This is a genomic window from Rhizobium sp. RHZ01 (assembly GCF_014851595.1).
Classification (GTDB): domain Bacteria; phylum Pseudomonadota; class Alphaproteobacteria; order Rhizobiales; family Rhizobiaceae; genus Rhizobium; species Rhizobium altiplani.
Genome location: NZ_JACUZZ010000038.1, coordinates 1 through 50,691, shown reverse-complemented (window position 1 = coordinate 50,691; position 50,691 = coordinate 1). Strand labels below are relative to the sequence as shown.

The window sequence follows — 50,691 nt, the reverse complement described above, 5'->3', positions numbered from 1 at the left end:
TACGAACGAAAGTTCAGGCCCGCTAGGACCAACCGCTCTGCGCATCGTCACTGCGGTGTTGCAATCACCTCAATGGCAAACGAGGCCGGTGCATCATAACCGATGCACCGGCCTCGCAATGTATAAGGCCGCCTCGTTGAGGCGGCCTCTTGAAGGTCAGACTAGGCGGCTCTGTTCGGTTGCGGCTTCGATGAAGCTTGCGAAGAGCGGATGCGGGTCGAGAGGACGGCTCTTCAGTTCCGGATGGTACTGAACGCCGATGAACCAGGGATGCTCAGCATACTCGATCGTCTCGGGCAGTACACCGTCCGGTGACATTCCCGAAAAGACGAGACCGCAGTCTTCCAAACGGTCCTTGTAGTCGATGTTGACTTCGTAGCGATGGCGATGGCGCTCGGAAATATCGGTCGAACCGTAGATCTCCGAGATCTTCGTATCCTTCTTCAACGCAGCCTTGTAGGCGCCGAGGCGCATCGTGCCGCCGAGATCGCCCGCTTCCGTGCGCTTCTGCAGCTCATTGCCCTTCACCCATTCGGTCATCAGGCCGACAACGGGCTCCTTCGTCGGGCCGAACTCGGTCGACGAGGCGCTTTCCACGCCGGCAAGGTTGCGGGCGGCTTCAATGACGGCCATCTGCATGCCAAAGCAGATCCCGAAATACGGTACCTTCCGTTCGCGTGCGAAGCGGGCCGCATGGATCTTGCCTTCCGAGCCGCGCTCGCCGAACCCGCCGGGAACGAGGATGCCATGGACCTTCTCGAGATACGGCGCCGGGTCTTCCTTTTCGAAGACCTCAGATTCGATCCATTCCAGGTTGACCTTGACGCGATTGGCTATGCCGCCGTGATGCAGCGCTTCGATCAGCGACTTGTAGGCATCCTTGAGGCCGGTGTACTTGCCGACGATGGCAATCGTGACCTCGCCCTCAGGCGTGCGGATGCGGTTGCAGACCTCTTCCCATTGGTCAAGGCGGGGCTTAGGTGCCGGCTCGATGCCGAAGGCTGCCAGCACTTCGTTGTCGAGCCCTTCCTTGTGGTAGGCCATCGGGACGTCGTAGATGTTGGCGACGTCGAGCGCCTGGATCACCGCGGACGGACGGACGTTGCAGAAGAGCGACAGCTTGCGGCGTTCCGCTTCCGGAATTTCGCGGTCGGCGCGCACCAGCAGGATGTCCGGATGAATGCCGAGCGCCTGCAGTTCCTTGACGGAGTGCTGGGTTGGCTTGGTCTTCAGTTCGCCGGCAGCCGGAATATACGGCATCAGCGTCAGGTGGACGTAGATCGCAGTGCCGCGCGGCAGGTCGTTGCCGAGCTGGCGGATCGCTTCCATGAACGGCATCGCCTCGATATCGCCGACCGTGCCGCCGATCTCGCAGATGACGAAGTCGTAGTCGCCGTTGCCTTCGGTGACGAAGTCCTTGATCTCGTTGGTGACGTGCGGAATGACCTGAACGGTCGCGCCGAGATAGTCGCCGCGGCGTTCCTTGTCGATGATGTTCTTGTAGATGCGTCCGGTGGTGATGTTGTCGGTCTTGGTCGCCGAACGCCCGGTAAAGCGCTCGTAGTGGCCGAGATCGAGATCCGTTTCGGCACCGTCATCGGTGACGAAGACTTCGCCGTGCTGGGTCGGGCTCATGGTGCCCGGGTCCACGTTCAGATAGGGGTCGAGTTTGCGAAGCCGCACCCGATAACCACGGGCCTGCAGCAACGCTCCGAGAGCCGCGGCCGCAATTCCTTTACCGAGAGAGGAAACCACGCCGCCAGTGATAAATACGTATCGCGCCATGGGAGTCACCGGATACCTTTTCAAAAACGATTCCACCAGCCCAAAAATTCTTTTCCAGAACTTTTGGTGCCAGCGCGGAATCTGAACAAAAGAAAACCGGCAGACCCGAGGGCCTGCCGGCGGTTGATGCTGTGTGCCGCTTACTGTCCGCTTGGGACGGTGGCGGGCGCCGGAGCGGAAGGCGTAGCCGCCTGCGGTGCTGCCGGAGCAGTTTGAGTAGACGGAGCCGTTTCGGCAGGTGCCGGTGCGGCCGGAGCAGTTGCTGCCGGAGCCGGAGCGGTCTCACCGCCGGTCGGAACGCCGTTGTTGTTCTGCGCGGCCGGTGCAGCCGGAGCGGCATTGCCGTTCTGGCCGCCGAGCGAGTCGAGAATACCCTTGCCCTCACCGCTCGTCGCCGGAATACGGTTCAGAATATCCGTCGGACGGCTTTCATAGCGGTTGAGAATGCCGAGGCCGAGCGACGTGATGAAGAACAGCGTCGCCAGGATCGCGGTCGTGCGTGTCAGCGCATTGGCCGTGCCACGGGCAGACATGAAGCCCGAGCCGCCGCCGATGCCGAGGCCGCCGCCTTCCGAGCGCTGAATGAGCACGACGCCGACAAGCGCCAGCACGATCATGAGATGGATGACAATCAAAACGGTCTGCATGGGTCCAGTCCTGCCCACGCGCGCGGCGGGCATAAAGTAAAATTCTGGCGCTCTTTACATGAGGTGATCCGCTATTCCAAGCCCTTAGGCTCGGAATATACACGGCTCTAAGCAACCAGCGCTCCGTATGCGCCGTAGATGGCGAGGAAATCGGCCGCTTTCAAGCTTGCACCGCCGATCAGTGCGCCATCGACATTCGCGACGCCCATCAACTCCCTTGCATTGCTTGGCTTGACCGAGCCGCCATAGAGGATTCGGATCTTCTTGCCAGCCGCCCCGAAGCGGGCGACGAGCTCGGAACGCATGAAGGCGTGCGCCTTCTCTACGTCTTCCACGGTTGGGGTAACGCCGGTGCCGATCGCCCAGACGGGCTCGTAGGCAATGACGGCATTCTCCGGCGTCGCGCTATCCGGCACCGAGGCGGAAAGCTGACGCTTGATGATGTCGAGGGTCTGGCCTGCCTTGCGTTCGTCCGCCGTTTCGCCGATGCACACGATTGCCGTCAGGTCGGCCGCGAACGCAGCCTCCGCTTTGGCGCGAACAAGATGGTCGGTCTCGGCATGGTCGGTGCGACGCTCCGAATGTCCGACGATCACGTAAGTGCCGAAGCAGTCTGCGATCATTTCGGCCGAAATATCGCCGGTGTGGGCGCCCGAGGGCTTCTGGTGGCAGTCCTGTGCGCCGATCGCCAGCGGGCTGTCGGTGCAGAGCGCAGTGGCGACATAAAGCAACGTTGCCGGAGGGCAGATCAGCGCCTCCACCTTATCGGAAAGTGGCCCCTGAACACCTTCGGCGATTGCCTTGATTTGGTCGAGGGAGGCACGCGTGCCGTTCATTTTCCAGTTTCCCGCCACAAGCGGACGCACGTCAGGTGTCATGCCAGCCTTCCCATCTTCCACGTATCGTGGGGCCTTAGCAAAAGCGGGGATCAATGAAAAGGTTTGGGCACCTTCCCTAAGGGAAATAACGGCCTTTTGTCGCGCAAATGCTTAAAATTCGGAGCCCATGTTGCTGAAAATCATAGACCAGGCGGCCGCCATGACGCTCGCCCGTCGGTCAGGCGACTTAGGCTGTCGTCACGAACCCAATATCCAGTTCAGCGTGCGGCGCCAGTCGATCATCCGGATCGGTGTTCCGTGATTTCCCGTCTGATAGAGCGTGAAATGTGCAGGGTAATCCCCCTTCAGCAGTTTTTCGAAGAGTGCCTGCTGGTCTGTCGCTGCATAGACCGGATCCCGGCTGCCATGCGCGAACCAAAGCGGCAGTTTGGCCTTGAAGGACGGGCTCTTGCCGAAGTCCGGATCGGTAACGCCGCTGAGGATCACCATTCCCTTGAGGGCTTTCACGCTGGCGGGGTCACGGCTCAAGCCCCAGCAGACCTGGCTGCCCATCGACGCACACGCCAGAATGACCGGCTTGCCGGGCGACTGCTGGGAAGCGTAGCGGATCAGCCCTTTGATCGCGGCGACGCCATCGCTGTCGAAGCTCTTGACCGTCGGCGAATAATAGACACCGCCATTGCCGGCGACCAGGTTTTTCAGGCGATTGAAGTTGCCCCCGAAACTGTAGTCGTTCACGCCGAGGCGCCGGTCGCCGTTACGACCGTGAATGAAAATGACCGTAAATGCCGCTCCCGAGCTTTGTCCCACCCTGGTGACGTCGAGTCTTTGCGAACCAAGCTGCAAGGTCTCGTCCGACTGCTGCCTTTTGACGCCGAGAGACACGTATTTTTGTTGGGCGCGCTTTTGGGGTATCTGATCGCGGCCGTTGATGTCCCGCATCTCGTCGTATTCGATGACGTCAAGGGCGCCATTATCGCTCGTCCGCAGCACATTTTGTGTGGAGAAGAGCTCGTCCTTAAAGGGCGGCAGGCTCTCGGCCGCTCGGCCGCTTGCCGTCGTCGTCAGGAAAAAGGCCGCAATTGCGGTAATAATGGTGCAATGACTTGTGGACATTCGCATGAGCATGGTTCCCTGAGCCTTCTGGCCGCTTGCCATTCCACGCCCGCCAACGCAAACCACTTCCTAAGGAAGTCCGCCTGATCGGGCGGCGTCGCGTAACGAGGCGCTTTCTGGCAGAATCTGCCTGATTCGCAAACGTGACATCAAATGCGGTGATTTTGGGTCAGGCTTGGCGTAAGGCCCCTGCCCGACAGGATAAAGATCTGAACGGCCCCATGGACGATAGCAACGACCTCTTTTCCGGACTGCCCCTGACACCGAAGCAGGAGGAAGCTCCAAAGTCTGCCGAGCCACAAAAGGCCGCACCCGCTAAGGCTGCTGCCCCCGCCCTGCGTCCGGCGCCCGTGAACTCGACGTCGGAAGACTACGGCGCGTCCTCGATCCGCGTTCTCGAGGGTCTTGAACCCGTCCGCATGCGGCCGGGCATGTATATCGGCGGCACCGACGAAAAGGCTCTTCACCATCTCTTCGCCGAAGTCATCGACAATTCGATGGACGAAGCTGTCGCCGGCCACGCCAACTTCATTGAGGTTCACCTTGACCTGCAGGGCTACTTGACGGTCAGCGACAATGGCCGCGGTATCCCCGTCGAGAATCACCCGCAAGTTCCCGGGAAGTCGACCCTTGAAGTCATCATGACGAAGCTGCACGCGGGCGGCAAGTTCGACGGCAAGGCATATGAGACGTCAGGTGGTCTGCACGGCGTCGGCGTTTCCGTCGTCAATGCGCTTTCCGACGTGCTGGAAGTCGAGGTTGCGCGCAATCGGAAGCTATATCGTCAGCGCTTTTCCCGCGGTTTGCCCCAGGGCGAACTGGAAGAACTCGGCGACGTCCACAATCGTCGTGGCACGCGAGTCCGCTTTCACCCCGATCCGCAGATCTTTGGCGAGCACGCGAAGTTCGATGCCGGGCGTGTGTTCCGTATGGCACGCTCCAAGGCTTACCTCTTTGGCGGCGTCGAAATCCGCTGGAGTTGCGAGGAAGGCGTTCTGCCGCAAGGCTCGGAGATACCTGACAAGGCGGTCTTCCACTTCCCCGGCGGCCTGAAGGATTACCTGCAGGCGACGATGGGCAAGGAATTCACCGTTACCCGCGAGATATTCGCAGGGAAAACCGAGAAGACCAGTGGTCATGGCTCCCTGGAGTGGGCGATCACCTGGTACGGCGGCGATCCCCAGGTCCACTCCTACTGCAACACGATCCCGACGCCCGAAGGCGGCACGCACGAGGCGGGCCTGCGCATCGCGCTGACCAAGGGCCTGAAGAATTACGCCGAACTGACGCAGAACAAGCGCGCTGCCCAGATCACCACCGATGACGTGATGATCTCCGCCGTCGGCATGCTCTCGGTCTTCATCCGCGAGCCGGAATTCGTCGGCCAGACGAAGGACAAGCTCGCCACGGTCGAAGCCCAGCGGATCGTTGAAAACGCACTCCGCGACCCCTTTGACCACTACCTTGCCGACAATCCGAACGAGGCAGCCAAGCTGCTCGACTGGGTTATAGAGCGTGCGGAAGAACGCCTGCGCCGTCGCAAGGAAAAGGAAGTCAACCGCAAGACCGCCGTGCGCAAGCTGCGCCTGCCCGGCAAGCTAGCCGATTGCGCACAGAACACCGCCCAGGGTGCCGAACTCTTCATCGTCGAAGGTGACTCGGCAGGTGGCTCGGCCAAGCAGGCTCGCAATCGTGCCAACCAGGCGATCCTCCCCCTGCGCGGCAAAATCCTCAACGTCGCCAGTGCCGGTCGCGAAAAGCTTGGCGCCAACCAGCAGCTCGCCGATCTCGTTCAGGCGCTCGGTTGCGGTACGCGCTCGAAGTATCGTGAGGAAGACCTTCGCTACGAACGCATCATCGTCATGACCGATGCCGACGTCGACGGTGCCCACATTGCCTCGCTACTGATCACGTTCTTCTATCAGGAAATGCCGGAGCTGGTCCGTGGCGGTCACCTCTTCCTGGCCGTACCGCCGCTCTACAAGATCACCCAGGGCGCGAAGTCCGCTTACGCCCGCGACGATGCGCACCGCGCCGAGCTGATGGAGACCGAGTTCAAGGGCAAGGCGAAAGTCGAAATCAGCCGTTTCAAAGGCCTTGGCGAAATGCTGCCGGCGCAGCTCAAAGAAACCACCATGGACCCAGGCAAGCGCACGCTGTTGCGCGTGATTATCGACGAGGTGGATTTCGAGGGTACGCGCACGGCGGTCGACGACCTGATGGGAACGAAGCCGGAAGCGCGCTTCCGGTTCATTCAGGATCGCGCCGCCTTTGCGGAAAACCTCGATATCTGAACCGGCTAGTCGAGGCGCACCGTAATTTCCGTCTTCACGGAGTTGGCAAGAAAGCACAACTCGTGCGCTTCGTGGTGGAGTTTCTGTTCGATCTCTCGGTTCGGCCTGTCGCCGGCATAGGTAACCTGCGGTCGAAGCTCCACGCGGCTCACCATTGTCCTGCCCTGCACAGTTTCCATAAGGCCGGTTGCCGCATCGACATAGCTATCGACCAGGATGCGCTTCTTTGAGGCCAGCCAGAGATAGAAGAGCATGTGGCAGCTCGACAGTGCTGCAACGTATGCCTCTTCCGGATCAACATTCTCGGCAAGCGCGTACGGCAACGGCACATTGTGCGGCGAAGCGGAGGCAGCGACGGTGGCGCCGCCATCAAAGCTCCATCTGTGCCCGCGGCTATAGCGTCCGTCGATAAAACTTGCCGCGCCCCGCTCCCATGCGACCTCCGCGGAAAACGTCGTCATCTCTCATTCTCCCTTGCGCGTCAGGCGCGCTGTTGTCATCTGCAGGTGGCCCGACAGGGCCTTCAGTGCCTCAGCCTCGTCGCGACGCGCGCATGCGTCTATGATGGCGCGATGCTCGGCGTGGAGGATCACACGCTCGTTGGAGCCCTTTGGCTGCCTCAGATAGGCACGACGCGATTCACGCCGCAGTTCGTCGATCATGGACAGAAGGCGGCGATTGCCACATCGCCCGTAGAGCGTTCGATGAAAGGCGACATCCAGCTCCTCCAGCGTGGCCGGATCATCCTCTTCGATCAGATCTTCATTGAGACGGCGCGCCTTGCGCAGGTCGCTGTCGCCGAGCAGCGGCAGCGCAGCGCGCAGCGCCATGCTCTCCAAGGCTGCGCGGATCTCGGCGAGTTCACGTGCTTGCTCTTCCGTCAAACCGGCGACGGCCAGGCTTCGGTCAGGCCGCCGGTCGAGCAGGCCTGACGCTAGCAACCGATCTAGCGCCTGGCGTACCGGCTGGCGGCTCACGCCAAACCGCTCTGCCAGGAGCTCTTGTTTCAGGACGGTCCCTGGCGGCAGGCTCCCGCCTTCTATTTCGCGCCGCAGCGCCGTTGCAATCAGGTTTGTATCCATGGATCCAAAGTAAACGCGCAAGTGTATTTTGGCAACGCTGTGGCAGGATTTCTGTCATATTGATTGCGAAGAATAGCGTTAGGGAGCGTAGTATGGATCGCCGGTGGTCTCACGGGCGCCAGTCGATGACATGAATCGGTCATTGTGCTTGCGCCCGAGGGACGCATGGCCCATATCCATAGCCAAAACAGGGGAAAAGAACGACGTGAGCCTTCCGAACAACAACATCCAGCGAGAGCCGCGATGGCTCGGCCCCTCAGGCCCAGCCCGCACGCCGTTAATTCCCTCCATCTCCGCGGCGCGCTGGCTGCTCGTGCTTGTTGTCGCTGCTGGCGTCTACTTCTTCTACGGCTTTGCTGTCCCGGTTCTCGCCGCCCTTGTCATCGGCTTTGCAAGCTGGCCGCTGTATCGCCGGCTTCTCAGCCGTGTCGGTGGAAACACAACGGTCGCCGCCACCATCGCCATTCTGATGATCGTGACGTTTCTCGTGTTGCCGATCTTTTTCGCCGTCACCTATACGACAGGTGAGGTGCGCGAATGGGTGGCCTGGGCCGTGCACGCAAACAGGTCCGGTGCGCCAACCCCGCAGTGGATCATCGCCCTGCCTTTTGCCGGTCCGTATCTCGATGAACTGTGGACCAGATATATCGGCAGCCCCGGTGCCATGGGTGAGCTAATCCAGGCTGTGAGCGGCGCCCATATCGGCAACATCTATCGGGCGATTCTGGCAGCTGGCGGTGGCGCCTTCCACCTGCTCCTCACGCTGCTCTTCATGTTGATCGCGCTGTTCTTCGTCTACCGCGATGGTTCCTCCTTCTCGCAGCAGATCGATATGCTCGGCGAACGCATTCTTCCGAACCGCTGGGAGCGAATTTCCCGCGTCGTTCCGGCAACCATCAGCTCGACTGTCATGGGCATGACGCTGATCGCGATCGGCGAAGGCATCGTGCTCGGCGTCGCTTATTGGATCGCCGGTGTCCCCTCGCCCGTCACGCTCGGCGTCCTGACCGGTATCATGGCCCTGATACCCGGTGGTGCCCCGCTGTCCTTTACCCTGGTGTCTGTCTACCTGCTCGCCAGTGGCTCACATATCGCAGGCATCGGCCTTTTCGTTTGGGGAACGGTCGAGCTGTTCATTGTCGACAAGACACTTCGTCCGAAGCTTGTTGGCGGTCCCATCAAGCTGCCATTCCTGCCGACCTTCTTCGGCCTTGTCGGCGGCGTGAAAACCATGGGCTTTCTCGGCCTCTTCATCGGGCCGGTGCTGATGGCCCTCATTGTGGCGATCTGGCGCGAATGGATGCACGAGGTCCGGAGTGCCGAAACCGGCCCGAACGTCATGATCGACGAGCAGGCCCCGCCGGCGTCTCGCGCGGCCGAATGATCAGGGCAGCCGCTTTTCCATGAACAGGCTAAGTGGGTCTGGCAGGTAGCTGCCAAACGCTTCGATTTCGCCATAGCCGTACTTTCGGTAGAGAGCGATCGCTTCTGGCTGGTAAATGCCGGTTTCAAGACGGACGGCTTGGAGCTTCTTTTCAGCGGCCGTCGTTTCGAGTGCGTCCATCAGCTTGCTTGCCACTTTCAAGCCGCGGGCGCCGGGATCGACGAACATCCGCTTGATCTCCGCCGTTCCGTCGCCAGCCTCGACCAGTGCACAGCAGCCAACGATCGCACCCTCGTTGCGGGCGACGAAGAAGCTGACGGCCGGCTTCTCCAGGGTCGATACATCGACGAGGTGATTGCTTTCTGGCGGATACAGAGACTGGGCATAGGCGTCGGACATGTCGAGCAAGCGGAGCACGCCGTCTTGGCGCGGTGTTTCCAATGCAATCGTAATGGACACGGGTTTTTCCTGTCTTGTGGCGCCCGCGTAAAAAATGTTGGGGCGCCTTCATTCTGTTGGAATTTCAGCATCTAAGAGGCGAAGGTTCAATATTCAAAAGGCGATATTATGCAAGCGGTGCTGGTTGCAATGACGATCCTAGGCTGCAACGACTCGGTCACACAATGCAACTATCTCGCCACGGTTGAGCAGAAATGGCAGACCGTCGCCATGTGCGACGCCGATTCGGAAAGGCAGCTGAAGCGCTATACGAATGTCAGCTACCCAACGGTAATTGCTGTCTGTGAGCCACCGAAGCCTGCCTCCCCGGAAGCACCAAAGGCGGTCGTGGAAAGCGCGCCGACGCCGCCCGTTCCAGCCGAAACGCAGGGTCGATTGTCGGCCCTCGCTGACCGGGTGGCGAGTGAGGTGCGCGCGTACCTGCCGTCCGGTAGCGAAATGAAAACAGCGCTGGCTTCACCCGTCCACTTCGTCTCGGGCAGCTATTCCTGGGTGGCGAAGCGGCTGCACCGCTAGGCTGCGGCGAGCGACGTAAATTGAGCATAAGCGCGTGCATGCTGCCGCTGTTCAGCGATGTGCAGCCTTTCGATCATCTCCAGGAGTTCCTGCACGGCCCCATGCGTTGCATGCCGGCGGAACTTCTCAAGCAGCTTGCCGCAGACGTCGCCGAGCATCGTCGCTGCCAGATCTTTCGATGCGTCCCGCCACAACAGCGTCGCTTCGACGAAGATCGTGCTGATCTCGCGGGAAAGGCCGGCCGTCTCATAGAGGGCGCGCACCGCGTGCATGCGACCGGTTGCGAGAATGGAGCGAACGCGTCGCTCTTCGCAGCCAGTCAGGTTGACGATGGCGCCTGCGAAGAACTCGACCTTTCCGGAGCAAAGAGCGTGGATCAGGCACGACGGCGTTAGGTGGCCACTAACCCGTAAATGCTCGACAAGGTCTGAAATCTCGCGCGGCGTAATCTCGCCAGCAATCGACACGATGGCAGTTTCATTGGCCTCTCTGCTGATCCTGTGCAGTCGGCCGGGATCGATCGTCGCTAGCGCCAATGGCAGACCAACGAGGGCGGCGCTGACATGCTGCGTCAACAACTGACGCGCGTCCGCCGCAAGATCCCCGCGCTCCAGCAGCAGATTGCGGATTTCGCAGTGATGGCCGAGCCGCTCGGCAATTCTTTTAAGAGAGTAAGGCGCGATGGCCGCCCCGCCGTTCTCGAGAAGGCAGAGGACGGCCTCTTCTTCACCGATCTCGGCGAGCGCGGCTGAAACCGGCCGTGAAATCGTGCCGCGCGCGGCAATCAGCATTCGCGTGATGTCGCTGCCGCTGGCCGCGAGATCCACGAGGTCTGCGTCCGACAGTAAGGGTGAGCATGTGACCGCATGGCAGGCGATCTCCGGCTGATCCGCGGCCAGCGAGAGAATAACCGCTCGCGGCGCCTCCGGTGACCAAGAGATTGCTTCGGCAAGCGCCAGCCTCACCTTGGGGGATGGGTCGTCGAGCAGGAAAGTCATGGCCATCTCGGCCGCGGCGCGTTCTTCTGCTGCCATTTCGGACTGCAGATAGGCTCTGCCGAGGGCACTGGCCGCACGGGCCCTGTCTCCGGCCTTGGCAGTTTCCGCCCAACGAAGAAATGCTTCTACGATCACCCGTGTGCCCCATGCCCGAATGCGATTCTCTCGCATTCCAATCAGTGAGATCACGGTATCTTGGAAAAGTTTATGATTGGTTCACCATGTTCCTTAAGCGCTGACGGCCAACGTCAAACCTGCGGCCGGAACATTTCGAACACGTCGCTGCCTTCGCTGTAGTCCATGTAACCCATGCGGGCGACTGGCCTGGCGATCGCCATATCGAGTCGCCCATCGCGAATGATCGTCTCGTCGATGTGGATGCCGACAACCTGACCGAGGATCATGATGTTCTCGGAATTTTCACCGGTGAGTGACTTCGGCACAAGGGTCTCCGTTACCTTGCATTCGAGCACGGCAAAGGCCTCGGCGACGTAGGGCGCGTCGACAAGCTCACCCTTCCTGGCGGCGAGGCCGGAAAGAGCAAACTCGTCAACGCCATAGTCGACGGCCGCAGATGAGATATTCATCTTCTCGACCAGGTTCCGGCTGACAAAGTTACAGGTGAACTCGCCGGTCTCGATCGCATTCCTCTGGCTGTGCTTTAGACCGGCGGAGGAAAACATCACGAGTTTCGGGCGGTCGGAAATCGCATTGAAGAAAGAGTACGGTGCAAGGTTGATCGAGCCGTCGCTTCCCCTGCTGCCGATCCAGCCAATCGGACGCGGCGAGACAATGGCCTTGAAGGGATCGTGCGACAGGCCATGCCGGTTCGTATCGGTGGTATAGAACATCAGTCCCCTCCGCCAACCCAGGTCACAGTCTCGGTCAGTTCCGGGCGCGGGCGCTCGACGGGCGGAAACGTCGTTGAGCCCATGTGAATGAAACCAGCGATCTTTTCGCCCGACTTGACGCCCAGGAGTTCGTAGGCGCGCTCGTCATAGGCGAACCACTCCGTCAGCCAGTTGGCGACCCAGCCGTGGGCATTGGCGGCGAAGATGATGTTGAGGCAGACAGCACCAGCAGACATCAGCTGCTCCCACTCGGGAATCTTGATGTGCGGGCCGGACTTGCTGACGACGGCAACGACAACAGGAGCGCGGGTAAAGCGCGTACGCTCCACCTGGACCATTTCCTCAGACAGTTCTGGCTTGGCCTCGAGCGCGAGCTTGAGGAGCTCTTGGCCAATCCGGGCACGCTCTTCGCCGCGATAGACGATGAAGCGCCATGGCGCGAGCTTGCCGTGGTCGGGCACGCGGGAGGCCAGGCGCAAAATCTCTTCGATCTCGGCTTTGTCGGGGCCCGGCTCGCACATCTGGAAAGCGGGAATAGAGCGACGGACACCGAGATAGTCGATCAGCTTGATATCGGATTTCATGCGGGAGAGACTTCCATTTTCATGACAGCATTTGGGATGGGTCTTGAATTTGCCATCGCGTTGGTCTTGAAGTGGCCTCTGTGATTTCAGATGTCAATTGGTTCGCACGACAGATGGTTGGCATTTCGCCATATGCACGCATAAGCCTGGCCTTGGTTTTGACCGCCCTACTGCCTTTAAGCAGCCAGGCGCAGGACGCCTTCCAGACCTTCAAGCAGTTGGATACGACTGCGAAAATGCCGAAGCTGAATGCCTTCATCGCGCCGGGCACCGCCCCGCAGGGCTCGAAGCTGCGCGAGATCGCGCTCGAGGCGAAACTGACCGCCAACGGCGATCCTGTTCAGGATGGTCTCTCCTGGTATGTGTTCAGCCCGGCAGCGGGCACCGACGGAAAGCTTCCGCTGATCGCGTCCTCGCAAGGCGGCTCCGCGGATTTTCAGCTCGCGCCGGGAGACTATTTCGTCAACGTTTCTTTCGGTCGCGCCGGTGTCACGCGCAAGCTGACGGTTCCTGAAGAGGGTCAGGTCGACAAGCAGACGATGGTGCTGGAAGCCGGTGGCTTACTGCTGAACGCGGTCTCGGGAACGGACGTTCGCATTCGCCCGGATCAGCTCAGCTTCTCGATTTACTCCGCCGACGTGCGTGAGGACGGCGAGCGCGGTCTTGTCATGGCTGACGTGCCGCCAAACACCGTGGTTCGCTTGAATGCCGGAACCTACCACATCGTCTCCGAATACGGCGACACCAATGCCTCGATCCGCGCCGATATCCAGGTGGAGGCAGGCAAGCTCACGGAAGCAACGATCCAGCACAAGGCAGCACAGATCACGTTCAAGCTCGTGTCCGACGCCGGTGGGGAAGCGATCGCCGATACGGCCTGGTCGATCCTGACGGCCGCTGGCGACAGTGTCGGCGAGAGCGTCAGCGCTTTCCCGACCATGGTGCTCGCCGAAGGCGAATACTCCGCCGTCGCTCGAAACAAGGACAAGATCTACCAGCGGGATTTCAAGGTCGAAGCCGGCAAGAACACAGACGTCGAAGTTCTTATGAAGGACGTGCAACCCGAAGAACCGACAGAGGCCGCTAAAACCGTTCAGGTTCAGCCGGATCAGCAACCGCCAGCGAGTGACGGCTCGCCGAATACGCAGGCACCGCTACCTACCTACGATCAGCTCCAGGGCGGCACCGGCGCCGACGCGGACTGATCGGCCTCCTAGGGGGCCACAGACAAAGAAAAACCGCCCGGTTCTTTTAGAAACCGGGCGGTGTTGTATTCACGTGCTGGAGGCAGCTCAGGCTGCCTTTGCCTTCCTCGCTTCCGCCTTCCGGCGCACGTCCGGCGGCGTGGCTTCGAGCCCGAGGCTTGCGATTGCCTCGTCAAGCGACATCGAGGTTTGCTCCTGGCTGCCAAGACGGCGGATGTTGACCGTGCGCTCTTCCGCTTCCTTCTTCCCGCAGACGATGATGACGGGAACTTTCGTAACGGAATGCTCGCGGATCTTGTAGTTGATCTTCTCGTTACGGAAGTCGGTCTCAACGGTCAGGCCGGCGTCCCGCAGCGCTGCCGCGACTTCGGCGCCATAGCCGTCGGCCTCGGACGTGATCGTCGCGACGACGACCTGCTGCGGCGATACCCACAGCGGCAGATGTCCTGCGAAGTTCTCGATCAGGATGCCGAGGAAGCGCTCCATCGAACCGCAGATCGCGCGGTGGATCATCACCGGCTGCGTCTTTTCCGAATTGCTGTCGATGTAGAAGGCACCGAAGCGTTCCGGCAGGTTGAAGTCGACCTGCGTCGTGCCGCACTGCCATTCACGGCCGATCGCGTCCTTTAGCGTATATTCGAACTTCGGACCATAGAACGCGCCCTCGCCCGGCAGAACGCCGGTCTTGATGTTGTTCGACTGGTGTTGGATCGTGTCCAGCACGTCGGTCATCACGCTTTCGGCGCGATCCCAAAGATTATCCGAACCAACACGCTTTTCCGGGCGCGTTGAGAGCTTGATGGTGATCTCGTCGAAGCCGAAGTCCTTGTAGACCGACAGGATCAGATCGTTGATCTTCAGGCACTCGGCTGCCATCTGCTCGTCGGTGCAGAAGATGTGCGCATCGTCCTGCGTGAAGCCGCGCACACGCATCAACCCATGCAGAGCACCGGACGGCTCGTAGCGGTGAACTGTGCCGAATTCCGCAAGACGGATCGGCAGTTCGCGATAAGACTTCAAGCCATGCTTGAAGATCTGCACATGGCCGGGGCAGTTCATCGGCTTCAGCGCGAACACGCGGTCATCATCCGTATCGTCGCCGGCGACGGTGACCTTGAACATGTTGTCGCGGTACCAGCCCCAGTGACCGGAGGTTTCCCAGAGCGACTTGTCGAGCACCTGCGGCGCATTGACCTCCTGGTAGTCTTCGGCGAGACGACGGCGCATATAGGCGACGAGCGTCTGGAACATGCGCCATCCCTTGCCGTGCCAGAAGACAACGCCCGGACCCTCTTCCTGGAAATGGAAGAGGTCCATTTCGCGGCCGAGGCGGCGGTGATCGCGCTTCTCGGCTTCCGCGAGCACGTGCAAGTAGTTGTCGAGTTCGGCCTGTTCGGCAAATGCCGTGCCGTAGATGCGGGTCAGCATCGGATTGTTGCTGTCGCCACGCCAATAGGCGCCGGCCACCTTCATCAACTTGAACGCCGTCCCGATCTGGCCGGTCGATGCCATATGGGGGCCGCGGCAGAGGTCGAACCAGTCGCCCTGATAATAGATCTTCAGATCCTGGCCTGCCGGAATCGCATCGACGAGTTCAACCTTGTAGCTTTCGCCCTTCGCGGCGAACACTTCCTTGGCCTTCTCGCGCGCCCAGACTTCCTTGGTGAACGGCGCGTTGCGAGCAATGATCTCCTTCATCTTCTTTTCGATTTTCGGCAGATCGTCGGGTGTGAAGGGCTCGTTCTTGGCAAAGTCGTAGTAGAAGCCGTTCTCGATAACAGGGCCGATCGTGACCTGCGTGCCGGGCCAGAGCTCCTGCACGGCTTCCGCCATCACGTGGGCTGCGTCATGCCGGATCAACTCCAGCGCGCGGCCGTCGGTGCGGGTGATGATTTCAATTGCGCCTGCCGTCACCGGATCGGAAAGGTCACGGACCTGACCGTCGATAGCGATCGCGACTGCCTTCTTGGCAAGCGACTTGGAAATGGATTCTGCGACATCCTTGCCGGTTGCGCCAGCATCGTAGCTGCGCACGGAACCATCGGGAAATGTCAGGGAAACGGATTGGGACATCTAGAATTCTCCTTGTCCAGTCCCGCCAACGAATGCGGGTGGTTGCAATGAAGCGCTTCGTCCGCACGAATGCGCCGCCGCCTGATACCGAGATTTGCTGCTTGAGTAAAGAAAAAGCCAGCTTAGCCGATCATTTCGGCAAGGCCACGCACCGTGTTCCAGTTCCGCAATGTTCCGACGCCCATTCGCTTGGTCGTCAGTGCCGAGAGCAACTTCCACTCGCTCGGCTTGCCGGCAAAATCGATCCAAAGGTCGCCGGCGGTGAGTGCCATTCGCTGCTTAAGATCGGCATAAGGGCGAAGCGCCTCCATGGCAGTAGGTGGAAGCGGCCTGCGCATGACGCGCACCATCACCTGACTGCCCTCGCCGTCTGCAAAAGGATTGGACTTCGCAAGGGTCAACCAGTCGATACCTTTGCGCACGATGATATCGACCGGTTTGCCGAAACGAGCCTTGAAGGCCGATTCCAGCTTCGCCTCGATCTCTGCGAGCAGGGCGGCATCGGCCTCGAAAACGATGTTCCCGGTCGAGACAAGTGTCCTCGGATTCTTGTACCCGATGTCCTTGGCCATGTCGCGAAGGTCGGACATCACCACGCGGCGACCGGGCGCAAGCACAATGCTGTGCAGGAGCGCGACGTAGATCATGCTTTGCAGAACTCTGCCGCGCCCTCGCCAAAATCTTCGAGTTCGTGCTTGGACGCGGCCGCATCCACATACTTGAGCGAGGCATCGGGGACGTCGAGGCGACGGCGAAACACCCGAAATGCACCTTGCGTCATCGTTCAGCCCGCCTTGCGACCAAGCGCGAGGTAGCACCAGGGCGTCCACCAGTGAAAGCGTTCGCCGAGCTGCTCAGGAACCGGGTCGAGCCCGCTGGTGCCGCCCGGGCCGCAGCGCGCGACGCGAAAGAGCGTCATCCATCCGCCGTTCCACAGCCCGTAACGGGCGACTGCCTCATAGCCGTATTCCGAGCAGGTCGGGATGTGGCGGCAGGAATTGCCGATGAAACCGGAGAGGGTCAACTGGTAGGCGCGAATGAAACCCATCCCCAGCACCCTGCCGGCCGTCTTCCGAAACGGGCCGGAGTAATTTCGGGAGTAGGAGCGCGTGGATCGACGCGGTGCGGCGGCGCCACCCTCGTCTTCGTCCTCATCGCGATTGATCGAACAGAATTTGCACATCGGCTATGCCGCTCAGGCCTCGATGGTTTCGCCGCGCTTGGCCTCGACCTGGCTGACCGCATCGACGACGGCGTCGAAGGTCAGCATCGTCGAGGCATGTCGTGCCTTGTAGTCCTTCACGGGGCGGAGATAACGCATGTCCTCGAAGCGGCCTTCCGGCCCCTCGCCGTCCGCCTTCAGCATTGCCAGCATGTCCTCTCGCGCCTTGCGCAACTCAGTCGCGCTGGCGCCGATCACATGGCGGGCCATGATCGAAGACGATGCCTGTCCGAGCGCGCAGGCTTTGACGTCGTGCGCGAAGGCGGTGACCGTATCGCCGTCCATCTTCAGCCAGATCTTGACCTTGGAGCCGCAAAGTTTGGAGTGCGCCTGGGCGCTGGCGTCCGCATCCGGCAAGCTGCCGATCAGCGGAATATTGCCCGCGAATTCCAGGATTTTGCTGTTGTAGATATCGTCCATCGTGGATTCCGCTCCAGAATTCATGCGGATCGGCGCCTCAAAACTCATTGTAGCACAAAAGAAAAACACAGCGTGTCGTGCCGGGAGACTTACATAAGGATGCCGTTTTCCTATATGTATGTCGTTCGAAGGCCAGAAAAATGCAATGGCCTCGGCTAAGTTTGATTGGGAAACCGTGCCGGAAGGGCAGCAAACCAAGCCCTGAAAGCCCCGGAGCCTGCCAAAGGTGCATGAATTCCCTTGAGTGGAATTGCCAGTGGCTAGTCCGAAAGACGGTCCGCCAAAGCGGATCAGGAGACTGTTACATATGGACGCCATCATCAAGAATTTTCCGCAGACCCCCGCCGATCTCGATGCGGATCGGCCCAGCCAAAAAGAAGCAGAGGATGCCGTCCGCACGCTGTTGCGTTGGGCAGGTGACGATCCGACGCGCGAAGGCCTGCTCGATACGCCAGCACGCGTGGCCAAAGCCTATCGTGAACTCTTTGCCGGCTATGATATGGACCCGGAAGATGTGCTGGGCCGTACCTTTGAAGAGGTTGCCGGCTACGACGACATGGTCCTGGTGAGGGATATTCCGTTCTTCTCTCATTGCGAACACCACATGGTTCCAATCATCGGCAAGGCCCATGTTGCCTACATGCCGGATGGCAAGGTGCTGGGCCTTTCGAAGATCGCACGCGTCGTTGAGATCTACGGTCGTCGCCTGCAAACGCAGGAAACCATGACCGCCCAGATCGCTAAGGCCATTGACGACACGCTCACTCCGCGCGGTGTAGCCGTCATGATTGAGGCCGAACACATGTGCATGGCGATGCGCGGTGTGCAAAAGCAGGGCTCGACCACATTGACGACAACATTTACCGGAACGTTCAAAACTGAGCCGGCTGATCAAGCCCGATTCATGTCCATGGTCCGGAGCCGCTGAATACGGCTTCAGTTAAGAAAGCCGCGATGATGCCCTTTGCGTTCAATGCGCCGTCCGATGATAAATCAGAACTTGAGGACGCGGGCGACTTCACGCCACGCTTTGACGATCGCGGCCTGATCACCGCGATTGTCACCGATTCCGCCGATGGCGAGTTGCTGATGGTGGCGCATATGAACGCCCAGGCCCTCGCACTGACCATTCAGACCGGGAAGGCTCATTACTTCAGCCGCTCGCGGGGCAAGCTCTGGATCAAGGGCGAAACCTCGGGCAACACCCAGATGGTCAAGGAAATTCGGACGGACTGCGACCAGGACGCCATCTGGCTGAAGGTCGAGGTCGCAGGCCATGATGCCACCTGTCACACCGGTCGCCGATCCTGCTTCTATAGGACCGTGAACCTCGAAGACGGCAAGCCGATGCTCGAAATCGTCGATGACGAGCTCCAGTTCGATCCGGACGAAGTCTACGGTAAAGAGTCATAAAAGCAGGCAGTTGCCTCTTATTGGGCCAAAATCTACGCCTATATACGAATTGGAAAGGGACGCGGGACACTAATATAGTTCGTTTTTAATTGTTTGCCGGGAGGGATACGAGCCATGCTGAATTGGGGATTGTACCGCCAAAGCTCCGAGGCGGGCGCGTCCAATGCCAGCACCCCGACCGCGCCAGACATGAACGCTCCCGCATCTCCTCCGCCTGCCCCGAAGAGAACCAAGCTTGCCCTTGCGCTGGGCGGCGGCGCCGCACGCGGCTGGGCGCATATAGGGGTTCTGCGCGCCCTGGACGAAGAAGGTATCGAGATCGGCATGGTTGCCGGAACCTCGATCGGTGCGCTGGTCGGCGGCTGCTATCTGGCGGGCAAGCTCGACGAACTGGAAGGATTCGCTCGTTCGCTGACGATGCGGCGTATAGCGAGCCTGCTTGATCTGACGATCGGCGGCAGTGGTCTGTTCGGCGGCATGCGGTTGACGAAGCGCATGCAGGAGCATCTTGAGGGGCTCAACGTCGAAGATCTGGACCGGCCATTCGTGGCTGTCGCCGCCGAAGTAAACACCGGGCACGAAGTCTGGATCGCAAACGGATCGCTAATTACGGCTCTTCGCGCCTCCTATGCCCTCCCCGGCATTTTCGAACCCATCCGCAGCAATCAACGGACACTCGTCGATGGCGCGCTGGTCAATCCGGTTCCCGTTTCCGTATGTCGCGCCTACGAGCAACCGCTCGTGGTTGCCGTCAATCTGAACTACGATCTTTACGGTCGATCGGCTGTCGTCCGGCACAATGCAACCCTCTCGCGCTCCGAAGTCCAGCGACGCGAGGAGGTGCCCTATACCAAGCTCGGCATGACCGGTGTGATGGTGCAGGCTTTCAACATCATCCAGGATAGGATCGCGCGTGCGCGCTTGGCGGGCGATCCGCCGGACATATCGCTTCAGCCGCGTCTCGGCGATATCGGCCTCTCGGAATTCCATCGCGCTGGAGAAGCGATTGAGCGCGGCTATGAAGAAGCCAAGCTGAGGCTTCCCGAGTTGAAACGGATGCAGGAACTATTCGCCGGCTCTCTCTAGGCGCCGGCGAAGCATTCAGCCGGCGATGTAGGCCTTGATCTGTTCGGCTTCCAGTTCGACTTCAGCAATACGCGTCTTCACGACGTCACCAATCGAAATGATACCGGCAAGTTTGCCGTTCGTTTCGACAGGAACGTGACGGAAGCGTCGGCTCGTCATCAGCCCCATCAGGTCATACACTGTCGAATCTTCATGGCACCGATAGACCTTTGCGGTCATAAGCGAGCCAACCGGCTGATCGAGGCAGGCCGCCCCCGCCTTGGCGATCGCGTGCACGACGTCGCGCTCCGTGAAAATCCCGGAAATCTTGTTTTCCATCCCGACGATAACGATAGCGCCGATCTTCTTCTTGCTGAGAATCACAGCCGCCTCGGCAACGGTCGTGTTTGGCCCGGCGGTTACGACATCCCTGCCCTTCGCATCGAGTATGGCCTTGACTGAGTTGGACATTCTTGAACCTCCTATGTCGAAAGTGAAACACTTCAACTGATCACAGGCATCCGTGGCGGCTCTCCTCCCATCACGGATCAGGAGGAATGGTGCACTCCAATGCTCAAGATTGCAATATATCCGATGTCTCTGAAATGAGCGGCTGCTCGGGTGGCTCCCGGTCGAAAAAGCCGAAGAGAACGAAGCCGAAAACGAAGCCTCCGATATGGGCGTCCCAGGCGATTGCCTGGGATCCGTCGCCAATCAACGGGACGCCGACGGCGATCAGGAGATTGCCCACGAACCAGAAGAGAATGAAGGCGACGACCGTGCGGCTGCGAAACGCTCCCAGCATCGAGAGTCGCGGATTAAGATGCGCCGGCCCGCTCATCCGCTGTTCAGGCGGGAACGCAAAGCGGCAGGCAGCGCCCATCAGGCCGGACACCACGCCCGACGCGCCGATCAGCAGCGTGGCCCCTCCCCAATCTAAGGCCGCATGGAAGGCGGCGGACGCAGTTGCCGAGAGCACCCAGAAAACGATGAAGCGAAACGTTCCAATCCGGCGCGCCACCGGTGTGCCGAAGGCCATGAGCCACAGCCCGTTGAAAACGATATGCTCTATACTGCCGTGAAGCAGCGAATAGGTAATCGGCGTCCAGAAAAGTTGCGGGCCCTGCTCTGAAAGCGGCGTGATGTAGCGCAACGGAATGAAGCCGAAATTGAAGAACAGCCAGTCGAGGCCACTGCCGGATAGAAGCAGCGATTGAACCGCATATATCAGCCCCAGCAGCGCAAGTGCCGCGAGCACCGGGCCCGGAAGGTTGAAGATGGGTGACGGCGGCGGGGGCTCTATCGCCGTTTGCGGCTCCGACTGCTCGTTCATCTTCGTCCTCAATTGATTGCGGCACAGCCTTACAGGACGAAAGGTCAAAAAAAAAGCCGTCCGGCAAAGACCGGACGGCTTCGAGCGTCGAGGATATCCGCGCCCGACAGTCTGTGCTGAACTTCCCGAAGACAGGAAGCGATGGACAGACATTGTCACGGCGCGATGCGCGGCTCAATCGAAACCGTTCCTTAACCTTAACTGCTCCGAGCTGGCACGAGATACGCACAGCATCATAGCGCATGGCCATGACGGCCGTGTTTTGATCCAAAATGAAACAGCCGGTGCAGCAATGCGTCTCAAAACGACGATCGACCTATTCGAATATTGGACTCGGATCCGCGGCAAAGACGTTGCGCCGTTGAGATCGCAGGTCGAGCCAACGCATTTGCGGCAGATTCTGTCGAGCGTGTTTCTCCTCGAAACAGGTGATTCGGGCCGCATTGCATTCCGCCTTGCCGGAACCCGTATTTGCGATCTCTTTGGTCGCGATCTCCGTGGGGTCCCGTTTTCCGAGCTTTGGGCGCATGGGAAGGACGACATCGAACAGATGGCCGCGGGCCTCATGAGCAACGCGATGCCGGAGCTGCTCAACGCCACGGGTTTCACCGCGGCCGGCCATTGTGCCTCCTTCGAAATTGTCCTCCTGCCGCTTCGCTCGGACGAGTGTCAATGCGACAAACTTCTAGGGGCTATCGCCCCCGCGGTCGCATCAAGCTGGCTGGAAGTCGTGCCGCTCCAGTTCCTCGCTCTCGATCGCATCCGATCACTGCACGAAGGGCTTGGCTCCGACAGGGAGCTCAAGGATGCCGAGTTCGGAGATGAGCACCCGCTATACGAGCGTACCCCGTCGATCGCTGACACAATGCGACGCGTTATGTCCAATCTATTTGCTGAATTCGGCGTTCCAGGCTCGGTTAGGCACAACTGAATGCGTGCATAGTGCACGAATCTGAACAACCTTCTGTTAAGGGATTCCGGGTAATGATCGGTTGGTTGTATTTCATGAAGAAGCCCTTTGATGCACGCGTTCCAGCAAGTTCAGACGCAACGAACTGCGCCTCGCCTCGAACAAGGTGCCTTTCAACGTGTCCCAATCAACATGCAGGGCCGGCTTATGCTGGCGAACTACGAGGAATTTGAGTGCCTGGTCATCGATATGTCGCCGGGCGACATGTACGTGACTTGCCTGGGCCGCCCTCGTGCCAACGAGCGTGTGGTGGCCTATATCGATCACCTCGGGCGCGTCGAAGGCTATGTGCAGACGATCGATGGTCGTGGCTTTGTCATGTCGATCCATGCGACCGAACGCAAGCGCGAAAAGCTCGCAGCACAGCTAACTTGGCTTGCAAACAAGCATGAGCTTGGCCTTCCGGAAGACCGCCGTCACGACCGCCTGACGCCGCGCGAGACGAAAACCGAAATCACGCTGGAAGACGGCGCCCGCTACAGCTGCCGCATCATGGACCTGTCGCTTTCCGGCGCTGCAGTCGATGTCGAGGTGCGTCCGCCCATTGGCACACCTCTCCGCCTCGGCAATATGCGCGGCCGCGTCGTACGCCATTTCGTGGAAGGCGTTGCGATCGAATTCCTGTCGATCCAGTCGCGGGAAACACTGCGCGAATTTCTCTAATCGTGCCGCAGGCGCGCCGCCCGGGTGCCTGCTGTTCGATGTTCGCTTATCGCGAATTTGATCCCTCGGCCTGTTGCACATCATTCTCTCGATCAACGCAACGGCGGCCGCACCCGCCCAGCCCTGCCGATTGGTCACTCGGCGCCTGCTCAAAGGCAGCTGGACCTTGAGAAGCCGCTTGCGGGCGCATGGCAATTTTTCAGAGCCTAGCCGCAAAGTAGATCTCATCGATCGTGGGCCGTGGATCCGACAGCTGCTTTTCCGCAAAATTTCTCGATAATAATTTTGCTGCCGAAACGTGCCAATCGGCGAATTTCACCGCCAGCACCGCGATTATGATCTAGGCGCGGACCATCGCGGCGGCAGTCCAGATGGTAAATGAAGTCCTCCCAAAGCCTCGGATCCGGACGCTGCGTTAATAACTTGTCCCAAAATGCTGCGATTAAACGCCGAACCTCTTTCCGAGGAAGGAGCAATTTTAATCAAGTTTAGCGCGAAAGCCCTTCGAATTTTAGGCGAATTCGATTTTGTTTTTAGTCGATTTCTCTGCGTGTTTGAATCAACTAAGCCTTTAATTTAACTGCGTAATTTTGCGTCGAATAAAAATGTCTGTGTCAGGTTCTCCTCACAACGGGGACACGACAAATGACAATAACGAGTTTCATCAAAGGCAGTCTGGCCGTCGGTGCAATGTTGATCGCGATGGCGGGTTTGGGACAAGCGAACCCCCTCAACATGACGGTCCTTGGAAATGCGAGCCCGCCGATCGGTGCCTACCAGTTCTGCAAGGAAATGCCTACCGAGTGCGCCAATGAAGACGGCGATCAAGGCGAGCTGCTTCTGACGGAGGAACGCTGGAAGACGATCCTCAAAGCGAACTACCAGGTCAATTCGTCGATCACGCCGTTGACCGACAAGGAAATCTACGGTGTCGAAGAACGCTGGGCCTATCCGCGCACCGCCGGCGATTGCGAAGACTATGCGCTGCTGAAGCGCAAGATGCTGATAGATGCCGGCTTCTCGCCTTCCGATCTGCTGATCACCGTCGTCCTGCAGCCGAATGGCGAAGGCCATGCGGTGCTGACGGTCCGCACGGACCGCGGCGATTTCATCCTCGATAACATGCGCAACAAGGTCATGCTTTGGGCCGATACCGAATACACCTACCTCAAGCGTCAGTCCGCTAACGATCCGAGCCGCTGGGTCAAGCTGCAGGATGGTCGCGCGGTGGCGGTCGGCAGCGTCAAGTAAGCGCGTAACGCCGGGAATATCCGGCGGTAACCATAAGGCTCCGGTCGTCCCCCGCATCCCCGTGCCTGACCGGCGCCACAGAGCCGCTCCCGCTGTCCCGGGAGCGGTTCGTTTTTTCTTGCCGCAAGGCGGCGCTTAAGTGTTCGTTAACCGTATCAGCCGGACAATCGCTGCATCAACCAACGGCACCGGCGACTCTTGTTCCTTTCGCGGCGGTCTGACATCCGAAGGCCGCCATGAACCATACCGGTACCGCACGCGAAATTGAGGAGTCGCCACTCCTTTCGACGCGTTTCGTCGTCCGTTTTACGATCGCTGTCGCCTGCCTTGCGGCTTTGACACTGGCCATCAGTTTCGGTGGTCGCTGGTTTGGCGCTCGCATTTCCCTCGCTGGCAATACCGATGCGATAACGCCGATAACCCTGACGATTGGCCGCGATACTCTCCGCCTTCCCGAAAACACGCTGCGCTTCCCTAGCCAGCGGAAGGACGGCCTGTTCGAAAGGGCGGACCTCTATCTCACTTGGCCGGAAATGCAGGGCTACAGCAAGGAACACCACGAGCGCTTCGACGATGTTACCCAGTCGTCGGGACTGATCTTCCTTCAGGTCACCCAAAGCACTATGTCCCGGGATATGTCGGGACGACTAGAACCGATCTACTCGCATCTCGTCGAGGGCGACGGCGTCCCCTTTGCCAATGGCATGACGCTGCATCACCTGCGCGCAGACGCGGGCTATGCCGATGAGGTTCTGTTGACCGCGCCGCGCGCCGGCGGCCAGGACTATGTCGTACGTTGCGCCTTGCCGGCGACGCGTCAAATGGCCACCAGCGGGGATTGCCAGCGTGACATAAAACTCGGTCGCGACTTAACTGTGCTTTACCGGTTCTCCAGCACGCATCTGCCTGATTGGGACCATATTGATGCCGCTATTCGCCATTTTGTGGAAGAGCGACTTGTGAACGCTTCTGCGCCAGGTCGCTAGAATGATCCGATGTGGCGAAAGAAACGATTAATCATAAACGGATTGGTAACCCCGGACGGATAATTTGCTGAGAGAACGATCGCGCCGGGAGGGCGGCCGATCTCTCCAGTGTCCGAAATGCAAGCGAAGAGTAGAATAGTGCCAAGGTCAGTCTCCTCCGTATCACCATCGCGATCCCGCAATATTCTTATAAGAGCGATCACGGCGCTGTCTCTGGCGGCCGGTATCATTATGGCCGACTCGATCGATGCCGATGCGGAGGCTGCCAACTCAAAATACGCGGGTATCGTCGTTGACGCGAAAACCGGCAACGTTCTCTATAGCGAGAACGCGGATCGCCTGCAGTATCCGGCGTCTCTCACAAAGATGATGACGCTCTACCTGACCTTCGAAGCATTGGAGCAGGGGCGCATCCGCCTGGACACCTCGGTGCCCTTTTCCGCCCACGCTTCCGCCCAGGCGCCGACGAAGCTCGGTGTTCGCGCAGGTGGTACGATTTCCGTCGAACAGGCAATCCTTGGCCTCGTGACGCTGTCGGCCAATGACGCGTCCACTGCTCTCGGCGAGTTGCTTGGTGGCACAGAGGATCGTTTCGCCCAGCTGATGACCGCGAAAGCGCATGCGCTTGGTATGACGCGTACGACCTATCGTAATGCCAACGGCCTGCCGAATACCGCCCAGATGACGACTGCGCGCGACCAGGCCCGTCTGGGTATCGCACTTCGCCAGCATTTTCCGCAGTATTACGGCTATTTCTCCACGCAGAGCTTTAAGTTCGGAAATCGCATCATCCGTAGCCACAACCGTCTTGTCGGCTCCGTGCGCGGCGTCGATGGCATCAAGACGGGTTATACCCGGGCGGCTGGTTTTAATCTGGTTAGCTCCGTTCAGGTCGATGGAAAGTCGATCGTTGGCGTTGTTCTCGGCGGGGCTTCGACCCCTGCCCGCGACAATCAGATGCGCAAGCTGATCGCCGCCTACCTGCCCAAGGCATCCAGCCGCAGTGGTTCCTCGGATCTGATCGCCCAGACCGCGCCACAACCGGTAGCGCCCGTCGCCGAAACACGCGTCGCTTCGGCTGCACCTGAAATCAGCCTGCCTCGGACAGCGCCAACGCCGGATACCCGCGATCAAGCGGCTTCCGCGCAGGTTGCGTATGCCGACGTTGCCAAGTCGAAGTCCGACAATCCGCTCCTCCAGCAGGAAATGCCAGCACCGACGAAGGTCAAGACCCAGGCGATCAAGCAGGCATCTGTTGCTACGCCCACACCTGCTCCTGCCTATGTCCCGCCGGAACAGGGCGATACGTCTGTCGACGAACTGACGACCGCATCGACCAAGGAACCGCAGCTGGCCGGTTGGGCCGTTCAGATTGGCGTTTCTTCCAGCAAGGAAGGCGCGATGGACCTGCTCGACAGCGCCAAGAACAAGGGTGGCAAGTCCCTTCGTTCCGCAAAGCCTATCGCAGTCGCCAATGCCGGAAGCTACCGTGCTCGCTTCAGCGGTTTCGATGACCAGCGTTCTGCTGTGAACGCCTGCAACGCCCTCAAGCGCGCCGGCGTGAAGTGCTGGGCTACGGCCCAATGATCAGCTGACATGCCGCCCACTAGACCGGGCGGCATGTCACAGACGTCGTGATCGTGTGTTTGATCCGACGGAGTTCTGAGACTCGGTTTGTAATGCGTACGGGGATGAGAATGGCGATCAACGAGAATGTTCCGGAATTTCCGCCACATGGTCGGGTGACCGGCAAAAATCCGCGAGCCGGTTTGCACCCGCTACATGAAGCGGCTTTGCGACTGGCAGAGGTAGGATTGCAGCGGCAGAAGCCGAAATCGGCAAAGACCAAGGACCTGATCAATCTGCTACTGTGCCACGGCGCGCGGGCCTGGCGTTGCTCACAGGCGGAAACCAGTATCCACCTTCACGTCACCTGCCCGGAAGGTCGGGCACCGGTAACGTTGCGCCTGCGCTAAGCTAGTCAGAGCAGGCCGAGTTCGGAAAGCTCGCGGCGAAGGTCCGCGGGCATTTCCGCAATTCCTTCTCCAAGGCTATTCAGATCGCGCGGCACATCATCTTGCGGATAGTAGCGCCAGCCCTGGAACGCACGCTTCGGCTGGACTGCCGTTTCGATCACCTCGGGCCCCAGCACCAGATGGCAACGTGAGATTCCCTCGCCATCGGTAAAGGTCTGGATATCGAGCAGCTTCTGGCGCGCCTGCACCTGCCCCTTGATCACCCAGTAGAGCGAACCGCCGTCAAGCAACTCTTCGACCCGTTTCGGGACCATCCTCGTCGTATGCACGGAATGAGGCTCTAGCCCGGCCGCAATCGCCCTGAGAGACCGCTCGGCAACCCACTCACGCAGATCGTCGATCGAATCCGCGCCCACACACAGTTTAATGAGATGCAATGCCATGCCGCCGTTCAAATCCTTTTATCGGGCAGCGTCAAGCGGCAAGTCGCATGTTCACAAAGTCAGCATTCCACGACGTTGACGGCAAGACCGCCGGTAGAAGTCTCCTTGTACTTCTCGCTCATGTCGTTGCCGGTCTGCCGCATGGTTTCGATGCAGGCGTCGAGCGGAACGAAGTGTCTGCCATCGCCCTTGATGGCCAGTGAGGCAGCCGTAACTGCCTTGACCGCGCCGAGGGCATTTCGTTCGATGCAGGGAACCTGCACGAGACCCGCGACTGGATCACAGCTCATCCCAAGATGGTGTTCCAGCGCGATTTCGGCGGCGTTCTCAATCTGCTCTGGCGTCCCGCCCATGACCGCGGCAAGGCCGGCAGCCGCCATGGCGGCTGCGGAGCCCACCTCACCCTGACAGCCGACCTCTGCGCCGGAAATCGAGGCGTTGTGCTTGATGATCCCACCGACCGCAGCAGCGGTCAGAAGATAATCGCGGATGCCGTTCTGGTCCCAATCGTCGTGGAAATGCTCATAATAGCGGATCGTCGCCGGGATAACGCCCGCGGCACCGTTCGTCGGAGCGGTCACGACGCGACCACCAGCAGCATTCTCCTCGTTGACGGCCATGGCGTAGACGCTCAGCCAGTCGTTCGCGAGCAGCGGGTTGATGCGGTTGCTGCGCCATTCCTCCTGCAGCTTGTCGTGAATCGCGCGGGCGCGGCGGCGAACATTCAGCCCGCCCGGCATGATGCCATCGACCTTGAGCCCGCGTTCGATACATGAGCGCATTGCTTCCCAGATGCGATCAAGACCGGCGTCCAGTTCCTCGCGGCTACGCTGCGTTTCCTCATTGGCACGCTTCATCTGCGCGATCGAGAGGCCGGAGCGCGCGGCCATGTCGAGCATCTGCTTGGCCGAGGAGAAAGGATAGGGAACCTTAAGCGAATCGGACGGAGTCTTCTTCTTTGCACGCATCTGCTCGAGCTCGGTGTCGGTCACGACGAAGCCGCCGCCGACTGAATAGTAGATGCGCTTGACCAGCATCCGCCCGTCCTTGTCGAAGGCGGAAAGCGACATACCGTTGGCGTGGCCCGGCAACGGCTGCTTCTTGTCGAAGATCAGATCGGTCTTCGGCTGGAAACCATAACTCGGATGCCCCGGCGGCGAGATACGGCCGGAGCGCTCCACCTGGCTGATGATCCCGTCCATGTTGTCTGGATCTACGCTGTCGGGCTGCTCGCCCATCAGGCCGAGGACGACGGCCCTGCCGGTCCCGTGCCCGATCCCTGTATGCGCCAGTGAGCCGTGCAGGCTGACCTTTATGGACGCGACCTGGGCGCCAGAGGTCGGGCGCGGCCAGTCGTTTGACAGGATCAGATCGAGGAATCGATTGGCTGCAGTCATCGGACCCATCGTGTGCGAACTGGAGGGCCCGACACCGATCTTGAAGACGTCGAAAACGGAAAGGAACATGACTGCGTCCTGTATAGTTGCTGCGCAAACCTACGCTACCGGCTCCCACGATCCCGGCGATGGACCGACATGGCATTTCACGCGTGCGACATCTGTAAAACGAAGCGCTGCGACTTGCTAGTCATTGCGGCGTGCCACCGCATCTGTAGAGTGACGCGGCGACGGGAGCCTGATTCAATATAATGATGACGACAGCGGATTACATTGCACTGGTGTTCTTTGCAGCGATCTGGTTCGGCTATGCGCGCCTGCTGCAAAGCTCGAGTTTCTTCGGCCGAACCAGCCTCACCCACGCCATGCGGGAACGCCGGCGCGAGTGGATCTACAATTCGCTGCGCCGCGATTTGAAGATGATCGACACCCAGATCATGGCCGGCCTGCAGAATGGCACCGCATTCTTCGCCTCGACGTCGATTTTCGCCATCGGCAGCTGCTTTGCTCTGCTGGGGGCAACGGAGAAAGTCGACGCCGTCTTCGCTGACCTGCCCTTCGTCTTTCATAGCGGGCATGCTGTCTTTGAAATGAAGGTCGGCGGCCTCGCGGCGCTTTTCGGATACGCCTTTTTCAAATTCGGCTGGTCGTATCGCCTCTTCAACTACTGCACCATCCTCTTCGGCTCAATCCCGATGATGCGCGACAGCGAACACGATGTGATTGCCGCCGAGCGGGCGGCGGAACGCGTCATCCGCATGAACATCATTGCCGCGGGTCATTTCAACGAGGGGCTGCGCGCCATCTTCCTCTCGATCGGTTATCTCGGTTGGTTCATCAATCCCTATGTTTTCATGCTCACGACGACGATCGTGATCGTCGTTCTGACGAGGCGGCAGTTCTTCTCCGAGGCGCGGCTGGCGATCATGGACGCTCAACCGCCATCAAATCTCCACCGTTCTCCTATTCCCCGCGCCAAGCCGTCGAACGATGACAACGACGCATCCGAGGGATTGTGAATGACCGCTCTGGCGACGGAAACACATACGAGCGTTAAGCCGCCTCGCATTGGCTCGCTGGACACCGCGCGCGGTGTCGCCCTGCTGGCGATGGCGACCTATCATTTCACCTGGGATATGGAGTTCATGGGCTACCTCGCCGCAGGTACGGCTGAAACCGGCTGGCTGAAGCTCTATGCCCGCGCCATCGCATCGACCTTCCTGTTCATTGTCGGCGTCAGCCTGGTCCTCGCAAACACGCCGGAGATCCGCTGGCGCCCGTTCTGGAAGCGGTTTGCGATGATCACTGCCGCGGCGCTTGCGATCTCAGTGGTGACGCGCTTTGTTTTCCCCGGCGAATGGATATTCTTCGGCATTCTCCATTGCATCGCGGTCCTCAGCCTCCTGGGCCTTGCCTTCCTGCGTCTGCCCTTGCCTGTCACCATCGCCGCAACCGCTGCTGTTACCGCGGCATGGGTCGTGGATACGTGGGTCGCGCCCAACCTGTTGCGCTCGCAGATCTTCAATCCGCGTTACCTCGCATGGATCGGCCTGGCAGAGATGCCGCAACGGTCGAACGACTATGTCCCGATCTTTCCTTGGGCGGTGCCCTTCCTGCTTGGCATGACGACAGCTCTGCTTGCCATGAGGACGGGGCTTCCCGAGAGGCTTGCAAAGCTTGGCACGGGCTCAAGCCTGCCGGCAAGGGCGGGGCGTCATAGCCTCGCCTTTTACCTCATTCATCAGCCGGTGCTGATTGCAGTTGCCTACGGACTTTCCGTGATCATTCCGCCCGCTAAGCCGGACCCGGTCGAAACCTACCTGAGGCAATGCAATGCCTCCTGCATGATGCAGGAAGGTGAAGCGCTATGCCGCAGCTTCTGCCAGTGCACCCTCGATGCGCTGCAGACACAAAAGCTCTTCACGGAATTCCAGTCTGGCGCCGTCAAGCCGGATGACGGGCGGATCATGGCGTTGGCGAGCGAGTGCAGCGCCAACGCGCAATAGTCAGGTGCCGACGCCGATATCGGCCAGACGACCGAGGCATGCCTCTTCGATATTGTCGAGCTCGGCCAGGGTGTCGTCGATGTCCTTGCGCTTCTGGCGCAGGTCTTCGCGCTTCTCATCGACGCGCTTCATCAGGAGCTTCAGCTGGCCCAACTCGCCAGGCGGCTCCTTGTAGACCTGGATGATCTCGCGGATTTCCGCAATGGTGAAGCCGATACGTCGGCCTCGCAGGATTTCCTGGATTAGGCGGCGGTCTGCCGGACGGAACAACCGCGTGCGTCCACGGCGTTCGGGATGGATCAACCCTTCGTCTTCGTAGAACCTCAATGTACGCGTCGACACTCCAAACTCGCGCGTCAATTCGGTTATGCTATAGTACTTGCTGACCGGCATAGGCTCCCCACCATTAAGGGTGCCAATAATATTGACTTTTACGTAATAGTCAATTTCTGCGCGGAAATTCGAGCCGGCTAAATTCCGAACCACCATGTAGCGATACCGAGAAAGGCAAAAAAGCCCGTACAATCGGTTACGGTCGTGACAAAAACTGACGACGCAATGGCTGGGTCGGCTCCGACCTTATGCAGGAGCAACGGTAGCAGAATTCCGGCAAGGGCTGCCGCAAAAAGATTGATGATCATCGCGGCGCCGATCACGAAGCCCAGCTGATAGTCGTGAAACCAGGTGGCAGCGATGGCCCCCATGATGACGGAGAACAGCGCGCCATTGGCGACGCCGACCCCCGCCTCCCTGCGGATGATGCGCCCGGCGTTGTAGATATCAATGTCGCCGGTCGCCAACGCGCGGACGGTAACCGTCATCGTCTGCGTGCCCGCATTGCCGCCCATGGAGGCCACGATCGGCATCAGCACCGCAAGCGCAATCATCTTCTCGATCGATTCGTCGAACAACCCGATGACGCTTGCAGACAGCAAGGCCGTTCCGAGGTTGATCACGAGCCAGAGAAAGCGAGAGCGGACGGTTGAGAAAACATTGTCCGACAGCTCTTCGTCGCCGACACCGCCCAGACGCTTGATGTCTTCGTCGGCTTCCTCGTGAATGACGTCGACCACGTCGTCGATCGTGAGCACACCGACCAGCCTGTCGTTCTCGTCGACGACGGCGGCGGAGAGAAGGTCGTATTGTTCGAAAAGCTGGGCGGCCTCTTCCTGGTCCATCTCCGCAGGGATCGGATGATTCGTCTCCCGCATGATGGATTCGATCTTGGTTTGCCGCTTTGTCCGCAGGATCTTGTCCAGGTCGACGGCGCCCAATAGCTTGAATGTCGGGTCGATGACAAAGATCTGCGAGAACGAGTATGGCAGGTCTTCCTCGTCGCGCATGTAGTCGATCGTTTGCCCGACCGTCCAGAACGGCGGGACCGCGACGAACTCCGTCTGCATACGACGGCCGGCCGAGCTTTCCGGATAGTCGAGCGCGCGCCGCAGCCTCACACGTTCGGTAAACGGCAGCTGCGCGAGGATTTCTTCGCGATCCTCAGTGTCGAGGTCCTCGAGAATGTAAACGGCATCGTCCGAATCGAGTTCACCAATCGCTGCGGCGATCTGCTCGTTCGGCATCTGGTCGACGATCTCGCGGCGAATCGTTTCATCGACCTCGGTCAGCGCCGTCATGTCGAATTCGTCGCCGAGAAGGCGAACAAGCGCGAGCCGCTGGTCCGGCTGCAGCGATTCGAGAAGGTCGCCTATTTCGGATTCATGCAGGCGGGCGACGTGCTGGCGCAAGAAGATCGTGTCGCGATCGGCAATCGCGGCGCCGACCAGCGCCAGGAAATCGCCCCGGACGTTGCCATTTTCATCATAGATGTCGGCATCGCCGCTGTCTGGACGCGGGCGGACGAGCTCTTCTGCGTCGTTCGTCATGGTTGCCGCCCTCGCATCCCGTTTGAAGTTCAATGACTAAGCGCCGAATTATATAGCTTCGTGCTAGCTGAAAGCTTGAAGTCCGTCCAGCCGCAAACGCCTCGCGCGGATGACAATGCGCGTGCGCAGCGATAGTTTCCGCGCATCTCAAAACAGGAACTTTACCAGTGGCTGTCCGACCCTTATTGCGCTTTCCCGACATTGGCCTGAAAACCGTTTGCGAACCCGTCGAAATCTTTGACCAGAGGCTGCGCGACCTCGCGGACGATTTGCTGGATACGATGCGGGCGGCGCCAGGCGTCGGTATCACTGCTGCGCACATCGGCGTCTTTCTGCGGGTGGCCGTCATTGAGCTTGGCCGAAACGAAGGCGTGCGCCACTACGTCAATCCGGAGATTGTGTCAGTGTCAGACGACACGATTCGCCATGTTGAAGGGAGCGTCTCCATGCCCGGTATGACTGATGAGGTCGTCCGGCCAAAGGCAATTCGTGTTCGATACCGTGATCTGACGGGCGTCGTTCACGAGGAGGAAGCGGAGGGCTTCCTCGCCGTCTGCATCCAGCACGAAATTGACCAGCTCGACGGCATCTTTTGGATACAGCGCCTTTCCAGGCTCAAGCGCGAGCGGCTGGTCAAACGGTGGGAGAAGTTACGAAAGTAGCCCCGGCTGAGTGCAAATTAATCTTCTTCTGGTTGTGTAAACACGGTAGCGCGCGCTTTCCGAATGAGAGAGAATGTTCCATCACGAAACGGTCAATTTCGGTCGCGGATCTGTGATTTCATTTGATAAAACGGCACCGTTCGCGTGATATTTTGCCCGCATTCTTGCCGCAATTTGAGCGCGAACTAACTCCTGCCGAGGGTTTGGTGTCGTTGTCAATGCAACGATGAATTGAGGAGTTATCCCATGCGTTTCAGATTTGCGGCCGCCGCTTCCGTTCTTGCCCTCAGCCTCGGCCTAGGAAGTGCAGCCTTTGCCCAACAGTACTCGAACGACTACAGCAACGACAGCGACGGGTTTGCGCCCGTCCAGATGACGGCGAAAAAGCCAATTCACTACGCCAATCGCAAGGCACCGGAATATTCCAACGACTACACGAATGACAGCGACGGATTTGCGCCAGCCCGGATGTCGGCTCCCGTCGACAGGATGACAACGGGAAGCGTCCGGCGCCTGCCCGACTGCGACTACATGAGGACGAACTCCGGGGTGCATACGGCTGGCGGCGATAGCGGAGCGTCACATACCGATGCCTGCCGCGACATCGGCGACAAATAGCAATCGATTGCCGAGGGCCGGTCATCCGGCCCTTTCTTCATTGCGTCACCCCTCGGTGACTGTTTCACCAAAAACCGATTCGAATGCCTGTCGAAGCCGGATGTCGACATCAGTCATCATGACCGGTAGGCCGAGGTCGACCAGACTCGTGACGCCATGGGCGGAAATCCCGCATGGAACGATTCCGCTGAAGTGATCGAGATCGGGTTCGACGTTCAGCGACATTCCATGAAAGGTCACCCATTTCCGCAGCCGGATCCCCAGTGCCGCAATCTTGTCTTCTGCCATCGTGCCGTCGGGTAGAGCCGCCTTGTCAGGCCTGCGAACCCAGACACCGACGCGGTCCTCGCGCCGTTCGCCGCGGACGTTCATCGAATCAAGCGTGCGAATGACCACTTCCTCGAGCGCGGCAACAAAGGCACGCACGTCCTGACGCCTACGCTTCAGGTCCAGCATCACGTAAGCAACACGCTGGCCCGGCCCGTGATAGGTATATTCGCCGCCGCGTCCTGTTGCGAAGACAGGGAACCGGTCGGGCTGGACCAGGTCTTTGGCATCTGCGCTCGTTCCCGCCGTGTAGAGAGGCGGGTGCTCCACGAGCCAGACGAGCTCGTCGCCGCCGTCTGCGATCGCCGCGACCTCGCGCTCCATGTTTTCCACAGCCTCCTCATAGGGCACGAGGCCGTCGGCGATCCGCCATCGGACCGGCCGCGAGCCTTCTCGGGGCATCATGGAGAATTCAAGATCTGTGCGTAGCATGGCCATTCCTTGTGCTGCGGCTGCGGAGGCAGCGCTGCGAAGGCCTATATGGTCCCGTTTCGAGGACGATTCAAATGCTGTGATTTCTTTTGAAAAAATCTGTCATATCGCCCTTGTGTACCGGAAATGCTTTTGCTACATGCTGCCCCGCCGGCACAAATCGGCACCTACCACGATGCGGTCGTGGCGGAATTGGTAGACGCGCAGCGTTGAGGTCGCTGTGGGGCAACCCGTGGAAGTTCGAGTCTTCTCGACCGCACCATTCAATCCAATGGGATTGATAGCATTGAACCTGATGAGGCGCGTTTGCGGCCCAGTGTTTAAAACTCCTCACAATCTTTGCATAGATTTGCGACGATGCTCCCGGCAGGCCATGAGGCTCTGTTTCCAACGGAGTCAGTCTATATCGGCTGTTGCCCCTGCTGTGGCAAGGTCGGCTCCCATCTTTGCAGCGACTGCCGGTTCTGGCATTCCCCTACTTGATTCGGGTGAGCAGCCGCCCTGCTGACGACATGTCCTCGGCGATTCGCGGGATCATCAAAAGATCGCGCAAAAGAGCGCACTCATGGCGCGATACGATCGTCACGGCCGAACGCACCAGACCCTCAAGATATACTTGTGTTGGGGATGCGAGCGCCTACCTATCGGCGTAATCTAAGTCCGGAAAAAGCGCGTGCTTTCAAACAGGGTTGCCAAAAGGCTCTTTGCCTTCGCGCTGTCCGCATAACCTTACGGGAGTTGTATCCTCAGGCTCATGATACGACCTAATCGAGAGCGTGAGAAGCTATGTCATCCACAACACAAATGACCTCTGACCGAAACAACGATCCTGTTCAGCTGGACCTGGATAGAATCAGAGATTCAGCCTGCTCGCATTTAGGATCGATTGACGTCCTCGTTGACCAGCTGCGGGTAGATAGCCAACGCGTTTGCCGCCGGGCGAGCGCCGTGAATGGTGCTTCGGCTCTCGTGGTCGCACCAAACCCCGACGGGCCGCCATTTAGGGAGCACCAGTTCTCGAGCGGATCACCCCGCGCCGCAGACCGGTTGAGCGGGCGCACTACGTCACGCCGGATTGGGGGCGCCACGTTCTCATTCATCCTTCGACAAAACGACATAGGCAGCCGCAAGGAAGACTGCCCCGGCGAACAATGACCAGGTTTGTGCTGATGAGAAAACGATGAATATGCATCCGACGCTAATTGCGATCATAGATGATGACGAAGCAGTGAGGGAATCGCTGCTCGATCTGCTGGAGGTGTCTGGCTATTCCGTGGTGACATTCGCGTCGGCCGCCGAGTTCCTCGCATTCCCTCGAATCCCGGATACGAAGTGTCTTGTCCTCGATATTTCGATGCCTGGCATGAGTGGGATCGACCTCAGCAATGAGCTACGACGGCGGAACATCACCATACCTGTTGTGTTCATGACCGGTCACGCTCAGGATGCGCTTATCAAAGAAGCAAAACGCACCGGTCTCTGTCTTTTCAAACCATTTGCTGGTGGCGAACTCCGCTCAGCCATCGAAGCCGCGGTCACGGTCTGACCGATCGGAACCCATTGGGAAGGCTATTATGCCCGGGCCGCCTCGGCTTTCACCGGTAGCGAGAAGACGAATTTTGCGCCATTCGGATCATTTTTCTCGACCCAGATTCTCCCGCCATGGGATTCGAGAATCGACCTGCAGATCGCCAGCCCCATGCCCATCCCCTGCCCCTTTGTCGTAAAAAACGGCTCGAAAATGCGGTCAGGATTGTCGATGCCCGGACCATTGTCGGCGATCTCCGTGTGAACCCAGTCTTCATCACGGCGCACGCGCAGCTGCAGGAGGCGGCGATCTGGAGCCGCATCCATCGCTTCCATCGCATTCCGGATAAGATTGACGAGGACCTGCTGGATTTGAATGTGATCGAAGAACAGCGGCGGAAGATCGCTGTCGATACGCGAGTTTATCCGGACGCCTCGTCTCAGTGCCTCTTCTGCCATCAAGTCGCGCGCTTCGGTAACCACGTTACCAAATGCGTTGACACGACGTGAGTCGTCGGAATGCTTGAAAAGCGCCCGAATGCGGTTCACGACGTCCGTCGCGGTATTCGCACTTCTCACAACACGATCCAGCGCCTTCTGGGCTCGCTCCATATTCGGCGGTTCTGCGTTCAGCCACCGCTGGCACGCGTCGGAACTGGAGATCATCGCCGCGAGCGGTTGACCTATCTCGTGCGCGATCGATGCGGTGAGCTCAGCCAGGCTCGCCGCCTGGCTGGCCCTGGCAAGGTTCCTCTGGGCTAGTCGCAGTTCCTCCTGCGCACGAAGCCAATCGTCGATGTCGAGGCACACGCCGTTCCATTGAACGATTTCACCTTCCGCATTGTACATCGCCAGTGCCCGGGTCTCCATCCAGCGATATTCTCCGTCGAACCGCCGCATTCGGTGCCTCATCGCGTACGGCTTTCCTGTCGGCAGCGACTGGCTGTATTTTCTCTTAACGGCGGGGAGGTCCTCGGGATGGATGATCGCTTCCAAGGTGGCGTGGAGGCTCTTACCGGTTTCTGCATCTTCCTCAATCCTGAAGCCCAGATATTCGCTCAGCTTCTGGCTGCGATAGATCGGCCTGCCATCAGGGGCCAGGCAGTAGATGAGTGCCGGCAGTGTCTCCACCAGCTGATGAAGAGAGTGCTCGCTCTCCCGCAGCGACTGTTGAATCCGCATCTCCTCATCGACATCAACTGAAAGGCCATACCATTCAACAATAGTGCCGTTAGTACCGCGCAGGGGCTCGAACCTGTCGGCCGTCCAACGAAAAGTTCCGTCTTTCCGTCGTCGGCGATATCTCATTGAGAATGCGTCGCCCTTCTGAATGCATTGGAGAGCCTGACCTCGAACCTGCGCGACGTCGTCCGGATGGATCAAGTCCAGCGCGGCCTTCGCGAACTCCGAAAAGCTCGCCTTCGACAATCCGGCTTCTTCGAGAAAGCGCTTGCTTACGTAGGAAAGCTCTCCCGCGGCTGTCCAACTGCAGATGTGGACCGGCAAGGCATCGATCAAGCGTTGCAGGTGCCATTCGCTTCGCCTGAGCGCCTCCTCAGTGGTGACCTGATCGTTGACATCGTGACAGAGGCCGTACCATTGGACGATGCGGCCATCGTGGTCTCGCACCGATTCCGCACGGCTGGACATCCACCTGTAAACGCCGTCATGGCGACGCAGGCGATATCTCATGAAGAAGCTCTCGCCCGTTACCAGGCTCTGATTGAGCGCGCCACCGAACTCTTCCGCATCTTCCGGATGAATTGCCATCTCGATCATGGCGTCCAGTCGGCTGAGGCCAGGTATCTGGATATCGCTGACGTCCCGGCCGAGATAGTCGATCATTCTCTTGTTGAAGAAGCTCGGTTCTCCCTCGGGCGTCAGCCGCCAAAGATGGCTCGGTACGGAATCCACCAACAGCGAGAGTTCGAGCTCCCGGTCATGCAAGGCGTCGACAGTTTTTCGGTCGCTATCGATATCTAGCGAGGTCCCGTACCAGCCGACGATGTCGCCAGAGTCGTCCAGGATGGATCGACCGGAGCTTCGTACCCAACCAAAGCCGGTCCTGCGTCTGATGCGAAATTCACTGTCGAACGGATACCCTGACCGAAGGCAATGCCGCCACTCCCCGGCAACACGTTCGTAGTCGTCGGGGTGAACCAGTTGCTTCCAGGCCCCCTCTCCCTCACTCCACCACGCATTCAGGTCTTCCGGGGTCTTCGCGAGCGCGAGCTGCAGATCATGGGACAGATAGGTCCACCTCCCGCTGGCATCCATAGCCCAGCCATTGCCTGACAGTTTCTCGACGGTCTTGGCGGCTCCCATGGGCGAATTAACAGCTGTAGCAAGGCCCGGCGCCATGGTTTGCTCTCCCCTGAGCGGCACTGTAGTTGCTCGCACTGCTTTTTACGCCCGCTTTAGGGTTCAGTCCAACCGAGTGGCGTTCCGATCACGAGTGTTTGAAGAGGTCGCGCGCACCCGCCCAACGTGTGAGTTACGCCGGCAAGCGGGACATCTCATGCCACCGCAGCAAACGGGAACCTTCAAGTCTTTTTGGAATTTACGGACTACCACGAAGGAGGCTGTCGTGATCCGTAGGCTGAAATCCGGCGAGTATCGGCTCTATTCACGCAAGGTCGATCCAAAGACCCACAAGCGCAAAAATCTCGGCACGTTCAAATCACGCGAAGCGGCTGAGAAGCACGAGCGCGAGGTGCAATATTTCACGCATCATGTTTGAGGTGAAGCGTCCGCGATCAGATGCACGCAGACACGACGCACGCGAAATGGGTGCGTTACGCACAGCATTTGTCGTGAGCGGATGAACGCTTTTTGATGTCGCCAGAGGGGAGTATTTTTACCTGCAGACTGTCAGAATCTGGTGATTGGAGGGGATGGTGCCCGTAGACCGCAGTAGCAAATTCTTGCTCGTTTTGGCGGTCGCAACGTGTCAGATGATCTTTGCACCAAGAACTGATGCTGCAGACGATACCGTTCAAATCGACAGCGGAATGCTGCGAGGTGAGACGATAGGCACGGTCATTAGCTTCAAAGGTATACCCTACGCCGCTCCGCCTGTTGGTAATCTGCGATGGCGCAATCCAACGCCGGTGTCGAAATGGAATGGCGTCAGGGAAGCGCGGAGCTTCGGTCCTTCATGCGTGCAGGCCGATGATTTGCCAAAGTCCGAAGACTGTTTGACTCTCAACATCTGGACACCAGTCAAACGTTCCAGGACACCGCTTCCGGTTATGGTTTGGATACACGGCGGCGCTCTTGTACACGGGAATACCCTTCAGTATCCCGGCGACCAGCTCGCCGCGCAGAGAGTTGTGTTCGTCAGCATGAACTACCGCCTAGGACGGTTGGGTTTCTTCGCTCATCCTGGGCTCACAGAGGAATCTCCTGATGAACCGGTCGGTAACTATGGTTACATGGACCAGCTTGCAGCATTGAAATGGGTGCAACAGAACATCAAGGCCTTCGGCGGCGATCCGAAGAGGGTGACCATATTCGGAGAGTCAGCAGGCGGCGGCTCGGTGATGGCTCACATGGTGTCGCCTTTGTCGCGAGGGCTCTTCCAGGCAGCCATTTTGCAGTCGCCGGGCGCTCCCACGGCGCGTGCCCAAAGCTTGCCGCTGTCATCGCTGAAGCAAGGGGAGAAAGCCGCGTTGGACTTTGCCGACTCTCTCGGAATCACTGGCACCGATTCCGGCGCTCTCGCAGCGCTCCGGGCGCTACCTGCTGAAAAGCTGACCGAGGGTGCATCGGCACCAGAGGCGCTGGCGGGAATGTCGACAAGCAAGCCGGTCATCGGCATTTCAGGACCTATCCTTGATGGACAGTTTTTGCTCGAAACGCCCGAGGCGGCCTTCGCAGCAGGACGTCAAGCCCCAGTGCCCGTCATTGTCGGAGCGAATAGTCGTGATCTTGGTATCGGCCAGGCCGCGACGAAAGACGACCTGTTCCAGATATTCGGGAAGGCTGCGGCAGAGGCTCGCGCGCTTTATGATCCCGGGAACCGAGAGACGCTCGAAGAGCTCAGACAGCAGCTTTTCGCAGACAAGACGATTGTCGAGCCGTCTCGCCATCTCGCTGACGAGATGATCCGAGCAGGTCAGCCGACCTGGTGGTATCGCTTCTCCTATGTCGCCGAGGCGCTGCGCGATGATCCGAAATGGAAAGGCACTCCGCACGGCTTTGAGACTCCGTATATGTTCGACATCCCAGCCGCATTGGTGAAAGACAAGGTTACGCCTGCCGACTGGGCCATGGCCGCACTTGCGAGTGGCTATTGGGTCGATTTTGCAAGAAAGGGCGATCCCAATGGTGGCTCACGGCCATATTGGCCCATCTACGACCCCAATACCGATAAACTCATCAACTTCACCAACGACGGCGCGATCGTAGGGCCCGATCCGCTGAAGCCCAGGCTCGACCTCTGGCAAAGATATTGGAACGAGCAGAACTGAGGCTGCGGCGCCTAAATGCACGAAACGCCTACTCAAAATGCTATTCTGGGAGGCCGGCGCAGCGCAGTCCGTCAAGGAAACGTTGCCGATCGGCGTCGTATTTGTAGGCCAGCCTCTTGCCCCGTTCCGCGACAGAAAAGTCCGGCTTCGCTTCGAGTGCCATCGCAACATGCTTGGAAAAGCGAAGTCGAGCTTGTTCTTGGCCTGCTCGTGCACATTGGCGGCAATGCAAATTCCTCCCGGCTCCGCCAGCCCCTGCAGGCGATCGGCAATATTGACCCCGTCCCCCTGAATGTCATCGCCTTCGACAATCACATCCCCAAGGTTGATGGCCATGCGAAATTCAAGTCGACGATCGGGTTGCCTGTCCGCATTGCGTTCAACCTCAATGTGCTGCACGTCTGCGGCGCAGCGAACGGCATCGACGACACTATGGAATTCCACCAACAGACCGTCGCCCATGAGCTTGACCAGGCGACCGTGATGGGCACTGATCGTTGGCTCGAAGACCTCATGCAGGTCTATAACAGAAGGTTCAGGCCTGTTGCTATTTCCGGTTCCTCCCCTTTCCAAGCGGATAGCCGACCAGCAAGGCCACGGTGCAGAAAGCGTTCGGATCTTCGTCATGCAACGTTCGCTTACTTGCCTGCGAAAATTGCGATCGCTAATATGCCATGAGCAAATGAGCTGTCCGGGGGACGTTCATGGCCAATGCTCCTCATATGCAGACAGGCGAACCTCTGGTTCAGCAGACCGTCCACGTGGTGGAAGACGACGAGCAATTTCGCATTTCACTTATAGATCAGCTCGAGTCGCTTGGAATTCACGCCTTGGGCTTCGATGCGGCCCTCGATTTCTTCAGCCACGCTTCGCAGGATGCAGGCGGCTGCATTCTGCTCGACGTGCGGCTACCCGATCTGAATGGCATCGAATTCCAGAAGGAACTGAAGACGCGTGGATACGACCTTCCCGTGGTCTTCATGACGGCACACGGGGACGTGACAACGAGCGTCAGTGCCATGAAGGCGGGCGCTGTGGACTTTCTGCCAAAACCGTTGCAGCGACATGAGGTTGTCGAGGCGATTACAACCGCCTTCACGATCGATCGGGAGCGGCAGACCCAGCGAGCGTATCGCAAAGAAATACTGGAGCGAGCTGCCACCCTCACCCCACGCGAAGTCCAGATCATCGGACTCGTCGTGGGCGGGTCGATGAACAAGCAGATCGCCTTTGAACTCGGCATCAGCGAAATCATGGTGAAGCTCCATCGTGGGCGTGCCATGAAAAAGATGCGGGCGGCGTCCCTGGCGGAGTTGGTTCGGCAGTTCGAATATCTCAGCCACTAGTATTCTGCGCTGGAGGCTGGCGGGTGTTCCGGCGTTGTCGCTTCGTACCCGCCGGATCAACGGATCTGGAGCTTCTCGACTTTGCGAACAAGGTCGGCAAGAGAGCGAGCCTGCATCTTTCGCATCACGCTCATCCGATGGAGCTTCACAGTCATCTCGCTGATCCCGAGTTCAAAGGCGATCTGTTTGTTCATAAGCCCACTGACAACGGCCAGCATGACCTCATGCTCTCGCGGGGTCAGCGTGTCGACCAGTGACCGGACATGAGCTTGTTCGGCTTCAATCTTTCGTCTTTCGCCATCCAGTTGAATTGCGAGATCCACGGCATCGAGTAGATCCCGGTTGACGAATGGCTTCATGATGAAATCGGTGGCTCCCGCCTTCATGGCTCTGACGCTCGCCCGAACGTCCGCGTGGCCGGTCAGAAATATCACGGGCATCCTGCTTCCCATGGTGATGAGTTCGCTTTGGACATCCAAGCCGCTGCCTTCGGGCATTCGAAGGTCGACCACGACACAGCCGGGCGCGGTCGTGTCAACAGTCTTAAGGAAATCAGGACCGCTGGAGTAGGCAGAGGCGCGCCTGTTCGTGATCATGAAGAGATCGAGCAAAGACTCCCGGATCTCCTTGTCGTCGTCGATGACGTGAACGATAGGTTCGGCGGATAAACCCGCCTTCGTTGTCAGGCTTTCCATGATCTCACCTCGACTAAAAGGCGAACGCTCACCAATCGCACTCCCGATGTTGAAGGGCCGGTTCCCGCTCGCCCCTCTCGTGATGGGTTCGCCGCTCGCGGAATTGTGCTCACCGCCAACTTATCACGGGTTAGAGATCCTGGGATGGTAAACCTTGGTTTACGTCCCGGGGGGGCGACCTAGGGAGCCGCAACGACCGGCGACAGTGCCGGCCCGATCACCCCAAACCTTGGTTTGCATTGACCTTCTTCGACCAACAACCGAATCTAACAGCACCCCAAAAATCGAGACGGATCGAATGAGACAGCAAACTACGAGGGGCATGAGATGAAGATCGCGGTTATCGGCGCAAGCGGCATGATGGGATGCAAGATCGCTCGCATCCTTGAACGCGATGGATTCGACATCACAAGAGCCTCTACGAGCACAGGCGTCAACGCCTACACGGGTGAAGGCGTGGAACGTGCACTGTCCGGAGCAGATGTCGTCATTGACGTGACGAATACCGGATCATTCGGAGAGACCGATACACTCGACTTCTTCAGGAAAACAAGCGGCAACCTTCTGTCCGCCGCGAAAGCTTCCGGAGTGACACACTACCTTGCGCTGTCGGTTGTTGCTGTCGATCGACTGGTGGAGAACGATTATTTTCGCGCAAAGCTGGTGCAGGAAAACCTGATACGAGCCTCCGGGTTGCCATTCACGATTGCACGCTCGACGCAGATGTTCGAGTTCTTCAATGGGATTGTCGATGCAAGCGCCGTGGACGAAACGCTGAGAGTGCCTTCTGTTCGTGTCCAACCGATAGCTGCCGACGAAGCGGCTGGCGCGATTACCAACTTGGCGACCGCGAAGCCGTCGAACTCAATTGTTGAGATCGGCGGCCCCGAAGCTTTTGAACTGGTGGAAATCGCGCAGGAGCTTCTTACCGCCGCGGAAGACCCCCGTCCGGTCGTCCTCGACCCTACTGCCCGCTATTTCGGCGTTGCCCTCTCGAAGGACGGCCTTCTACCCTCTCGCATGATCGCAACAGGGACGCTTTCCTTCCACGAGTGGCTGTTCACGAGCATGTCCGTGCAAGATGTCGCGTGAGAGATCATGGGAAATTCGCGGTCTCGATGGACGCTACCCCTGCCTCGTGCGGAGACGCTCGGCGTAGTTCGCATCCAGATGTCCGACACTGACCGGTAGGAGGTTCTCGTAACCTTCGCGCAACTCGCTTTCGTTGAGCCATCCTTTGCCGCTGGGATCGAGCTTGTTCCAATGCTGCTCAGCGGTTGCAGGATCGAACACACGATTGTCGATCTTCGCAAGGCGTGCCTGTGAATCCATGTACTCGCGCTTAGTGACAGTGCTGTCCTTGTTGCTGTCGGCCCAATCGAGTTGCTGTTTGGTCAGGCGCGCGTAAAAATCATCGATGAGTTGATCGTCCGAACGAACGGCCGGGGCCTTGGGCGCCGACACAACTTGCAGCTTTTCGTCGGAAACAGACGGTGCTTTACGCGACGTTGGCATCATGAGGCTGTAGATCGAACTATCAGAATTTACTCGCACGTTTTTCATTCCTCCATATCGACGTGATGTGGAAGATAAGTTGCAACTTCAGATTGCTCCAAGCTTGCACAGTCGGCTGTAGCAGTCAGTGCGCGCCACCCTCGGAGAGCTGGACGGGCTTCTTCAGCAGGAGCGAGGCAAGCAAGGCCACGACGAGCGCCACCCCCAACAGGAAGAAAGTATCGCTGAAGGCCATGATGTTGGCCTGTTTCCTGATTCTGAGCGCGATCGCGACAACGGCCTTGTGTGTCGCCATTGCTTGGTCGCTGACGCCGTGGCTCATGAAATAGGCCGTCAACTGCGCGACACGATCACGAGTCGCCTCCTCAAAGGCGCTGACCGCATTGGTCAGAATGTTGGAGTGAAATTGCTCCCTCTTCGTCAGGAAAGTCTGCAGGGAAGCAATTCCGACAGCGCCGCCGAGATTGCGCATCATGTTGAACAGCGCAGACGCCGAACCGGCGTTCTGCTCTTCGATACCCGCTGTTGCAATCGCCGAAAGCGGAGTGAAGACGAGCGCCTGTCCGACCGCACGCACGACATTCGGCCAGAAAAGCTGGTCGCTCCCGTAATCAGCGGTCATATAGACATTCATGAAGTTCGAGGCCGCAAAGAGACTGAATCCGACGACGATCAGCAAACGGACGTCGAAGACCTTCATCATCCGCGGTACAAGCGGGATGAGCAGAAGCTGAGGTATGCCCGTCCAGGCAAGAACGACCCCGATCTGCTCCGAATTGTATCCTTGAACCCGTGAGAGATAGATCGGCAAAATGAAGGCCGAACCGTAGAGTGCCATTCCCAGCAGAAAATTGGCAACGACACCGAAACCGAAATTGCGGAGCAGGAGAAGCCGCAGGTTCAGAAGCGGGTGAGCCGACTTTATCTCGATGATGAGAAAAAGCGTAAGCGACACCACGGCAATGACCGATAGCCGAACGATGAAGTCGGACCCGAACCAGTCTTCCTTGTTCCCTTCCTCGAGCACCGTCTGCAAGGCTGCTAATCCAACGGCCATCGTGACGATGCCCGGCCAGTCGCCCTTGGCAAGCAGACCCAAATTCATCGGGGCGGGCTCCAGAGATACGAAGAGCATCGCAATCATGAGCGATCCAGGGACCAGATTGACGTAGAAGATGAACTCCCAACCGTAGTTCTCCGTCAGGTAGCCCCCGATCGTCGGTCCTATGGCGGGAGCAAAGGTTGCCGACAGCGCAAACAGCGCGAGGCCCATCGGTTGCTTGGGTTTCGGCAACAACGTGATGATGATGGTGAATGCCATGGGGATGAGGACGCCGCCGGTAAAGCCCTGGATCGCGCGCAGCACGATCATCTGTTGCAGATTAGCGGTAAAGGCACAGGCAACCGAGAAGACCAGAAACAGGGCGGCGTTGACTAGGAGATAGGTGCGGACAGAAAAGACGCGCGCCAGCCAGCCCGTGAGGGGAATAACGACAATCTCGGCGATCAGATAGGAGGTCGATATCCACCCTCCATCGTCCTTCCCGGCTCCTATGGCTCCCTGGATGTCTGCCAGTGATGCGTTGACAATCTGAATGTTCAGGACGGCCATGAACGCGCCGAGCGTTGAGCCGACCACCGCGCACCACATCCGAAAAGCACTCAGCGCGGGCTCGACCGATTTCGCAAACTGCTGATTGCTGTTGGCAGGGATCAGAAGAGTAGCCATGAGACCTCACTCCTTCGGGCTTCCATTGACTGCCGATCACGACCATGGAAGCACCGATCCTCATATTCCTTCCGACATCCGGGTGGCCTTGGTATCCACTTCAGGCTCCACCGACATTCCGGACCGGAGCTTGCCGGCGATACCCTCGTCATCAATGAGGATCTTGACCGGAATGCGCTGCACGATTTTGGTGAAGTTTCCAGTCGCGTTGTCGGGTGGAAGCAACGAAAATTCCAGGCCGCTGGCGGGCGAGATGCTGTCGACGTGACCCTTCACCGTAAGATCCGGAAAGCTGTCGACCCTGATCTCGACGGTTTGGCCGGGGCGAACGTAAGTGAGTTGGGTTTCCTTGAAGTTCGCGACAACATACACGGCATGGAGCGGAACCACCGCCATGAGCTGGGTGCCGGACGAGACGAACTGGCCAACACGGATCGACCGCGCACCAACGGTTCCGTCGACTGCTGCAACAATGCTCGTGTAGGAAAGGTTGAGTTTGGCCTGCTGGACGGCCGCCTCGGCTCGATCTCGCTGGGCTACGATCTGGTCGCGCTGTGTGCTAAGGACTCGCACTTTGTTCTGTGCGGCAACAAACGCGGCCTGATCGCGCTCTACCGCTGCAGACGCCTGATCCAATATGGACTGGCTCTGTTCGGCGCGCGACAGAGTACCGGACCCATTTGATGTCAGCCGCGCATTTCGCGCCGCATCAGATTTTGCAAAGTTATAGGATGCTTTCGAGACATCGACTGAGGCCCTCGCCTGCTCGATCACGGATGCCTGAAGTTCAATCTGCGCATCCAGGTTGGCAATGGCGGCCTCCGCACCTTGCAAGTCTGCGCGTGCCGAGTTGAGAGCGATCTGGAAATCGCGATCATCGATTGTTGCGAGAACCTGACCGGCTGTGACTGGGTCATTGTCGCTGACCCGCACGTCCTTGATATAGCCGGCCACTTTGGGGGCGACGGTCGTGTAGTCGGCCTTCACGTAGGCGTTGTCGGTAGACTCGATGAAGCGCCCGGCTGTCCAATAGTAATGGCCGTATCGAACACCAAACGCCGCGCCTGCGAGCAGGACCAAGGCGAGAGATCGTCTCTTCCAGAGGCTCCTGTTCGACTTCGCGGGCACTGTCGGCTTCAACGTATCGACAGGAGTCCCATCGGTGGTTCCTCTGTCAGTCTCGGCGGCTTTCTCGAAGGTATCCTGGCGAGGCAATTCGACCATCTTCCTTCTCCTGGCAATCTCCCGCGTTCAAAAACGCAGGCCCGGCGGCGGGGTGCCGCCAGGCCGTATCTGGTCAGGCAGCTGCCTGGGGACGTTGTGCAAACCACGTTTTGACGTCCAGCTTGCCAAGCTTGGCTGGTCCGAGAGGAACCAAGGACTGGTCATCGACTAGCGAACCGAAGTACCTGGCCTGGGGATCGACGACGACCGTTCGCTTGTCGCCGATAGCGGTGAGATAGCCCTTAACGAAATCACTCAGGGGCTTCTTCTCAGGCCCTGCGATTTCGATGGTTCGGTTCTCGGCAGCACCAGCAGCGGCCTCAGCGACGAAGCCTGCAACCTCGTCCGCAGCAATTGGCTGGAACGCGCCGTGCGAAACGTGGACTGTCCCATCGACGGTCGCGCTATCGGCAATCCCGCCCAGGAATTCGAGGAACTGGGTGGAGCGGACGATGGTGTATGGGATGCCACCCTTCTTGATGAGGTCTTCCTGAGCAACCTTGGCCCGGAAGTAACCGTTCTCGGACGATCTCTCGATGCCAACGATGGAAAGCGCGACGTGGTGGTCGACGCCTGCCGCGCGCTCTGCTTTGAGCAGGTTTGTTGTTGACGTTTGGAAGAACGAGAGAACGGCGCTCGGCTCAAATGACGGCGAGTTGGTGACGTCGAGTACGACGTTCGCGCCGGCAAGTACGTCGTCGAGTCCCTCGCCTGTGAGTGTGTTGACCCCGGTCGACGGGGACGACTGCACTACATCGTGTCCCTGCTTGCGCAGGCGCTCCGCAACTTTCGTTCCAACGAGGCCCGTGCCTCCGATGATGACGATTTTCATGGTTCTATCCTTTGAGACTGGATATCCACCGAGGACATCTCAGGTTTTGAGATTGAGGCAGTAGCAGGCGGCACTGCCGTCGCCTCCTCCCGCCCCACAGTAACTGCTTACTTGTCGGGGGTCGTCAGCTCCGTCTCGGCCGTGTCGACGACGAATACGGCAAGAATCTTCGCAGGCTTCGTGTTGCTCGCATTCGCGCTGACTTTATGGTGATCGCCGGAGACTTCGATCCAGTTTTCACCGGTCTTGTAGACCTTGACCGGGCCATCGTTGACCTGGCTCTTGATGCTGCCTTCGATCACGGTGGCGTAAATGAAGGCGCTTTTGGCGTGCGTGTGCGAGGGATTGGACCCGCCGGGACCGTATTCGACGAGCACGCCGCGCACGCTTTTTCCGGGTACGTTCGGAAGCACGTGGTCGAATACGATCGAGACCTTGGCATTGTGGGGTTTATCCGCGGCTACGGCAGGCACAGCCATCAGCGTTGCGCAAAGCAAGCCACTTGCGAGCCTTCGCATGGCAATTCTCCTTCGTTGACGTCATTGATTGTGACCGAAGCCGATCCTATGCGACGGGCATTGGGCACAATAGATATACGAAGGTTTGCCAAATCTATACGAAGGTTTGCCGAACCGACCGCGCCGGTTTGGGTCGATCGGATCGGCCGCCTGACTCTTGCCGCAGAGCGAACATGACCGGGCACGCCAGCGCGGGTGCCGACCGCGGTGTCAAAAACACACCAATTTGGACTAGTTTAGGCTTCCGTTGGGATGGGGTCGCCTTGATCGAGCCTCAAGGGTTCAGGTGTTCCCGGTGCGCGCGAAAGATCGACCGAATTCCTTTGAGCAAATCCAGTCTGCGCCGCTCATTGTGGATTGTCGGTACCCCGGAATTCACCCCGAGCCCTTCGCGATGAGCAAGATGGGCAGCGAGGTCTTCGGCGAGTTCCGGTCGTTCACGCATCAGCGGCGCAAAAGCAGTCTGGTCGATCTCATAGACGGTGACCCGCGTTACCGCATAGAGCCCATGTTGCTCTGCCATACCGGCGAGTGATCCCTGTTCTCCGAAAAAGTCTCCGGGGGCCAACCGCGCCACTTCCTCGTCACCCTTCCTCATTGCGATGATGCCCGCACGTACGATCATGAGGCTGGCAAGACGCCCCCCTTCCCGGACGATTTCAGCCCCCGGGGAAAAGGTTCGTCGGCTGGCAGACGCGACGAGGACATCGCGCTCTTCCTGGCTCAGCAATGAGAAGATCGAAATAGCGTCGATGAGGCTCTGCGCCGGGGGCGTCGCGGGACGCGGCGCGCTTCGAAGGTAGTCTCCTGCAAGTGGGCTTTCCGGGGGGAGCGCCAACTGCAGGCCGTTCGCCTTGCAATGACGATATACGAGGTCGATGACTTCGGTTCGCGCAGCACCTCGTTGCGCCGGGCTGGTGACGCGAAATTGCAGTTCGACAGTCACGGCGCTGCCGTCAATGCCGGCAAGCACGACGTTTGGGGGTGGCTGCTTCACGATGAGGTTGCAGCTGTCGAGCACGGTGTGCATCACCTCGACAATGGTTCGGGGCATGTGTGTCGGGGCAACCCGTATCGACAGGTCGATTTGATGGTTCTCGTCCGGCCGGCTGACATTCGTCAGCCCCAGCTTGGCCAGGACGCTATTGGGCAGCACCACGATGTTATGAGCGCCTGTCAAAAGGTAAGTCGAGCGCCAGTTGGTGGCGACAACACGTCCCTCGGTGCCATCGCTCAGATAAATGAAGTCTCCGATGACATAGGGGCGGCCTAGCGTGAGAGCGATGCCGGAAAATACGTCGCTCAAGGTGCTCTGTAGGGCAAGACCGAGAATGATGGCGATGACGCCAGACGTTGCCAGCAGCGTTCCGATCGGCACGCCGAAAACAAACGCCATGATTGACAACAGCACCCCGAGATAGACGAGTGCGACGATGAGATCCTGGATCAGTCTCGCTTCTCGTGGCCGCCCGTCCAGGACGATGTAGATACGAACGAAGCCGATCACGGCCCACGACAAATGGACCCACCAGAGAATCTTGGCCGATACCATCAACGCGTTGGCGCCGTTTAGGTCCGCGGGGTCGAAGCGGAACGGCACAATCCGAGCGTAGGCAAGCACGGCGGTCATTGACAGGAAGACTGCGATCTGAACGATCAGGCGCTGGGTCGGGCGTCCCTGTCCCTGCATATGCCAAATGACAATCCCAGCGAGCCCCATCACACTGATAAGCAGCGGCAGCAGGTGAACTTCATGACCCATCACGATCCCACAACGAAAAATTCTGACCCCATGCGCCGATCTAGCAGGCTGTTGAAGAAGTCAGTCGGGTTCGCAAACGAAGCCTGAATCATCTCCGTTGTGGATGTAGATGTGCCCGACAAGGCGTCCGGCTGAGCCGAGAGCAGCCCATCCGCGACCACAGGCCGGGTC

General features: G+C 59.1%; 52 protein-coding genes, 1 tRNA gene and 1 pseudogene. 23 read left to right on the top strand and 31 right to left on the bottom strand.

Features of this window, described 5'->3' with window-relative positions:
* Positions 1-156 precede the first annotated feature (156 nt).
* The 4 genes from IB248_RS28180 to IB248_RS28165 all read right to left on the bottom strand — a co-directional run bounded on the left by IB248_RS28180 (position 157) and on the right by IB248_RS28165 (position 4,393).
* Complete coding sequence (locus IB248_RS28180) at positions 157-1,785, bottom strand: CTP synthase (RefSeq protein WP_018854989.1); 1,629 nt, start codon at positions 1,783-1,785, stop codon at positions 157-159.
* Positions 1,786-1,925: 140 nt separating this feature from the next.
* Complete coding sequence (gene secG / locus IB248_RS28175; RefSeq protein ID WP_169680298.1) at positions 1,926-2,432, bottom strand: preprotein translocase subunit SecG; 507 nt, start codon at positions 2,430-2,432, stop codon at positions 1,926-1,928.
* A 107-nt stretch (positions 2,433-2,539) separates the two neighbouring features.
* Positions 2,540-3,310 carry a triose-phosphate isomerase gene (gene tpiA / locus IB248_RS28170; protein WP_026371493.1) on the bottom strand — a complete coding sequence of 257 codons (771 nt, stop codon included), beginning with the start codon at positions 3,308-3,310 and terminating at the stop codon, positions 2,540-2,542.
* A gap of 198 nt (positions 3,311-3,508) precedes the next feature.
* On the bottom strand, positions 3,509-4,393 hold the full coding sequence (locus tag IB248_RS28165; protein WP_113470459.1) for an alpha/beta hydrolase: 885 nt from the start codon (positions 4,391-4,393) through the stop codon (positions 3,509-3,511).
* Positions 4,394-4,608: 215 nt separating this feature from the next.
* On the opposite strand from IB248_RS28165, the gene parE reads away from it, so the two are divergent.
* Positions 4,609-6,681 (top strand): DNA topoisomerase IV subunit B, encoded by a 2,073-nt coding sequence (gene parE / locus IB248_RS28160; protein WP_062370902.1) that lies wholly within the window; start codon positions 4,609-4,611, stop codon positions 6,679-6,681.
* A gap of 5 nt (positions 6,682-6,686) precedes the next feature.
* On the opposite strand, the gene IB248_RS28155 is transcribed toward parE, so the two are convergent.
* The gene (locus IB248_RS28155) at positions 6,687-7,142 is read right to left on the bottom strand and encodes an OsmC family protein (protein WP_192241975.1); all 456 of its coding nucleotides are present in this window, start codon (positions 7,140-7,142) and stop codon (positions 6,687-6,689) included.
* A 3-nt stretch (positions 7,143-7,145) separates the two neighbouring features.
* Complete coding sequence (locus IB248_RS28150; protein ID WP_113470429.1) at positions 7,146-7,763, bottom strand: GntR family transcriptional regulator; 618 nt, start codon at positions 7,761-7,763, stop codon at positions 7,146-7,148.
* Between the two features lie 205 nt (positions 7,764-7,968).
* On the opposite strand from IB248_RS28150, the gene IB248_RS28145 reads away from it, so the two are divergent.
* Entirely contained in the window at positions 7,969-9,147 is a 1,179-nt protein-coding gene (locus IB248_RS28145; protein WP_018854982.1) for an AI-2E family transporter, read from the top strand.
* On the opposite strand, the gene IB248_RS28140 is transcribed toward IB248_RS28145, so the two are convergent.
* Positions 9,148-9,606: a GNAT family N-acetyltransferase gene (locus IB248_RS28140; protein WP_018854981.1), complete on the bottom strand. Its 459-nt coding sequence runs from the start codon at positions 9,604-9,606 to the stop codon at positions 9,148-9,150.
* 108 nt (positions 9,607-9,714) lie between these two features.
* Here IB248_RS28140 and IB248_RS28135 point away from each other — a divergent pair, with 108 nt between their 5' ends.
* Positions 9,715-10,122 (top strand): hypothetical protein, encoded by a 408-nt coding sequence (locus tag IB248_RS28135; protein WP_113164078.1) that lies wholly within the window; start codon positions 9,715-9,717, stop codon positions 10,120-10,122.
* On the opposite strand, the gene IB248_RS28130 is transcribed toward IB248_RS28135, so the two are convergent.
* From IB248_RS28130 to IB248_RS28120, 3 genes are all read right to left on the bottom strand, one after another.
* Positions 10,119-11,291, bottom strand: a complete 1,173-nt coding sequence (locus IB248_RS28130) for a DUF2336 domain-containing protein (RefSeq protein WP_192241976.1) — start codon at positions 11,289-11,291, stop codon at positions 10,119-10,121. The two genes, IB248_RS28135 and IB248_RS28130, sit on opposite strands and share 4 nt — an antisense overlap.
* Positions 11,292-11,368: 77 nt before the next feature.
* A complete protein-coding gene (locus IB248_RS28125; protein ID WP_113470431.1) occupies positions 11,369-11,971 on the bottom strand; it encodes a flavin reductase family protein in 603 nt (200 codons plus the stop codon).
* The gene (locus IB248_RS28120; protein ID WP_018854977.1) at positions 11,971-12,555 is read right to left on the bottom strand and encodes a nitroreductase; all 585 of its coding nucleotides are present in this window, start codon (positions 12,553-12,555) and stop codon (positions 11,971-11,973) included. Before IB248_RS28120 ends, IB248_RS28125 begins: the two co-directional genes overlap by 1 nt.
* Before the next feature lie 113 nt (positions 12,556-12,668).
* Between IB248_RS28120 and IB248_RS28115 the strand changes: the two genes are divergently transcribed.
* A complete protein-coding gene (locus tag IB248_RS28115; protein ID WP_037089063.1) occupies positions 12,669-13,760 on the top strand; it encodes a hypothetical protein in 1,092 nt (363 codons plus the stop codon).
* Positions 13,761-13,847: 87 nt separating this feature from the next.
* Here the strand turns inward: IB248_RS28115 and thrS are convergent, their stop codons facing one another.
* From thrS to IB248_RS28090, 5 genes are all read right to left on the bottom strand, one after another.
* Positions 13,848-15,833 carry a threonine--tRNA ligase gene (gene thrS / locus IB248_RS28110; RefSeq protein ID WP_192241974.1) on the bottom strand — a complete coding sequence of 662 codons (1,986 nt, stop codon included), beginning with the start codon at positions 15,831-15,833 and terminating at the stop codon, positions 13,848-13,850.
* Positions 15,834-15,955: 122 nt separating this feature from the next.
* Entirely contained in the window at positions 15,956-16,480 is a 525-nt protein-coding gene (locus IB248_RS28105) for a DUF1697 domain-containing protein (RefSeq protein WP_192241973.1), read from the bottom strand.
* Positions 16,477-16,614 carry a hypothetical protein gene (locus IB248_RS28100; protein ID WP_162763407.1) on the bottom strand — a complete coding sequence of 46 codons (138 nt, stop codon included), beginning with the start codon at positions 16,612-16,614 and terminating at the stop codon, positions 16,477-16,479. Before IB248_RS28100 ends, IB248_RS28105 begins: the two co-directional genes overlap by 4 nt.
* A 3-nt stretch (positions 16,615-16,617) precedes the next feature.
* On the bottom strand, positions 16,618-17,016 hold the full coding sequence (gene yidD, locus IB248_RS28095) for a membrane protein insertion efficiency factor YidD (protein WP_192241972.1): 399 nt from the start codon (positions 17,014-17,016) through the stop codon (positions 16,618-16,620).
* Positions 17,017-17,028: 12 nt separating this feature from the next.
* A complete protein-coding gene (locus IB248_RS28090; RefSeq protein ID WP_018854971.1) occupies positions 17,029-17,475 on the bottom strand; it encodes an iron-sulfur cluster assembly scaffold protein in 447 nt (148 codons plus the stop codon).
* Positions 17,476-17,782: 307 nt separating this feature from the next.
* Here IB248_RS28090 and folE point away from each other — a divergent pair, with 307 nt between their 5' ends.
* The 3 genes from folE to IB248_RS28075 all read left to right on the top strand — a co-directional run bounded on the left by folE (position 17,783) and on the right by IB248_RS28075 (position 19,974).
* Positions 17,783-18,403, top strand: a complete 621-nt coding sequence (folE, locus tag IB248_RS28085; RefSeq protein WP_018854970.1) for a GTP cyclohydrolase I FolE — start codon at positions 17,783-17,785, stop codon at positions 18,401-18,403.
* Positions 18,404-18,429: 26 nt separating this feature from the next.
* Entirely contained in the window at positions 18,430-18,888 is a 459-nt protein-coding gene (gene hisI, locus IB248_RS28080; protein ID WP_018854969.1) for a phosphoribosyl-AMP cyclohydrolase, read from the top strand.
* A gap of 114 nt (positions 18,889-19,002) precedes the next feature.
* The gene (locus IB248_RS28075; protein ID WP_112660177.1) at positions 19,003-19,974 is read left to right on the top strand and encodes a patatin-like phospholipase family protein; all 972 of its coding nucleotides are present in this window, start codon (positions 19,003-19,005) and stop codon (positions 19,972-19,974) included.
* A gap of 15 nt (positions 19,975-19,989) precedes the next feature.
* Here IB248_RS28075 and IB248_RS28070 read toward each other — a convergent pair whose 3' ends face one another.
* Together IB248_RS28070 and IB248_RS28065 are read right to left on the bottom strand one after the other, a co-directional pair.
* Positions 19,990-20,424, bottom strand: a complete 435-nt coding sequence (locus tag IB248_RS28070) for a CBS domain-containing protein (protein WP_018854967.1) — start codon at positions 20,422-20,424, stop codon at positions 19,990-19,992.
* A gap of 103 nt (positions 20,425-20,527) precedes the next feature.
* Positions 20,528-21,286 (bottom strand): rhomboid family intramembrane serine protease, encoded by a 759-nt coding sequence (locus tag IB248_RS28065; protein ID WP_192241971.1) that lies wholly within the window; start codon positions 21,284-21,286, stop codon positions 20,528-20,530.
* Between the two features lie 292 nt (positions 21,287-21,578).
* Between IB248_RS28065 and IB248_RS28060 the strand changes: the two genes are divergently transcribed.
* The 6 genes from IB248_RS28060 to IB248_RS28035 all read left to right on the top strand — a co-directional run bounded on the left by IB248_RS28060 (position 21,579) and on the right by IB248_RS28035 (position 27,132).
* A complete protein-coding gene (locus IB248_RS28060; protein ID WP_113470436.1) occupies positions 21,579-22,217 on the top strand; it encodes a PAS domain-containing protein in 639 nt (212 codons plus the stop codon).
* Positions 22,218-22,307: 90 nt separating this feature from the next.
* Positions 22,308-22,919 carry a PilZ domain-containing protein gene (locus tag IB248_RS28055; protein ID WP_018854964.1) on the top strand — a complete coding sequence of 204 codons (612 nt, stop codon included), beginning with the start codon at positions 22,308-22,310 and terminating at the stop codon, positions 22,917-22,919.
* 645 nt (positions 22,920-23,564) lie between these two features.
* Entirely contained in the window at positions 23,565-24,170 is a 606-nt protein-coding gene (locus tag IB248_RS28050; RefSeq protein WP_192241970.1) for a transglutaminase-like cysteine peptidase, read from the top strand.
* Positions 24,171-24,406: 236 nt separating this feature from the next.
* Positions 24,407-25,156, top strand: coding sequence for a hypothetical protein (locus tag IB248_RS28045; protein WP_113470438.1), 750 nt, complete (start codon positions 24,407-24,409; stop codon positions 25,154-25,156).
* Between the two features lie 117 nt (positions 25,157-25,273).
* On the top strand, positions 25,274-26,743 hold the full coding sequence (locus IB248_RS28040; RefSeq protein ID WP_026371490.1) for a serine hydrolase: 1,470 nt from the start codon (positions 25,274-25,276) through the stop codon (positions 26,741-26,743).
* Positions 26,744-26,853: 110 nt separating this feature from the next.
* Positions 26,854-27,132 (top strand): hypothetical protein, encoded by a 279-nt coding sequence (locus tag IB248_RS28035; RefSeq protein WP_112660185.1) that lies wholly within the window; start codon positions 26,854-26,856, stop codon positions 27,130-27,132.
* A gap of 5 nt (positions 27,133-27,137) precedes the next feature.
* On the opposite strand, the gene IB248_RS28030 is transcribed toward IB248_RS28035, so the two are convergent.
* Positions 27,138-27,575, bottom strand: coding sequence for a DUF1489 family protein (locus IB248_RS28030; RefSeq protein WP_016554039.1), 438 nt, complete (start codon positions 27,573-27,575; stop codon positions 27,138-27,140).
* 59 nt (positions 27,576-27,634) lie between these two features.
* Positions 27,635-29,041, bottom strand: coding sequence for an L-serine ammonia-lyase (locus IB248_RS28025; protein WP_192241969.1), 1,407 nt, complete (start codon positions 29,039-29,041; stop codon positions 27,635-27,637).
* Positions 29,042-29,226: 185 nt separating this feature from the next.
* Here IB248_RS28025 and IB248_RS28020 point away from each other — a divergent pair, with 185 nt between their 5' ends.
* A complete protein-coding gene (locus IB248_RS28020) occupies positions 29,227-29,991 on the top strand; it encodes a DUF599 family protein (protein ID WP_113470460.1) in 765 nt (254 codons plus the stop codon).
* On the top strand, positions 29,992-30,978 hold the full coding sequence (locus IB248_RS28015; protein WP_113470444.1) for a heparan-alpha-glucosaminide N-acetyltransferase: 987 nt from the start codon (positions 29,992-29,994) through the stop codon (positions 30,976-30,978).
* On the opposite strand, the gene IB248_RS28010 is transcribed toward IB248_RS28015, so the two are convergent.
* Both IB248_RS28010 and mgtE read right to left on the bottom strand, forming a co-directional pair.
* Entirely contained in the window at positions 30,979-31,371 is a 393-nt protein-coding gene (locus IB248_RS28010) for a MerR family DNA-binding transcriptional regulator (RefSeq protein WP_016554043.1), read from the bottom strand. It lies immediately after the preceding gene.
* Positions 31,372-31,448: 77 nt separating this feature from the next.
* Positions 31,449-32,861: a magnesium transporter gene (gene mgtE / locus IB248_RS28005; protein WP_018854955.1), complete on the bottom strand. Its 1,413-nt coding sequence runs from the start codon at positions 32,859-32,861 to the stop codon at positions 31,449-31,451.
* A 167-nt stretch (positions 32,862-33,028) separates the two neighbouring features.
* Between mgtE and IB248_RS28000 the strand changes: the two genes are divergently transcribed.
* Positions 33,029-33,523 (top strand): peptide deformylase, encoded by a 495-nt coding sequence (locus IB248_RS28000; protein WP_169680292.1) that lies wholly within the window; start codon positions 33,029-33,031, stop codon positions 33,521-33,523.
* Positions 33,524-33,769: 246 nt separating this feature from the next.
* A complete protein-coding gene (locus tag IB248_RS27995; protein WP_018854953.1) occupies positions 33,770-34,141 on the top strand; it encodes a hypothetical protein in 372 nt (123 codons plus the stop codon).
* 45 nt (positions 34,142-34,186) lie between these two features.
* On the opposite strand, the gene lipB is transcribed toward IB248_RS27995, so the two are convergent.
* Positions 34,187-34,906 carry a lipoyl(octanoyl) transferase LipB gene (gene lipB, locus IB248_RS27990; RefSeq protein ID WP_192241968.1) on the bottom strand — a complete coding sequence of 240 codons (720 nt, stop codon included), beginning with the start codon at positions 34,904-34,906 and terminating at the stop codon, positions 34,187-34,189.
* Positions 34,907-35,077: 171 nt separating this feature from the next.
* Here lipB and IB248_RS27985 point away from each other — a divergent pair.
* Positions 35,078-35,162: transfer RNA gene (locus IB248_RS27985), tRNA-Leu, on the top strand.
* 918 nt (positions 35,163-36,080) lie between these two features.
* On the top strand, positions 36,081-36,446 hold the full coding sequence (locus IB248_RS27980) for a response regulator (protein WP_113470446.1): 366 nt from the start codon (positions 36,081-36,083) through the stop codon (positions 36,444-36,446).
* A 26-nt stretch (positions 36,447-36,472) separates the two neighbouring features.
* Here IB248_RS27980 and IB248_RS27975 read toward each other — a convergent pair whose 3' ends face one another.
* Positions 36,473-38,788, bottom strand: coding sequence for a PAS domain-containing sensor histidine kinase (locus tag IB248_RS27975; RefSeq protein WP_113470447.1), 2,316 nt, complete (start codon positions 38,786-38,788; stop codon positions 36,473-36,475).
* A gap of 226 nt (positions 38,789-39,014) precedes the next feature.
* Here IB248_RS27975 and IB248_RS27970 point away from each other — a divergent pair, with 226 nt between their 5' ends.
* Together IB248_RS27970 and IB248_RS27965 are read left to right on the top strand one after the other, a co-directional pair.
* The gene (locus IB248_RS27970) at positions 39,015-39,167 is read left to right on the top strand and encodes a hypothetical protein (RefSeq protein ID WP_192241967.1); all 153 of its coding nucleotides are present in this window, start codon (positions 39,015-39,017) and stop codon (positions 39,165-39,167) included.
* Between the two features lie 157 nt (positions 39,168-39,324).
* Positions 39,325-40,899 carry a carboxylesterase family protein gene (locus tag IB248_RS27965; RefSeq protein WP_113470461.1) on the top strand — a complete coding sequence of 525 codons (1,575 nt, stop codon included), beginning with the start codon at positions 39,325-39,327 and terminating at the stop codon, positions 40,897-40,899.
* Positions 40,900-41,088: 189 nt separating this feature from the next.
* Here IB248_RS27965 and IB248_RS27960 read toward each other — a convergent pair.
* Positions 41,089-41,421: pseudogene (locus IB248_RS27960) on the bottom strand (adenylate/guanylate cyclase domain-containing protein); the annotation flags it as partial.
* Positions 41,422-41,603: 182 nt separating this feature from the next.
* Between IB248_RS27960 and IB248_RS27955 the strand changes: the two are divergent.
* A complete protein-coding gene (locus tag IB248_RS27955) occupies positions 41,604-42,245 on the top strand; it encodes a response regulator (protein ID WP_018854945.1) in 642 nt (213 codons plus the stop codon).
* Between the two features lie 56 nt (positions 42,246-42,301).
* On the opposite strand, the gene IB248_RS27950 is transcribed toward IB248_RS27955, so the two are convergent.
* Positions 42,302-42,940 carry a response regulator gene (locus IB248_RS27950; protein ID WP_018854944.1) on the bottom strand — a complete coding sequence of 213 codons (639 nt, stop codon included), beginning with the start codon at positions 42,938-42,940 and terminating at the stop codon, positions 42,302-42,304.
* A gap of 327 nt (positions 42,941-43,267) precedes the next feature.
* Between IB248_RS27950 and IB248_RS27945 the strand changes: the two genes are divergently transcribed.
* Positions 43,268-44,032: an SDR family oxidoreductase gene (locus tag IB248_RS27945; RefSeq protein ID WP_029792749.1), complete on the top strand. Its 765-nt coding sequence runs from the start codon at positions 43,268-43,270 to the stop codon at positions 44,030-44,032.
* Positions 44,033-44,065: 33 nt separating this feature from the next.
* Here IB248_RS27945 and IB248_RS27940 read toward each other — a convergent pair whose 3' ends face one another.
* The 6 genes from IB248_RS27940 to IB248_RS27915 form a co-directional block, all read right to left on the bottom strand.
* The gene (locus tag IB248_RS27940) at positions 44,066-44,503 is read right to left on the bottom strand and encodes a hypothetical protein (protein ID WP_029792748.1); all 438 of its coding nucleotides are present in this window, start codon (positions 44,501-44,503) and stop codon (positions 44,066-44,068) included.
* A 76-nt stretch (positions 44,504-44,579) separates the two neighbouring features.
* Complete coding sequence (locus tag IB248_RS27935; protein ID WP_192241966.1) at positions 44,580-46,184, bottom strand: MDR family MFS transporter; 1,605 nt, start codon at positions 46,182-46,184, stop codon at positions 44,580-44,582.
* A 60-nt stretch (positions 46,185-46,244) separates the two neighbouring features.
* Positions 46,245-47,408 (bottom strand): HlyD family secretion protein, encoded by a 1,164-nt coding sequence (locus IB248_RS27930; protein ID WP_029792319.1) that lies wholly within the window; start codon positions 47,406-47,408, stop codon positions 46,245-46,247.
* 73 nt (positions 47,409-47,481) lie between these two features.
* Positions 47,482-48,240: an SDR family oxidoreductase gene (locus tag IB248_RS27925; protein WP_018854939.1), complete on the bottom strand. Its 759-nt coding sequence runs from the start codon at positions 48,238-48,240 to the stop codon at positions 47,482-47,484.
* Positions 48,241-48,347: 107 nt separating this feature from the next.
* Positions 48,348-48,758, bottom strand: a complete 411-nt coding sequence (locus tag IB248_RS27920) for a cupin domain-containing protein (RefSeq protein WP_029792320.1) — start codon at positions 48,756-48,758, stop codon at positions 48,348-48,350.
* Positions 48,759-49,032: 274 nt separating this feature from the next.
* On the bottom strand, positions 49,033-50,520 hold the full coding sequence (locus IB248_RS27915) for a mechanosensitive ion channel family protein (RefSeq protein WP_029792321.1): 1,488 nt from the start codon (positions 50,518-50,520) through the stop codon (positions 49,033-49,035).
* Positions 50,521-50,691 lie beyond the last annotated feature (171 nt).

Excerpts from the sequence above, each read along its gene's own strand:
- IB248_RS28180 (WP_018854989.1), bottom strand. The coding sequence starts at position 1,785 with ATGGCGCGATACGTATTTATCACTGGCGGCGTGGTTTCCTCTCTCGGT.
- secG (WP_169680298.1), bottom strand. The coding sequence starts at position 2,432 with ATGCAGACCGTTTTGATTGTCATCCATCTCATGATCGTGCTGGCGCTT.
- tpiA (WP_026371493.1), bottom strand. The coding sequence starts at position 3,310 with ATGACACCTGACGTGCGTCCGCTTGTGGCGGGAAACTGGAAAATGAAC.
- IB248_RS28165 (WP_113470459.1), bottom strand. The coding sequence starts at position 4,393 with ATGCGAATGTCCACAAGTCATTGCACCATTATTACCGCAATTGCGGCC.
- parE (WP_062370902.1), top strand. The coding sequence starts at position 4,609 with ATGGACGATAGCAACGACCTCTTTTCCGGACTGCCCCTGACACCGAAG.
- IB248_RS28155 (WP_192241975.1), bottom strand. The coding sequence starts at position 7,142 with ATGACGACGTTTTCCGCGGAGGTCGCATGGGAGCGGGGCGCGGCAAGT.
- IB248_RS28150 (WP_113470429.1), bottom strand. The coding sequence starts at position 7,763 with ATGGATACAAACCTGATTGCAACGGCGCTGCGGCGCGAAATAGAAGGC.
- IB248_RS28135 (WP_113164078.1), top strand. The coding sequence starts at position 9,715 with ATGCAAGCGGTGCTGGTTGCAATGACGATCCTAGGCTGCAACGACTCG.
- IB248_RS28130 (WP_192241976.1), bottom strand. The coding sequence starts at position 11,291 with ATGCGAGAGAATCGCATTCGGGCATGGGGCACACGGGTGATCGTAGAA.
- IB248_RS28125 (WP_113470431.1), bottom strand. The coding sequence starts at position 11,971 with ATGTTCTATACCACCGATACGAACCGGCATGGCCTGTCGCACGATCCC.
- IB248_RS28120 (WP_018854977.1), bottom strand. The coding sequence starts at position 12,555 with ATGAAATCCGATATCAAGCTGATCGACTATCTCGGTGTCCGTCGCTCT.
- IB248_RS28115 (WP_037089063.1), top strand. The coding sequence starts at position 12,669 with ATGGTTGGCATTTCGCCATATGCACGCATAAGCCTGGCCTTGGTTTTG.
- thrS (WP_192241974.1), bottom strand. The coding sequence starts at position 15,833 with ATGTCCCAATCCGTTTCCCTGACATTTCCCGATGGTTCCGTGCGCAGC.
- IB248_RS28105 (WP_192241973.1), bottom strand. The coding sequence starts at position 16,480 with ATGATCTACGTCGCGCTCCTGCACAGCATTGTGCTTGCGCCCGGTCGC.
- IB248_RS28100 (WP_162763407.1), bottom strand. The coding sequence starts at position 16,614 with ATGACGCAAGGTGCATTTCGGGTGTTTCGCCGTCGCCTCGACGTCCCC.
- yidD (WP_192241972.1), bottom strand. The coding sequence starts at position 17,016 with ATGTGCAAATTCTGTTCGATCAATCGCGATGAGGACGAAGACGAGGGT.
- IB248_RS28090 (WP_018854971.1), bottom strand. The coding sequence starts at position 17,475 with ATGGACGATATCTACAACAGCAAAATCCTGGAATTCGCGGGCAATATT.
- folE (WP_018854970.1), top strand. The coding sequence starts at position 17,783 with ATGGACGCCATCATCAAGAATTTTCCGCAGACCCCCGCCGATCTCGAT.
- hisI (WP_018854969.1), top strand. The coding sequence starts at position 18,430 with ATGATGCCCTTTGCGTTCAATGCGCCGTCCGATGATAAATCAGAACTT.
- IB248_RS28075 (WP_112660177.1), top strand. The coding sequence starts at position 19,003 with ATGCTGAATTGGGGATTGTACCGCCAAAGCTCCGAGGCGGGCGCGTCC.
- IB248_RS28070 (WP_018854967.1), bottom strand. The coding sequence starts at position 20,424 with ATGTCCAACTCAGTCAAGGCCATACTCGATGCGAAGGGCAGGGATGTC.
- IB248_RS28065 (WP_192241971.1), bottom strand. The coding sequence starts at position 21,286 with ATGAACGAGCAGTCGGAGCCGCAAACGGCGATAGAGCCCCCGCCGCCG.
- IB248_RS28060 (WP_113470436.1), top strand. The coding sequence starts at position 21,579 with ATGCGTCTCAAAACGACGATCGACCTATTCGAATATTGGACTCGGATC.
- IB248_RS28055 (WP_018854964.1), top strand. The coding sequence starts at position 22,308 with ATGCACGCGTTCCAGCAAGTTCAGACGCAACGAACTGCGCCTCGCCTC.
- IB248_RS28050 (WP_192241970.1), top strand. The coding sequence starts at position 23,565 with ATGACAATAACGAGTTTCATCAAAGGCAGTCTGGCCGTCGGTGCAATG.
- IB248_RS28045 (WP_113470438.1), top strand. The coding sequence starts at position 24,407 with ATGAACCATACCGGTACCGCACGCGAAATTGAGGAGTCGCCACTCCTT.
- IB248_RS28040 (WP_026371490.1), top strand. The coding sequence starts at position 25,274 with ATGCAAGCGAAGAGTAGAATAGTGCCAAGGTCAGTCTCCTCCGTATCA.
- IB248_RS28035 (WP_112660185.1), top strand. The coding sequence starts at position 26,854 with ATGGCGATCAACGAGAATGTTCCGGAATTTCCGCCACATGGTCGGGTG.
- IB248_RS28030 (WP_016554039.1), bottom strand. The coding sequence starts at position 27,575 with ATGGCATTGCATCTCATTAAACTGTGTGTGGGCGCGGATTCGATCGAC.
- IB248_RS28025 (WP_192241969.1), bottom strand. The coding sequence starts at position 29,041 with ATGTTCCTTTCCGTTTTCGACGTCTTCAAGATCGGTGTCGGGCCCTCC.
- IB248_RS28020 (WP_113470460.1), top strand. The coding sequence starts at position 29,227 with ATGACGACAGCGGATTACATTGCACTGGTGTTCTTTGCAGCGATCTGG.
- IB248_RS28015 (WP_113470444.1), top strand. The coding sequence starts at position 29,992 with ATGACCGCTCTGGCGACGGAAACACATACGAGCGTTAAGCCGCCTCGC.
- IB248_RS28010 (WP_016554043.1), bottom strand. The coding sequence starts at position 31,371 with ATGCCGGTCAGCAAGTACTATAGCATAACCGAATTGACGCGCGAGTTT.
- mgtE (WP_018854955.1), bottom strand. The coding sequence starts at position 32,861 with ATGACGAACGACGCAGAAGAGCTCGTCCGCCCGCGTCCAGACAGCGGC.
- IB248_RS27995 (WP_018854953.1), top strand. The coding sequence starts at position 33,770 with ATGCGTTTCAGATTTGCGGCCGCCGCTTCCGTTCTTGCCCTCAGCCTC.
- lipB (WP_192241968.1), bottom strand. The coding sequence starts at position 34,906 with ATGGCCATGCTACGCACAGATCTTGAATTCTCCATGATGCCCCGAGAA.
- IB248_RS27980 (WP_113470446.1), top strand. The coding sequence starts at position 36,081 with ATGAATATGCATCCGACGCTAATTGCGATCATAGATGATGACGAAGCA.
- IB248_RS27975 (WP_113470447.1), bottom strand. The coding sequence starts at position 38,788 with ATGGCGCCGGGCCTTGCTACAGCTGTTAATTCGCCCATGGGAGCCGCC.
- IB248_RS27955 (WP_018854945.1), top strand. The coding sequence starts at position 41,604 with ATGGCCAATGCTCCTCATATGCAGACAGGCGAACCTCTGGTTCAGCAG.
- IB248_RS27950 (WP_018854944.1), bottom strand. The coding sequence starts at position 42,940 with ATGGAAAGCCTGACAACGAAGGCGGGTTTATCCGCCGAACCTATCGTT.
- IB248_RS27945 (WP_029792749.1), top strand. The coding sequence starts at position 43,268 with ATGAAGATCGCGGTTATCGGCGCAAGCGGCATGATGGGATGCAAGATC.
- IB248_RS27940 (WP_029792748.1), bottom strand. The coding sequence starts at position 44,503 with ATGAAAAACGTGCGAGTAAATTCTGATAGTTCGATCTACAGCCTCATG.
- IB248_RS27935 (WP_192241966.1), bottom strand. The coding sequence starts at position 46,184 with ATGGCTACTCTTCTGATCCCTGCCAACAGCAATCAGCAGTTTGCGAAA.
- IB248_RS27930 (WP_029792319.1), bottom strand. The coding sequence starts at position 47,408 with ATGGTCGAATTGCCTCGCCAGGATACCTTCGAGAAAGCCGCCGAGACT.
- IB248_RS27925 (WP_018854939.1), bottom strand. The coding sequence starts at position 48,240 with ATGAAAATCGTCATCATCGGAGGCACGGGCCTCGTTGGAACGAAAGTT.
- IB248_RS27920 (WP_029792320.1), bottom strand. The coding sequence starts at position 48,758 with ATGCGAAGGCTCGCAAGTGGCTTGCTTTGCGCAACGCTGATGGCTGTG.
- IB248_RS27915 (WP_029792321.1), bottom strand. The coding sequence starts at position 50,520 with ATGGGTCATGAAGTTCACCTGCTGCCGCTGCTTATCAGTGTGATGGGG.